The organism is Pseudomonas sp. GW821-FHT01E05 (assembly GCF_059422425.1).
In genome coordinates this window covers 1-57,671 of sequence record NZ_JBWKWW010000007.1, presented here as the reverse complement: position 1 = coordinate 57,671, position 57,671 = coordinate 1, and the positions used below count along the sequence as shown (strand labels likewise).

50 protein-coding genes and 4 pseudogenes (1 of these 54 running past the window's edge) are annotated in these 57,671 nt (G+C 58.0%); 35 read left to right on the top strand and 19 right to left on the bottom strand.

The genetic code is table 11. The features are described from left to right. The 4 genes in view from hpnJ to AC07W5_RS16840 are tightly spaced (at most 44 nt apart) and all read left to right on the top strand, a layout consistent with a single transcriptional unit that may run on beyond the window. A protein-coding gene (gene hpnJ, locus AC07W5_RS16855; protein WP_494992899.1) for a hopanoid biosynthesis associated radical SAM protein HpnJ crosses the window boundary here: on the top strand, window positions 1-1,231 show its 3' portion. 197 nt of this gene lie to the left of the window's left edge; the window shows 1,231 of its 1,428 coding nt (coding positions 198-1,428); the start codon falls outside the window, past its left edge; its stop codon occupies window positions 1,229-1,231. A 5-nt stretch (window positions 1,232-1,236) separates the two neighbouring features. After that, window positions 1,237-2,061, top strand: a complete 825-nt coding sequence (hpnK, locus tag AC07W5_RS16850; protein ID WP_494993091.1) for a hopanoid biosynthesis-associated protein HpnK — start codon at window positions 1,237-1,239, stop codon at window positions 2,059-2,061. Next, complete coding sequence (locus AC07W5_RS16845) at window positions 2,058-3,059, top strand: lysylphosphatidylglycerol synthase domain-containing protein (RefSeq protein ID WP_494992900.1); 1,002 nt, start codon at window positions 2,058-2,060, stop codon at window positions 3,057-3,059. Before hpnK ends, AC07W5_RS16845 begins: the two co-directional genes overlap by 4 nt. 44 nt (window positions 3,060-3,103) lie before the next feature. Further along, window positions 3,104-3,997 carry a ferritin-like domain-containing protein gene (locus tag AC07W5_RS16840; protein ID WP_495023869.1) on the top strand — a complete coding sequence of 298 codons (894 nt, stop codon included), beginning with the start codon at window positions 3,104-3,106 and terminating at the stop codon, window positions 3,995-3,997. 3 nt (window positions 3,998-4,000) lie between these two features. Here AC07W5_RS16840 and hpnA read toward each other — a convergent pair whose 3' ends face one another. After that, the gene (gene hpnA / locus AC07W5_RS16835) at window positions 4,001-4,978 is read right to left on the bottom strand and encodes a hopanoid-associated sugar epimerase (RefSeq protein WP_495023868.1); all 978 of its coding nucleotides are present in this window, start codon (window positions 4,976-4,978) and stop codon (window positions 4,001-4,003) included. Window positions 4,979-5,305: 327 nt separating this feature from the next. On the opposite strand from hpnA, the gene AC07W5_RS16830 reads away from it, so the two are divergent. The 5 genes from AC07W5_RS16830 to AC07W5_RS16810 all read left to right on the top strand — a co-directional run bounded on the left by AC07W5_RS16830 (window position 5,306) and on the right by AC07W5_RS16810 (window position 12,700). After that, window positions 5,306-6,478 (top strand): phytoene/squalene synthase family protein, encoded by a 1,173-nt coding sequence (locus AC07W5_RS16830; RefSeq protein WP_495023867.1) that lies wholly within the window; start codon window positions 5,306-5,308, stop codon window positions 6,476-6,478. Continuing rightward, on the top strand, window positions 6,475-8,454 hold the full coding sequence (gene shc, locus AC07W5_RS16825; protein ID WP_495023866.1) for a squalene--hopene cyclase: 1,980 nt from the start codon (window positions 6,475-6,477) through the stop codon (window positions 8,452-8,454). Before AC07W5_RS16830 ends, shc begins: the two co-directional genes overlap by 4 nt. Next, window positions 8,451-9,209 (top strand): phosphorylase family protein, encoded by a 759-nt coding sequence (locus AC07W5_RS16820; protein ID WP_494992905.1) that lies wholly within the window; start codon window positions 8,451-8,453, stop codon window positions 9,207-9,209. Before shc ends, AC07W5_RS16820 begins: the two co-directional genes overlap by 4 nt. Before the next feature lie 49 nt (window positions 9,210-9,258). After that, window positions 9,259-11,868 (top strand): MMPL family transporter, encoded by a 2,610-nt coding sequence (locus tag AC07W5_RS16815; RefSeq protein ID WP_495023865.1) that lies wholly within the window; start codon window positions 9,259-9,261, stop codon window positions 11,866-11,868. Between the two features lie 130 nt (window positions 11,869-11,998). Next, window positions 11,999-12,700, top strand: coding sequence for an MlaA family lipoprotein (locus tag AC07W5_RS16810; protein ID WP_495023864.1), 702 nt, complete (start codon window positions 11,999-12,001; stop codon window positions 12,698-12,700). 3 nt (window positions 12,701-12,703) lie between these two features. Here AC07W5_RS16810 and AC07W5_RS16805 read toward each other — a convergent pair whose 3' ends face one another. Beyond that, on the bottom strand, window positions 12,704-12,970 hold the full coding sequence (locus AC07W5_RS16805) for a hypothetical protein (protein WP_495023863.1): 267 nt from the start codon (window positions 12,968-12,970) through the stop codon (window positions 12,704-12,706). Between the two features lie 253 nt (window positions 12,971-13,223). Between AC07W5_RS16805 and AC07W5_RS16800 the strand changes: the two genes are divergently transcribed. Both AC07W5_RS16800 and AC07W5_RS16795 read left to right on the top strand, forming a co-directional pair. After that, entirely contained in the window at window positions 13,224-13,637 is a 414-nt protein-coding gene (locus tag AC07W5_RS16800; protein ID WP_495023862.1) for a hypothetical protein, read from the top strand. A 164-nt stretch (window positions 13,638-13,801) separates the two neighbouring features. Next, window positions 13,802-14,098: a Rieske (2Fe-2S) protein gene (locus AC07W5_RS16795; protein ID WP_494993092.1), complete on the top strand. Its 297-nt coding sequence runs from the start codon at window positions 13,802-13,804 to the stop codon at window positions 14,096-14,098. A gap of 125 nt (window positions 14,099-14,223) precedes the next feature. On the opposite strand, the gene AC07W5_RS16790 is transcribed toward AC07W5_RS16795, so the two are convergent. After that, window positions 14,224-14,883 (bottom strand): MliC family protein, encoded by a 660-nt coding sequence (locus tag AC07W5_RS16790; protein WP_495023861.1) that lies wholly within the window; start codon window positions 14,881-14,883, stop codon window positions 14,224-14,226. 274 nt (window positions 14,884-15,157) lie between these two features. Between AC07W5_RS16790 and AC07W5_RS16785 the strand changes: the two are divergent. The 3 genes and pseudogenes from AC07W5_RS16785 to AC07W5_RS16775 all read left to right on the top strand — a co-directional run. Then, window positions 15,158-15,268: pseudogene (locus tag AC07W5_RS16785) on the top strand (hypothetical protein); the annotation flags it as partial. A 63-nt stretch (window positions 15,269-15,331) separates the two neighbouring features. After that, a complete protein-coding gene (gene gfa, locus AC07W5_RS16780; protein ID WP_495023860.1) occupies window positions 15,332-15,910 on the top strand; it encodes an S-(hydroxymethyl)glutathione synthase in 579 nt (192 codons plus the stop codon). 561 nt (window positions 15,911-16,471) lie between these two features. Further along, window positions 16,472-16,615 (top strand): annotated as a pseudogene (locus tag AC07W5_RS16775) (ParA family protein); the annotation flags it as partial. A gap of 35 nt (window positions 16,616-16,650) precedes the next feature. Here the strand turns inward: AC07W5_RS16775 and AC07W5_RS16770 are convergent. Further along, window positions 16,651-16,893, bottom strand: coding sequence for a hypothetical protein (locus AC07W5_RS16770; protein WP_494992912.1), 243 nt, complete (start codon window positions 16,891-16,893; stop codon window positions 16,651-16,653). Window positions 16,894-17,658: 765 nt separating this feature from the next. Then, a complete protein-coding gene (gene fdhA, locus AC07W5_RS16765; protein WP_495023859.1) occupies window positions 17,659-18,858 on the bottom strand; it encodes a formaldehyde dehydrogenase, glutathione-independent in 1,200 nt (399 codons plus the stop codon). A gap of 85 nt (window positions 18,859-18,943) precedes the next feature. Here fdhA and AC07W5_RS16760 point away from each other — a divergent pair, with 85 nt between their 5' ends. Then, window positions 18,944-19,318, top strand: a complete 375-nt coding sequence (locus AC07W5_RS16760; protein WP_495023858.1) for a hypothetical protein — start codon at window positions 18,944-18,946, stop codon at window positions 19,316-19,318. A gap of 710 nt (window positions 19,319-20,028) precedes the next feature. Next, window positions 20,029-20,250 (top strand): annotated as a pseudogene (locus AC07W5_RS16755) (helix-turn-helix transcriptional regulator); the annotation flags it as partial. An 82-nt stretch (window positions 20,251-20,332) separates the two neighbouring features. Here AC07W5_RS16755 and AC07W5_RS16750 read toward each other — a convergent pair. Next, window positions 20,333-20,533, bottom strand: a pseudogene (locus AC07W5_RS16750) (OprD family outer membrane porin); the annotation flags it as partial. Between AC07W5_RS16750 and AC07W5_RS16745 the strand changes: the two are divergent. Further along, window positions 20,492-20,881, top strand: coding sequence for a LysR substrate-binding domain-containing protein (locus tag AC07W5_RS16745; RefSeq protein ID WP_495023857.1), 390 nt, complete (start codon window positions 20,492-20,494; stop codon window positions 20,879-20,881). The pseudogene AC07W5_RS16750 and the gene AC07W5_RS16745 overlap by 42 nt on opposite strands. A gap of 522 nt (window positions 20,882-21,403) precedes the next feature. On the opposite strand, the gene AC07W5_RS16740 is transcribed toward AC07W5_RS16745, so the two are convergent. Further along, the gene (locus AC07W5_RS16740; RefSeq protein WP_495023856.1) at window positions 21,404-22,456 is read right to left on the bottom strand and encodes a LacI family DNA-binding transcriptional regulator; all 1,053 of its coding nucleotides are present in this window, start codon (window positions 22,454-22,456) and stop codon (window positions 21,404-21,406) included. A 200-nt stretch (window positions 22,457-22,656) separates the two neighbouring features. Here AC07W5_RS16740 and AC07W5_RS16735 point away from each other — a divergent pair, with 200 nt between their 5' ends. The 3 genes from AC07W5_RS16735 to AC07W5_RS16725 all read left to right on the top strand — a co-directional run bounded on the left by AC07W5_RS16735 (window position 22,657) and on the right by AC07W5_RS16725 (window position 26,147). Then, entirely contained in the window at window positions 22,657-23,991 is a 1,335-nt protein-coding gene (locus tag AC07W5_RS16735) for an MFS transporter (RefSeq protein ID WP_495023855.1), read from the top strand. Between the two features lie 7 nt (window positions 23,992-23,998). Beyond that, window positions 23,999-25,354 carry an amidase gene (locus tag AC07W5_RS16730; RefSeq protein WP_495023854.1) on the top strand — a complete coding sequence of 452 codons (1,356 nt, stop codon included), beginning with the start codon at window positions 23,999-24,001 and terminating at the stop codon, window positions 25,352-25,354. A gap of 487 nt (window positions 25,355-25,841) precedes the next feature. Then, entirely contained in the window at window positions 25,842-26,147 is a 306-nt protein-coding gene (locus tag AC07W5_RS16725; RefSeq protein ID WP_495023853.1) for a hypothetical protein, read from the top strand. Between the two features lie 273 nt (window positions 26,148-26,420). On the opposite strand, the gene AC07W5_RS16720 is transcribed toward AC07W5_RS16725, so the two are convergent. The 4 genes from AC07W5_RS16720 to AC07W5_RS16705 form a co-directional block, all read right to left on the bottom strand. Then, window positions 26,421-26,609 (bottom strand): heme-binding protein, encoded by a 189-nt coding sequence (locus AC07W5_RS16720; protein WP_495023852.1) that lies wholly within the window; start codon window positions 26,607-26,609, stop codon window positions 26,421-26,423. 55 nt (window positions 26,610-26,664) lie between these two features. Next, window positions 26,665-28,245: an aldehyde dehydrogenase (NADP(+)) gene (locus AC07W5_RS16715; RefSeq protein WP_495023851.1), complete on the bottom strand. Its 1,581-nt coding sequence runs from the start codon at window positions 28,243-28,245 to the stop codon at window positions 26,665-26,667. Between the two features lie 72 nt (window positions 28,246-28,317). Further along, entirely contained in the window at window positions 28,318-29,865 is a 1,548-nt protein-coding gene (locus AC07W5_RS16710; RefSeq protein WP_495023850.1) for a UxaA family hydrolase, read from the bottom strand. 165 nt (window positions 29,866-30,030) lie between these two features. Next, window positions 30,031-30,990, bottom strand: a complete 960-nt coding sequence (locus AC07W5_RS16705; RefSeq protein ID WP_494992916.1) for a LysR family transcriptional regulator — start codon at window positions 30,988-30,990, stop codon at window positions 30,031-30,033. A 120-nt stretch (window positions 30,991-31,110) separates the two neighbouring features. On the opposite strand from AC07W5_RS16705, the gene AC07W5_RS16700 reads away from it, so the two are divergent. From AC07W5_RS16700 to AC07W5_RS16665, 8 genes are all read left to right on the top strand, one after another. Further along, on the top strand, window positions 31,111-32,307 hold the full coding sequence (locus AC07W5_RS16700) for a fumarylacetoacetate hydrolase family protein (RefSeq protein ID WP_495023849.1): 1,197 nt from the start codon (window positions 31,111-31,113) through the stop codon (window positions 32,305-32,307). Between the two features lie 67 nt (window positions 32,308-32,374). After that, window positions 32,375-33,742 (top strand): MFS transporter, encoded by a 1,368-nt coding sequence (locus AC07W5_RS16695; RefSeq protein ID WP_494992918.1) that lies wholly within the window; start codon window positions 32,375-32,377, stop codon window positions 33,740-33,742. A 455-nt stretch (window positions 33,743-34,197) separates the two neighbouring features. Next, window positions 34,198-35,622, top strand: coding sequence for an APC family permease (locus AC07W5_RS16690; protein ID WP_494991712.1), 1,425 nt, complete (start codon window positions 34,198-34,200; stop codon window positions 35,620-35,622). A gap of 61 nt (window positions 35,623-35,683) precedes the next feature. Next, window positions 35,684-36,640 carry an agmatinase gene (gene speB, locus AC07W5_RS16685; protein ID WP_495023848.1) on the top strand — a complete coding sequence of 319 codons (957 nt, stop codon included), beginning with the start codon at window positions 35,684-35,686 and terminating at the stop codon, window positions 36,638-36,640. A gap of 13 nt (window positions 36,641-36,653) precedes the next feature. Next, complete coding sequence (locus AC07W5_RS16680) at window positions 36,654-37,484, top strand: polysaccharide deacetylase family protein (protein WP_495023847.1); 831 nt, start codon at window positions 36,654-36,656, stop codon at window positions 37,482-37,484. Between the two features lie 9 nt (window positions 37,485-37,493). Beyond that, complete coding sequence (locus tag AC07W5_RS16675) at window positions 37,494-38,417, top strand: NAD-dependent epimerase/dehydratase family protein (RefSeq protein WP_495012254.1); 924 nt, start codon at window positions 37,494-37,496, stop codon at window positions 38,415-38,417. A 24-nt stretch (window positions 38,418-38,441) separates the two neighbouring features. Next, entirely contained in the window at window positions 38,442-39,167 is a 726-nt protein-coding gene (locus tag AC07W5_RS16670) for an SDR family NAD(P)-dependent oxidoreductase (protein ID WP_495023846.1), read from the top strand. 36 nt (window positions 39,168-39,203) lie between these two features. After that, entirely contained in the window at window positions 39,204-40,115 is a 912-nt protein-coding gene (locus tag AC07W5_RS16665) for a LysR family transcriptional regulator (protein ID WP_495012256.1), read from the top strand. Between the two features lie 160 nt (window positions 40,116-40,275). Here the strand turns inward: AC07W5_RS16665 and AC07W5_RS16660 are convergent, their stop codons facing one another. Both AC07W5_RS16660 and AC07W5_RS16655 read right to left on the bottom strand, forming a co-directional pair. Next, window positions 40,276-40,485 carry a co-regulatory protein PtrA N-terminal domain-containing protein gene (locus AC07W5_RS16660; RefSeq protein WP_494991706.1) on the bottom strand — a complete coding sequence of 70 codons (210 nt, stop codon included), beginning with the start codon at window positions 40,483-40,485 and terminating at the stop codon, window positions 40,276-40,278. An 83-nt stretch (window positions 40,486-40,568) separates the two neighbouring features. After that, window positions 40,569-41,222 (bottom strand): hypothetical protein, encoded by a 654-nt coding sequence (locus tag AC07W5_RS16655; RefSeq protein WP_494991705.1) that lies wholly within the window; start codon window positions 41,220-41,222, stop codon window positions 40,569-40,571. An 895-nt stretch (window positions 41,223-42,117) separates the two neighbouring features. Between AC07W5_RS16655 and AC07W5_RS16650 the strand changes: the two genes are divergently transcribed. Beyond that, complete coding sequence (locus tag AC07W5_RS16650; protein ID WP_495012258.1) at window positions 42,118-42,396, top strand: DUF2790 domain-containing protein; 279 nt, start codon at window positions 42,118-42,120, stop codon at window positions 42,394-42,396. 357 nt (window positions 42,397-42,753) lie between these two features. Here AC07W5_RS16650 and AC07W5_RS16645 read toward each other — a convergent pair whose 3' ends face one another. Further along, window positions 42,754-42,888, bottom strand: a complete 135-nt coding sequence (locus AC07W5_RS16645) for a hypothetical protein (protein ID WP_495012259.1) — start codon at window positions 42,886-42,888, stop codon at window positions 42,754-42,756. Window positions 42,889-43,243: 355 nt separating this feature from the next. On the opposite strand from AC07W5_RS16645, the gene AC07W5_RS16640 reads away from it, so the two are divergent. Next, window positions 43,244-43,615: a hypothetical protein gene (locus AC07W5_RS16640; RefSeq protein WP_495012260.1), complete on the top strand. Its 372-nt coding sequence runs from the start codon at window positions 43,244-43,246 to the stop codon at window positions 43,613-43,615. A 522-nt stretch (window positions 43,616-44,137) separates the two neighbouring features. Here AC07W5_RS16640 and AC07W5_RS16635 read toward each other — a convergent pair. Next, window positions 44,138-45,271: an ATP-binding response regulator gene (locus tag AC07W5_RS16635; RefSeq protein WP_494991702.1), complete on the bottom strand. Its 1,134-nt coding sequence runs from the start codon at window positions 45,269-45,271 to the stop codon at window positions 44,138-44,140. 117 nt (window positions 45,272-45,388) lie between these two features. Next, on the bottom strand, window positions 45,389-50,218 hold the full coding sequence (locus AC07W5_RS16630; protein WP_495024015.1) for a response regulator: 4,830 nt from the start codon (window positions 50,216-50,218) through the stop codon (window positions 45,389-45,391). Window positions 50,219-50,836: 618 nt separating this feature from the next. On the opposite strand from AC07W5_RS16630, the gene AC07W5_RS16625 reads away from it, so the two are divergent. After that, complete coding sequence (locus tag AC07W5_RS16625) at window positions 50,837-51,478, top strand: response regulator (protein WP_494991700.1); 642 nt, start codon at window positions 50,837-50,839, stop codon at window positions 51,476-51,478. 31 nt (window positions 51,479-51,509) lie between these two features. On the opposite strand, the gene AC07W5_RS16620 is transcribed toward AC07W5_RS16625, so the two are convergent. After that, window positions 51,510-51,677 (bottom strand): hypothetical protein, encoded by a 168-nt coding sequence (locus AC07W5_RS16620; RefSeq protein ID WP_495023845.1) that lies wholly within the window; start codon window positions 51,675-51,677, stop codon window positions 51,510-51,512. A 162-nt stretch (window positions 51,678-51,839) separates the two neighbouring features. Here AC07W5_RS16620 and AC07W5_RS16615 point away from each other — a divergent pair, with 162 nt between their 5' ends. The 3 genes from AC07W5_RS16615 (at window position 51,840) to AC07W5_RS16605 (ending at window position 53,672) form a co-directional block, all read left to right on the top strand. Then, window positions 51,840-52,349: a response regulator gene (locus AC07W5_RS16615; protein ID WP_494991699.1), complete on the top strand. Its 510-nt coding sequence runs from the start codon at window positions 51,840-51,842 to the stop codon at window positions 52,347-52,349. Then, the gene (locus tag AC07W5_RS16610; protein ID WP_495023844.1) at window positions 52,316-53,266 is read left to right on the top strand and encodes a hypothetical protein; all 951 of its coding nucleotides are present in this window, start codon (window positions 52,316-52,318) and stop codon (window positions 53,264-53,266) included. Before AC07W5_RS16615 ends, AC07W5_RS16610 begins: the two co-directional genes overlap by 34 nt. A 106-nt stretch (window positions 53,267-53,372) precedes the next feature. Then, window positions 53,373-53,672, top strand: a complete 300-nt coding sequence (locus AC07W5_RS16605) for a hypothetical protein (RefSeq protein WP_495023843.1) — start codon at window positions 53,373-53,375, stop codon at window positions 53,670-53,672. Between the two features lie 380 nt (window positions 53,673-54,052). On the opposite strand, the gene AC07W5_RS16600 is transcribed toward AC07W5_RS16605, so the two are convergent. Both AC07W5_RS16600 and AC07W5_RS16595 read right to left on the bottom strand, forming a co-directional pair. After that, window positions 54,053-54,961 (bottom strand): carbohydrate kinase family protein, encoded by a 909-nt coding sequence (locus AC07W5_RS16600; protein WP_495023842.1) that lies wholly within the window; start codon window positions 54,959-54,961, stop codon window positions 54,053-54,055. A gap of 62 nt (window positions 54,962-55,023) precedes the next feature. Next, window positions 55,024-55,974: a cupin domain-containing protein gene (locus AC07W5_RS16595; protein WP_495023841.1), complete on the bottom strand. Its 951-nt coding sequence runs from the start codon at window positions 55,972-55,974 to the stop codon at window positions 55,024-55,026. Between the two features lie 292 nt (window positions 55,975-56,266). Between AC07W5_RS16595 and AC07W5_RS16590 the strand changes: the two genes are divergently transcribed. Then, window positions 56,267-57,574, top strand: a complete 1,308-nt coding sequence (locus AC07W5_RS16590) for an ABC transporter substrate-binding protein (RefSeq protein ID WP_495023840.1) — start codon at window positions 56,267-56,269, stop codon at window positions 57,572-57,574. The last annotated feature ends 97 nt before the right edge of the window (window positions 57,575-57,671 follow it).

The window sequence follows — 57,671 nt, the reverse complement described above, 5'->3', positions numbered from 1 at the left end:
CGCCGAATATGAGCTGGTGATCATCCATACCAGCACACCTTCGTTCCCCACCGATGCCAAATTCGCCGAACTGCTGAAGGCGCGCCGTCCCGAGATCCTGATCGGCATGGTCGGCGCCAAAGTGGCGGTCGATCCCTCTGATTCACTGACTGCCTCGCCGGCGATCGATTTCGTGGCGCGCGAGGAGTTTGACTTCACCTGCAAGGAAATTGCCGAGGGCCGGGCGTTCAAGGACGTCACCGGCATCAGCTACAAGCTCGCCGATGGCAGTGTGCAGCACAACCCGCCGCGGGTAATAATCGAGAACATGGACGAATTGCCGTTCGTGGCGCCCGTCTACCAACGCGACCTGAAGATCGACCGCTACTTCATTGGCTATCTGAAACACCCTTACGTGTCCATTTACACCGGCCGCGGCTGCCGCTCCAAGTGCACGTTCTGCCTCTGGCCACAGACCGTCGGCGGCCATCGCTACCGCGTTCGCTCGGCCGCCAACGTGATCGCCGAGGCGAAGTGGATCAAGGAGAACATGCGCGAAGTCAAGGAGCTGATGTTCGACGACGACACCTTCACCGACAGTTCCAACATGGACCGCGTGCACGAGATTGCCCGGGGCCTGCACGCGTTGGGTTGGACCTGGAGTTGCAACGCCAAGGCCAACGTACCTTACTCCTCGCTGAAGATCATGAAGGACAACGGCCTGCGTTTGCTGCTGGTAGGCTACGAGTCCGGCGACGACCAGATACTGCACAACATCAAAAAGGGCCTGCGGACCGATATCGCGCGGACCTTCACTGAAAACTGTCGCAAGCTGGGCATTCAGGTGCACGGTACCTTCATCCTTGGCCTGCCCGGCGAGACCAAGGAAACCATCGCCAAGACCATCGCCTTCGCCAAAGAGATCAATCCGCACACCGTCCAGGTGTCGCTGGCGGCACCGTACCCTGGCACCACGCTGTACAAGCAGGCGGTGGAGAACGGTTGGTTGCAACCCAACCGGGACATGAACCTGGTCAACGAGAAAGGCGTACAGCTGGCGCTGATCAGTTACCCGCACCTGTCCAAAGAAGATATTTTCCACGGCATCGAGACCTTCTACCGAAGCTTCTACTTCCGGCCCTCGAAGATCTGGGAGATCGTTAAAGAAATGCTGGGTAGCTGGGACATGACGAAGCGCCGCCTGCGTGAGGGAGTGGAGTTCTTCCGCTTCCTGCGCGAGCACGAGGCTTGAGCGCGATGCGTGTCGGGCGGCCGCGCCTGATCGTCACCGCGGACGACTTTGGGCTGCACACGGCGGTCAACGAGGCTGTCGAACAGGCGTATCGAGAAGGGGTGTTGCGGGCCGCCAGCTTGATGGTGGCGGCGCCCGCAGCGGCCGATGCCGTCGACCGTGCCCGACGTATGCCCGGTCTTGCCATTGGCCTGCACTTGGTACTGGCTGACGGCAAGGCCATGCTGCCAACGGCGAGTATTCCTGATCTGGTGAATGCCCAAGGCTGGTTCGACAGCGCCATGGTGCGCAACGGCTTCCGGTTTTTTTTCCTGCCCCGTGTACGGCGCCAACTGGCCGCCGAGATCCGCGCCCAGTTCGAGGCCTTCGCGGCGACCGGCTTGACGCTAGACCACGTCAATGCGCACAAGCATTTCCATCTGCATCCGACCGTCTTATCACTGTTGCTCTCTATTGGCCGAGACTTCGGACTGCACGCCGTGCGGCTGCCCGCCGAGCCAGGCATGGGACCGTGGCTGCGCCCTTGGCTGGGCTTGATGCGCCAGCGCCTGGAGCGGGCCGGGGTGATCTATAACGATCATGTCTTTGGCCTTCGGCACACCGGCGGCATGGACGAGGGCGTGCTGCTGGAGATGTTGCAGCAGTTGCCCAGCGGTCTTTCGGAATTGTATTTGCACCCGGCGGTTCACGGCGGGTTGACGGCCGGCATGGCCGACTACCGCCATGCCGACGAACTGGCGGCGCTGTTGTCACCACGGGTGCGCAGCGCCATCGAAGGTTGCTGCCAGTTGTGCCACGGTTTCTGCGATCCGGCGGCGGCTGCAGCATGAAACGGCTCAGCTACCTTGCCGGGCTGCTTGGGCTGGCGGCAATCATTTATATGGTGGTGCATGAGGACGGGGCCGCCATTCTCGGTGCCCTCGACCATGCCGGCTGGGCCTTGCTGTGGCTGCTGCCTTTTCATGCATTGCCGTTGCTGCTGGATGTACTGGGCTGGCGCATGCTGCTGGCACCGCGTGACCCGCAACGACGCGCCGGTGTCTGGGCCCTGTTCTGGATCGCCGCCATTCGCGAAGCCTGTAACCGACTCTTGCCGGTGGTTAACATCGGCGGCGAGATCGTCGGCATCCGGCTGGTCAAATGGCGCGGCATCGACGGTGCAGCCGCCACCGCCAGCATCGTCATCGAAGTCTTGCTGACCCTGGTCAACCAGTACCTATTCACCGCGCTGGGCATCGTGTTGCTGATTGCGTTGACCCATCAGGTGGGCGCGCTGGACTCGCTGTTGATTGCCTTGGCCGCCAGCTTGCCGCTGCCGTTCGGGTTGTTCATGTTGCTGCGCCACGGCCAGGTGTTCTCGCGTCTGGAGGGGGTGGCGGAGAAAGTCCTTGGCGGTCGCAATCGCCTGACCGAACTGATCGACGGTTCTAATCTGGACCAGGATATTCGCGCGCTTTGTGCCAGCCCGATGCGGCTGATCGGCGCCGGTGCCTGGCAGTTTGCCGGGTTCTTGCTGGGCAGCGTCGAGACCTGGCTGGCGCTGCACCTGCTGGGTTATTCGATCAGCGTTTGGGATGCCATCGCCATCGAAGCGGTGACCCAGGCCCTGCGCCACATCATCTTCATCGTGCCCGCCGGTCTGGGGGTGCAGGAGGGCGGTCTGATCCTGTTCGGCAGCATGATAGGAGTTCCGCCTGATGTCAGTCTGGCGCTGTCACTGGTCAAGCGCATGCGCGAGGTGGGGGTTGGCGTGCCGGCGCTGATTTACTGGCACTGGATGGAAGTGCGCCGTCAGGCAGGACGGCAGTGCGATCAAGCTGCGCAATGATGCCCGACTGTTTATAGCGTTGAGTGACGAGAGGAGAATGTCCGATGCTTGGCAATGCCCTCACAGACGCTGCCGATCACGCCATGCGCCACTGGCGGGGCGAGGAGCCCGGCCGGATCAGGATCGGCTCCGAGGCGCATAAGCGATTGTTCTGTCGCATGCTGCTGGACACCCACAATCCCTACAAGCCCGCGGTAATGGTCTGGCCCGAACTGAGCCCCGACGTGTTGCAGCGCATTACGTCACTGCCGATCTGGGACATCGCCGTGCAGACCGAGGGGCGCGCGCAGCTGCAAGTGCAGACCTACTCCAATACGGTGAAGGACCCGCTGCTGCGTGAGGCGCTGAACATGGATGGCGGCGAAGAAGCGCGCCACAAGGTGGTGCTCGGCAAACTGGTCGAGGCCTACGGCATTCCCCTGGAGCCGGAACCGGACTATCTGGTGCCCAAGGACCCCGAATGGGGGTGGCTGGTGACCGGCTACAGCGAGTGCATCGACAGTTTCTTTGCCTTTGGCCTGTTCGAGTCGGCCAAGCTGACCGGTTACTTTCCGGCGGAACTGGTGGACACCTTCGAACCGGTGATCCAGGAGGAGGCCCGGCACATCCTGTTTTTCGCCAACTGGGTCGCCTGGTACCGGCGTCAGTTGCCGTGGTGGCGACGCGTGGCCTTTGAGTTCAAGGTTGCTCGCGTCTGGGCTTTCCTGATCTGGGAGCGCATCGGCATCGCCAAGGGGCTGGACAGCAACGACGAAATGCAGGACGCCAACTTCACCCTCACCGGGCATCAGCAGATCGGCCTGGATCTCAAGTTGCCCGAGTTGCTGGACCTGTGTCTAGCCGAGGATCGGCGGCGGATGGACGGCTACGATAAGCGCTTGCTGCGTCCGACCTTTGTACCGGGACTCGCGCGTCTGGCACGCCGGTTCATGCGTTGATGGCTACCGGTGCTGCTCGAACCACCTGACCGCATCTTCCAGTGCCAGGCGGGCAGGGCCTGGGGCATAACCGAGCTCGCGCTCGGCCTTGGCGCTGGAGAAGAACATGCGTTTTTTGGACATGCGAACTTCCTCCACGGTGGCAATCGGCTGGGTGCCGGTCAGCCGTGCCCAGGCTTCTGCCAGATGAGCCACCGGCATGACCACGGCATGCGGCAATCGCCAGCGCGGCGGAGCCCGCCCGGCAATGTCGGCGATCTCGATCAACAGGTCGCGCAGGCTGAGATTATGGCCACCCAGGATATAGCGTTCGCCCACCACGCCACGCTGGAACGCCAGCCAGTGGCCCTCCGCGACATCGTCCACATGCACGACGTTGAGGCCGGTATCGACGTAGGCGGGCAAGCGCCCCGCGATGGCGTCGCGCACGATCCGGCCGGTGGGGGTGGGTTTGATGTCGCGCGGTCCGATCGGGGACGAGGGGTTGACGATCACCACCGGCAGCCCCTCGGCGGCAAGCTCCCGGACCAGCGCCTCGGCGAGGAACTTGGAACGCTTGTAGTGTCCGATCATGTCGCCCAGTGTCACCGAGGTGTTCTCGTCACCGGGGCGGCCATCCCCGGGATTGCCAAGGGTGGCGACGCTACTGGTATAGACGATACGTGGCACACCAGCCAGCCTGGCCGCTTCGAGTATTGCCCGCGTGCCGTCGACGTTGGTCTGATAGAGCTGCGCGGGAATTGGCGCCCACAGTCGGTAATCGGCCGCCACGTGGAACAGAGCGTCGCAGTCATCACAGGCGCGCTGCAGCGAAGTCGGTTGGGTGAGATCCCCTTCGATGACTTGCACATTCAGATTGTGCAGGTTGCGACGATCCGAGGTCGCCCGCACCAGCACCCGAACATGGTGGTCATCTCGCAGGAGGCGTCGCACTACGGCCGAGCCGACAAAGCCAGTGGCTCCGCTCACCAGTATTTTCACGGCACTACCATCGGTAAATAATCCTTGAGTTCTCTGCCAGAGCTTGCTGTGGGAAGAGGATACTGAAATTTCCAAACAGTTCGTTTTTCAGTATGGACCAAATTTTCCTACTATATTGTTGCCAGAGGATTGTGCGAAAAGAGAGCCCTGAGCAACAGGGTTCAGGCGCGTCTGCCAGGCAGGCAAACGCCTCGCATCGCATCCTTGGGGGTAGAACACTGATTTCGGAAGCGTGACATTGGCCGCGTCTGATAGGCGCGCCCTTGTTTTTCGGTCGGGGGCTATTTCCGACCGTCCCTAACTCTACAAAAAGAGGAAGGCTAAGGCATGCCTATGATCGAATCCCAGCCGGCCACTGAGGCCACCGAAAGCGCTGCCGACGCATACCAAAACGCCATTCTGCCCAAAGTATCCAGAACCTTTGCACTCACCATTCCCCAATTGCCGCCGGCCTTACGCCGTGCAGTCACCAATGCGTACCTGCTATGCCGTGTCGCCGACACCATCGAAGACGAGCCGGCCCTGTCTGCCGAGCAGAAGTTGCGTTACGAGGATGGGTTCATCGATGCCGTCACTGGCCGCATCGACCCGCAGCGCTTCGCGGCCGAACTGGCGCCGCTGTTTTCACAGGAGACCTTGCTGGCCGAGCGCGAGCTGGTCAGCCAGTTGCCGCTGGTGCTGCAAGTCACTCAGGACTTGAAGCCAGCGCAGCGCCTGGCGATTATCAAATGCCTGAAAATCATGTCCCACGGCATGCGCGACTTTCAGTGCTGCGTGGGGCAGCAAGGACTGGAAACGCTGCGCGATCTGGATTGCTACTGCTACTGCGTGGCCGGCGTGGTGGGCGAAATGCTCACCGAGTTGCTCATCGATTTCGATCCTTCCGTGGCCAGCCAACGGGAGCGGCTGATGCGTCTGGCGGTGTCCTTCGGCCAGGGCCTGCAGATGACCAATATCCTCAAGGACCAATGGGAAGACTACAGCCATGGCGTGTGCTGGCTGCCACAGGATGTCTTCGCCCGGTATGGCGTGCATCTGGCAGACATGCAGGCGGGTCAGGAGGGTCAGGAGGGTCAGAAGGGGGCGATGTCCGAATTGATCGGCGTGGCCCATGCCCACCTGCGCAACGCGCTGGAGTACACGCTGGCCATTCCGATCGAGCAGGCGGGGTTCCGCCGTTTTTGCCTGTGGAGCATCGGCCTGGCCGTCATGACGCTGCGCAAGTTGCAGCAAAACCTCAATTTTCGCGCCGGTGAGCAAGTCAAGATCTCACACAAAACGGTGGCCAGTATCATCGCGCTCACCCGATTGAGTGGGAACTCCAACAGCGGTTTGCGCTGGCTGTTCGAAACGGCCGCCCGCAAGCTTCCATTGACACTGCTGTCTGCAGAGTGGAATGCCCCCTCGGGGGGGAAAATCAATTGGCCGAAAAGTGCCATTCCCTATTGCACCGAAACGATCTGGTGCACCTCCACCGACACCGATGATGTGCAGCCATGAGGGAGTGTTCCGCCTCTATTGACGCTGTCGTTGGCAACAGCGCGCGGGTACCCGAAACCACTGTGTTGGATTCGGCCATTGCCCGTGCGCGTGCTGCGCTGTTGGCACGTCAACGTGCTGATGGCCACTGGTGTTTCGAGCTGGAGTCCGACTGCACGATCACCGCCGAATACATCCTGATGATGCATTTCACGGATGAGATCGACGAGGTATTGCAGGAAAAGATGGCCCGCTACCTGCGTTCGACTCAGGTCCTCGAGGGCCATGGCGGGTGGCCACAGTATGTGGGCGGTGCGATCGATCTGTCGTGCACGGTCAAGGCGTATTACGCACTCAAGGTCGCTGGCGACGCGCTCGATACGCCACACCTGTGCCGTGCCCGGGAAGCGATACTGGCGCTGGGTGGCGCCGCCAAAACCAATGTGTTTACGCGCATCCTGCTGGCGATGTTCGAGCAGGTGCCCTGGCGCGCGGTCCCTTATTTGCCGGTCGAGATCATGTTGTTTCCGCGCTGGGCGCCTCTGCACATCGAGAAGACCTCATACTGGGCACGGACGACCCTGGTGCCCTTGACCATCCTCTGTTCGCTCAAGGCCCGTGCGATCAATCCCGGGCGAGTCAGTATTCGTGAGCTGTTCGTTACCCCGCCGGAACAGGAGCGTAACTATTTTCTCCGTGGTGGCCTGTTGAACCGGCTGTTCCTCGGGCTGGACAAGCTGGGGCGCGGACTCGATCGCTGGATGCCGGGGGGGCTGCGCCGGCGTGCAATCCGCAAGGCGGAAGCCTGGTTCCTGCCGCGCTTGAATGGCGAGGATGGCCTCGGGGCCATTTTTCCGCCGATGGTCAATAGCTACGAAGCGATGATCCTGCTCGGCTACCCCAAGGATCACCCGGCCCGGCATACGTGTTTGCGTTCGATCCAAAAACTGGTCGTCCATCGCGCCGACGGATCAGCGTATTGCCAGCCATGCGTTTCGCCGGTGTGGGATACCGGCTGGAGTGCAATGGCCTTGATTCACAGCGATGACAACACGGCGACCGAGGCGGCCATCGTGCGGGCCTGCGACTGGCTGGTGCAGCGACAGGAGCTGGAATGCAAGGGCGACTGGGTGGCGCGTTCACCCCGGGCGGCGCCGGGTGGCTGGGCCTTTCAGTACGCCAACGCCTACTACCCCGACATTGACGACACCGCGTTGGTGGCGGCGTTGTTGCACGTGCTGGATCGCCGCTGCGGTCAGCCCGGACACTATCGCCAGAGCATCGATCGGGCCACGGACTGGATGCTGGCCTTGCAGTCGAAGAACGGTGGCTTTGCGGCCTTCGACGCAGACAACACGTATTACTACCTCAACGCGATTCCCTTCGCCGACCATGGCGCACTGCTTGACCCGCCGACCGAGGATGTCTCTGGCCGTGTGGCCGCGTGCCTCGGCGTGCTGGGGCGCGATCAGGACCGTGGCGGCCTGCGTCGCTGCGTCGATTATCTGCGCGCCACCCAGCGGGCCGACGGCAGTTGGTGGGGGCGGTGGGGCAACAATTACATCTACGGCACCTGGAGCGCGCTGTCTGGACTGGCGCTGGCAGGTGAGGATCTCCAGCAACCTTATTTGCGCAAGTCCGTGGACTGGCTGCGCACGCGGCAGCACGATGACGGCGGGTGGGGCGAGAGCAATGACAGCTACATCGACCCGAGCCTGGCCGGCACCAACGGTGGCGTCAGTACACCTCACTCGACCGCGTGGGCGGTGTTGGCCCAGCTGGCGATGGGCGAGGTCAAGTCCGATTCGGTGCGCAGCGGCATCCAATGGCTGCTCGCCTGCCAGCAGCATGAAGGACTCTGGTCTCATCCCTCGCACAACGCACCCGGTTTTCCACGGGTGTATTACCTCAAATATCACGGCTACGCTGCGTATTTCCCGCTGTACGCGTTGGCCCGTTTTCGACACCTGCTCAGCCAGTCAAGGGCGCAAAGGTGAGACTGCACTCGCTGGGTATCGTGGTGGCATTGAAGGCTGAAGCGGCTGCGTTGACGACCCAGACAGTACACCCCGACTGCATCGTGCCCCTGTCAGAGGGCTGCGGTCTGTGGCTCAGCGGCATGGGGCAGGACGCTGCTCGCAAGGCGGCGCTGGCCTTGGCCGATGCCGGGGCTCAGGCGCTGGCGACATTCGGTGTTGCCGGTGCTCTGAATGGCAGCTTGCGCACCGGCATGTTGCTCTGTCCGCACAGCGTACTCGACGAGCAGGGGCATATTTACCCGGTGGATCCTGTTTGGCGCGACCGATTGCAGCGGCGACTGACCGACGCGGCATTGCCGACGGTGTTTGATGTCACCTTGCTCAGCCTGCCCGGACCGCTCTCCACCGCCGCGGCAAAAATGGCCGCGCAGCAGCGCTACACCGCAGCGGCGGTGGATATGGAAAGCGCGGCGGTGGCGGCGGTGGCGGCGAGTCGCGATCTGCCATTCATCGTGCTCAGGGCCGTCATCGATGAACGCGATGATGAACTCCCCGAGGCGTTGCAGGCTGTGATTGATCCTTGGGGTCGACCCCGCGTGCCGCAACTGATCGTGACCTTGGCCCGCCGCCCCTGGTTGCTGGCTGGTTTGCCCGGACTCTCATCACGCATGAACAGGGCCATCGGTGCATTGCGCGCAGCCGCGACGGCAGCCCGAACCTGGAAGCGCGAACCTCCTTGCGGTGTACAACGACATGATAAAAGCCGTCGCTGAATCCTCCGCGTCCGTCAGTCGCACTCGGCGTCTACGCAATAAGCTGGTCATGACCAGCATCGCGCAGCGCTGCATCGTGTGGCTGGTGGATGCCAGTGGTCGTCACCCGGTTATTGTCCTGCTGTTGGCGATAGTGCTGGCGGCGGCGAGTCTGATGGGCGCCGCCACACGCCTAAGTATCGATACGGATTCTGATCACCTGTTTTCCGCAGACCTGCCGTGGCGTCAGCAGAGCCTGGTGTTCGCCGGCCTGTTCCCGCAGTTCAGCGATACCCTCATCACCGTCGTGCATGCACCAACGGTGGAGGAGGCGCGTGAAAATGCCCTCACATTGGCCAATGGTCTGGCGGCCGACCCGCGCCACATACGCTCGGTGTCCACGCCAGGCATCAGCCCATTCTTCGACCGCGAAGGCTTGATGCTGCAGTCGTCCAGTGATTTATTCGACGTCCTCGACAGCATGGTGCAGGGCAGTCAGCTACTGGATCCGCTGGCCAGCGATCCCTCCGCCCGTGGCCTGCTCAAGGGCCTGAATATGCTGGTCGAAGGCGTGAGCTACGGCATGGGCGACTACCTCTCAACCTACGATTCCGCGCTGGGCAACATTGCCAAGACTCTGGACGACAGCCTGAATGGGCAGGCTTCGCCGTTGTCCTGGCAGGCGTTGTTGACACCCCAGCTGGTTGGTCATAGCGGCGGTCTGGAACTGGTGCTGATCCAACCGGTGCTCGACCACGATGCCCTCGAACCTGGCCAGGACGCCACTCAGGCGATGCTGAACATCGTTGCCAACCTGCCCGATGTGAAAGCAGGGCGGGTCCGAGTGAATTACACCGGTTCGGTGCCATTGTCCGATGAGGAGTTTCGCTCCCTGACCGACCGAGCGGCACCCATCACCATCGGCAGTGCGCTATTGGTGATTTTCTGGCTGGTATTGGCCCTGCGTTCCTGGCGACTGATTGTGCCGGTGTTGCTGACCCTGGCCGTGGGCCTGGTCTACACGTTGGGCTTCGCCGCGTTCGCGGTTGGCCGCCTGAACCTGGTCTCGGTTGCCTTCGCGGTGCTGTTCATTGGCCTTGCTGTCGATTTTGGTATCCAGTTCGGTGTGCGCTTTCAGGCACTGCAGCGCGGCGACCGAGATTTCGCCGACACCCTGCACCTAACGGGCCTTCAGGTCGGCGGGCAAATCGGCCTGGCCGCGTCGGCAACCGCCTGCGGTTTCCTGGCCTTCGCACCGACCCCTTTCAGCGGCATGGCCGAACTGGGCATCATCGCCGGCGTCGGCATGCTGTTGGCGCTGGTGTGTACCTTGACGGTATTGCCCGCGCTGCTGGGCCTGCTGGCAAAGGGACCGCAGCACACTGACGTCGTGCTGCCCGGTGGCACGGCGGCCGATAGCTGGTTGGCACATCGCCGGATGCCGGTGCTGGTGGTTTTCGCGTTGCTGGCGGTGGCCGGCCTGTGGAGCACCGTCAGCATGCCCTTCGACGCCAATCCGCTGCATACCAAGCGCGCGGACAGCGAGGCCATGCAGACCTTGAGCGCGCTGATGAACGACCCGAACACCAACCCGTTCACCCTGAACGTGCTGGCGGCGGATCTACCGACCGCTCGCCGTCTAAGTGAACGTCTCGGTGCGCTGCCCGAAGTCGCGCAGGTGGTTTCAGGCTCGGACTTCGTTCCCGAGGGCCAGGACGACAAGCTCGAACAGATCAAGCAGGCGTCGGACCTGATGTATTCGGTACTGAGTCCCCACGCGCTGAGACCGCCCGCCACGGTCGCCGAGTTGCGCGCCACTGCACGTGACACCAGCGCCGCGATTACCAGCGTCTCCGGCGACGTGCCGCCAAATGCGCCGTTGCTGCACATTGGTCAGTCACTGGGCCGGTTGGCGCAGGCACCGGACAGCGTTCTGCTGGCGGCCAACCAATCACTGGCGCGGTTTTTGCCGCAGACGTTCAAGGCGCTGAATGACTCGCTTTCCGCTCAACGCATCACCCTGCAGCGGCTGCCGGACGAACTCAAACGTGACTGGTTTACTGCCGACGGTCGGGTGCGGATACAACTGACGCCGGGCGATCAGGCGCAAACGACCGCCGGGCTACGCCGGTTCGTCGAGGCGGTTCATGCGGTGGCACCCCTGGCCGTCGGCTCGGCGTTCGATACCGTCAAGTCGGCCGACACGGTCCTGGAGGCGTTTGAGCAGGCCGCTGTCTATGCCACGCTGGCCATCGCTGTGGTGCTGATGGTGGCCCTGCGGCGGGTCCGCGACACCGTTCTGGTGATGGTTACCTTGTTGATGTCGGCCTTGCTGACGGCACTGCTGATACGCTTGCTCGGCCTGTCGATCAACTTCGCCAACATCATTGCATTGCCGTTGTTGCTGGGCGTCGGCGTGTCCTTCAACGTCTATTTCGTGATGAACTGGCGCAGTGGCATGCGCCAGTTCCTGGGATCGCCCACCGCGCACGCGATCTTGTTTTCGGCGCTGACCACCGGCACTGCGTTCGGCTGCCTGGCCATCGCCCGCCATCCTGGTACAGCCAGCATGGGCCTGGTGTTGCTGCTGAGCCTGTTCGCCGTGCTGCTGTCGACCTTCGTGTTTCTGCCGGCCTTGTTGTATAGCCTATCCGTGCCTGACCGGTCACAGCCTCAATGACGTATAGAGCGTTTAAGGGGAGGGGTACGAGTATTTTCAGCCCAATACTTTGCCTGAGATCCTGACAGAAGGCCTTATACTCGCTCGAGTCGCTGAGCATAGCGTCCCCCATTTCGCAGGAGTTCCGGCTATGCCCGTGACCGGCGCACGCCTTACCAGTCGTCTGACCCAGCTGTGCTTCGTTGCCGGGGCCGCTCTGGTTCCCATCGCCGCTCACGCGGCTGATGACGACCCGTGGGAAGACGTCAATCGCGTTATCTACCGCTTCAACGACACCCTCGACACCTACACACTGAAGCCGTTGGCGAAGGGGTATCAGTTCATCACGCCGCAGTTTCTGGAGGACGGCATCCATAACATGTTCAGGAACATCGGCGACATTGGTAACTTTGCCAACGATGTTTTGCAGGGCAAAGCTCATGCCGCAGGTGTCGACACCGCTCGTTTGCTGTTGAACACCACGCTGGGTGTGGCGGGCTTCTTCGACGTCGGTACCAAGATGGGCTTGCAGCGCAATGATGAAGACTTCGGCTTGACCCTCGGGCACTGGGGTGTACCGACCGGTCCGTACGTGATGCTGCCGTTGCTGGGGCCTAGCACGGTGCGCGATGGCATCGCCAAGTACCCGGACACCTACACCGCACCGTACCGCTACATGAACGATATCCCTGCCCGTAATACCGCCTTCGCGGTCGAGACCGTCGACACCCGCGCCAGTTACCTGTCGGGCGAGAAAGTGATCACCGGCGATAAATACACCTTCATCCGCAACGCCTTCTTGCAGAGCCGCGAGTTCAAGGTCAAGAACGGTAAGGTGGAGGACGACTTCTAGGCATCAAACTCCCTGTCCGGTATCCATAACGCTGACATCAAGCGATCGGGATATCGGACAGGTAACCTGCGCTCGATGGCGCGTAGGCGTTGTCTTAAACCAGGTTCTCTCGAATCCTCGAATCCAGCGGTCAACATTTGTTACTTCGATATCCTGCTGGGCATTGAACGACAGTGCCTGATCCCAGGCGACGCCATTGCCTTCGGCAAACACCACGCGATATTTCTTGATGGTGTCGGTGGGGGCTTGAGCCAATTCAGCCTTCAGCATCGGAATACCCAGCCTTTATCGATCAATACGCGCGAGATTGTTCTTGATTCGCAAACACTGAAGTCGCTGAGAATGGAATTGTTGGGGTAGTGACGGGCTTGTAGCCTGCATTACGCCGAACGCTACGATCTGCCAAGGATCGAGTGGAGCCCAAGCCAGGGTCCATCAAGACAGACTCCTTCTTGTCATACCTTGTTTTTGGACTTTTGCCCTTTCGGGGGGTTGGCTCCTAATAAAAATAAGGAAGGCAGGTATGAGTATTCGTGCATGGGCATGTGCAGCAACGCTGTTCGCTCCCGTTCTGGGTGCGGGTGTTTTATTTCCCTCGATGGCTTCGGCGGCGGGCGATCCGATGGGCTCGCTGGTTCGCGGGATTTTCGGCGATAGCCTTGAGCGCGAACATGGCATCAAGGTCTACGGCTGGGGCCAGGTGGGTGCGAGCTACAACAACGGCACGGATGACGTCAGCAAACAAAACTTCTTCAGCTCCGACGAAGGCGCGAACCTCAACCAGTTCGCCCTTGCCGTGGAAAAGAAACCCAAGAGCAACCTGATTGGTCGGGTAGGGCCGTTCCCGGGACCCATGCCGCAAGAGGCTGACTGGGGTTTCAACGTCACGACGCTATACGGCAAGGATGCGCGCTTCTTCAAGACGAGTGTCGACTGATGAATGCCATGAATAATCCCGCGCTCACCTATCGCGTACAAAGGACGACCACCAGCAGCATGATTGGGCTGTCGTTGCTGGGCATCTGTGTTTTGGTATTGATCAGTGCGCCATTCTGGGCGGATCGTTCAAGCCTGCGGTTGGTAGCGGAGTTCGCCTATTACCTGGCCCTGGGTCTGCCCGAACACCAGCAGCTACATCCCGCCGGGCTGGTTGCGGTGCGGCAAGGCGAGCAGGTGTGGGTCTACATCAACCGATGCCCACATTTCTCGGTGCCGCTGGACTATCGTCCGCAAGCATTCTGCACGTATCGCGGCAAGGTCCTGATGTGCGCTCACCATAGCGCAATGTTTCGTTTTGAAGACGGGCATTGCATCGACGGACCCTGCAAAGGCGCGCAGTTGGAACCAGTGCCTGTGCGATGGGCTGAAAATCGATTGGTCATGGACGTCAACTGTTAGCGGCGACATCTGCTCGGTTCCTCAACCGGGACATTAAGTGCATCAGTCTTGCAACTGCGGAGCCGACTTCACTCTTCACGATCGATCTGACGGAAATTGTGTATACCGTACTTGCGCCAGAGAAATCAGCCGACCGGCTCGGCCGTACAACTCATTTCCCCAGAGCCTGGTTTCTGGAAAAATACCACGTTGCCGCTTTGCCAGAAGCTGTAGTTCCCCTGGTAATCCTTGCCGGTGTAATGGGTTCCCGAATCACTCTGCACCTGGCTCAGGGTGATCGAGGTGTTCGCCCATTTCAGGTACACGACGCCAGGCTGCGTGCTAAAGAAGGTGGCGGCAATCAGCGCGTTAAACCCTGTACAACGAAAAGCCAGGGGGCCTTCGGTGAGTCTGTCTGGATCCTTGGTTCTCACAATCGCCGAGCCTTGGCGTAGCTGGTGCGCGCGCTCGGCATAACTTCGGATCGTGCACGCCTTGGGCGCAGGCTCGGAGGCACACTGATTGCGGGCCTCGATCCAGAACTGCTGGTCGATCATGACTTTGTCTGGACGCGGTACTGAATGTTCATCCGTGAGCGCCAGGCGATAAAGACGCGTCAGTTCGATATCCATCTGGGCCAGTTGGGGATCGCGACAGATAAGCTTTTCGACGGATGCCCTTGCCTTGGCGCAGTCGAAGCTGGTCTTGAAAGTTCGCGAAAGGGACGCAGCATTTGCACAGGTGCTCGTCCCCGCGCACACGCTGACAGCGAGCAGACAGGTGAAAAGGGCCATGACCGTTTTCATGTTGGATTCACCCAGATCATTACGTGATGCCCTGATTACCGTGGGACCTATCGATCCGTTAAACAGTCATTCGTTCGCATTGGGTGCATCCGCAGTGTAAGTCAGTGCTCAAAACTTGTCACACCGCCCGGCGGCCGACACGCTGGAGAAGCAACTGACGCAGCTTCGTCGGGCTCCCGTCGCCAAGCGCAAGAGGCGGGTCGGAAAACCCACGGCGTCGAAGAGCGCTCCCTGAGGGTGTTCCTTCTAAAACAGGCGCTGATACAGAACGTGCGAAATCGGTCTGGCTCCCTTCGTCACTCATACCATGCCACTTGAACGTATCAATGAGAGCTTCAATCTGATGCATGAAGGTAAATCGGTCCGCACCGTTGTCAAATACTGATGTGTGCCCTGGAGCTCAGGCTCCAGATACAGTTCGAATACTCCCTGATACTGGAGGTTTATCGTGAGCAACTTGAAGCTTCATCCTTCACTGGATAACGGAATAGAGCCAAGCGCTGCAAACTTCTCTGGAGGTACCCTGCAATGCCTGTGTCCGACCGATAAGGTTGAAATCAGGATTGACGCCCAGACCCTGCACAATCACGCCTGTGGCTGCAGCAAATGCTGGAAGCCCGCAGGTGCGAAATTCGCGGTCATTGCAGTTGTTCCACGCGATAAAGTCAGCGTCACCGCGAACGCTGAGAAGCTGGTCATCGTCGACGAGCGCGCGACTATTCAACGACATGCCTGCAAAGAGTGCCATGCACATATGTACGGCCGCATCGAAAATAAAGACCACGCGTTCTATGGCCTGGACTTCGTGCATACCGAGCTTTCTCCGCAAAAAGGTTGGGCTGCACCGGGCTTTGCAGCCTTCGTTTCGTCGATCATCGAAACCGGCACACCGCCGGAGGACATGAAGGGAATTCGCGAAAAACTGCGCGCGCTTGGTTTGGAACCTTATGATTGCTTGTCGCCAGATCTGATGGACGTATTGGCTACGCAAGTGGCGAAGTTGAATGGTGTTTTGGCATCCAGTTAAACCCCATTTGCCGAATGTACTATTTGGCACGAGCCACCTTGGCTGAACCATTAGTGCAACGCCCTTCACCCATATCCGTTTCAGGTGAAGGGCGTTGCGTTCAAGCACCATTTTTCCGGATAAGGGCGGTGTTTTGATGGGCATGATGGCGAGGAATCATCATTAATAAGATGATGAATATGCAAGGAATTCCCATTGCTCCGGCGAGCAATATTCGCATTCGTAATGCTGGGTATGGAAGGCGAGGGGGACGCAGCATTTGCACAGGTGCTCGTCGCCGCGCACACGCTGGCAGCGAGCAGACAGGTGAAAAGGGCCGTGACCGTTTTCATGTGGGCTTCACCCAAATCATTACCGCCCGGCGGCGGCTGGGTTGTAGGAGGGAGCTGTAACGCACAACAAATGTTGATTGATGGATCGGATGGCAGGGCAGGCCTCCAAGCTGAAGAGTAACGATGTACTCCAGTGGAAAAAGCGATGGACAGTGAGATAAAGCAGCTTTGGCTGCGAGAGAAAGCCCGGCGGAGCCCAGCCAGTAAGAGAAGCCTGGGACGGGTCGTAGAAACGCAATACGACAATTTACACCTGATCACCGCCAGCCCAGAGTTTTCAGACCTGCAACCGACGCTCGAAGCTAAATTCAAAATCAACAAGCTTCGCCGCTTGCTGGTTGAGCCATCGGAAGACTACGAGTGCATCTACGTTACCGGGCGGAACACCTTTCTATTCGTCATTCGCGCTCACGCGGGCTTCACTTTCTCCTCTATCTGCCGCACCGCCTCCGCATCAGCCCGGAGAAGCTTTAACTTCAGTTTTTCGAAGTCTTCGCTGTTCACCCAATCAATACGCCATAGCATGTACAGCATGCCCTGAGCCTTGTACAACGCTTCCAGGCGCTCGGCATGATTGTCAGTTCGGCGTATGTCATCTGTCGCTTCCTCCAGGTCATCCAGGGCCTGCGCTCTGTTCTTGCCATAGCTCATGATGGGACTCCTGATATGTTGTATTGCTCACCGCCTTGGTCACGATAATACGGTCGCCTCCCGGATTATTCTGGCCACCGCATGGCTTATGCAATGTTACGTACAAATCCCTGGTGCAGCGCTGCATGACCTCATCGAACGACACAACCACTTGTTCATAATCATAGCGCCGGTCATGGGCAGCCGGCTGGCCAATGACGGGTGAGGAAGGTGAAGTCAGTCATTCAGACGCCTCGAGAAAGCAGTACCCGGAAGTAATTTTCCGAAACGGGGAACAATTTCCCGGTTTCGCATAATTAGTTCCTCGAATTTCGGAAAATTACTTCCGGGTACTGCAGCGGGAGAGTGAGACTACCGAACTGCTGCCGCACAGGTGAGCGCCGGTTTAACCATGAAAGGTGTGTTGGCCGGACGCTTGGTGCGCCAGTTAAAGCTGGCGGAGGATCGTCGATGAAAGTTCGATACTGGTAAGAAATGGCGAATCAACCAGACCCCGAGTCATGCATGTTGCACCGTGAGGTACAGGGTGAAGCGTTGACAGGGGAAACCGATGGGCCAGCCATTGAGCCGCGTAATCAGGAATCCGGGATGCCGATGCTGTTAAGCGAAGCAGAAGGCAATACGGAGCATGGCGTTATACGCCAGTCTTGCTCTGATCCCGCGCGGTCGGAGACCCTGTGCATGAGCTATTGGCGCAGAGCTTAATGCCAGTCAGCTTAACTGACTGGCATTAAGCTCAAAGCTGCCGTTTTCCCAACCTACTCCTTAGGCCGCGCTAAACAGCTTGTGCGGATCCATGACGAATTTCTTCGGCACCCCGGCATCAAACTCGTGGTAGCCGCGCGGCGCATCGTCCAGGCTGATCACCTGCACGCCGACGACCTCGGCAATGTTGATCCGGTCCCACATGATCGCCTGCATCAGCTGACGGTTGTACTTCATCGTCGGGGTCTGGCCGGTGTGGAAGCTGTGGGACTTGGCCCAGCCGAGGCCGAAACGGATGTTCAGGCTGCCATGCTTGGCGGCTTTGTTGACCGCACCCGGGTCTTCGGTAACATACAGGCCGGGGATACCGATATTGCCAGCGACCCGCACCACGCCCATCAGCGCGTTGAGCACGTCGGCCGGGGCTTCGTGCTGCGCGCCGTCATGGCCGTGGCCACGGGCTTCGAAACCGACCGCATCGACCGCACAATCGACTTCCGGCTCACCGAGCAGGTTGGCAATTTGCTCGTGCAGCGGAGTGTCCTGGGTCAGGTCGGCGATCTCGAAGCCCTGAGCCTTGGCATGCGCCAGACGCAGCGGATTGACGTCGCCGACTATCACCACCGCCGCACCAAGCAGACGGGCGGAGGCGGCGGCAGCCATTCCGACCGGACCGGCACCGGCGATATACACCGTGCTGCCAGGGCCGACACCGGCGGTCACCGCGCCGTGGTAGCCGGTCGGCAGGATATCGGAGAGGCAGGTCAAGTCGCGGATTTTCTCCATGGCCTTGTCGCGGTCGGGCAGCTTCAGCAGGTTGAAGTCGGCATACGGCACCAGCACATATTCGGCCTGGCCGCCAACCCAATCGCCCATGTCCACATAGCCATAGGCACCGCCGGGGCGCGCCGGGTTGACCGTCAGGCAGACGCCGGTGTGCTGTTCCTTGCAACTGCGACAACGGCCGCAGGCGACGTTGAACGGCACCGAGACCAGGTCACCGATCTGCACGTTTTCCACGTCTCGGCCCTTCTCGATCACCTCACCGGTGATCTCATGGCCAAGCACCAGCCCGACCTGGGCCGTGGTCCGGCCACGCACCATATGTTGGTCGGAGCCGCAGATATTGGTTGAAACCACGCGTAGGATCACGCCATGGTCGATGCGCTTGCCGCGCGGGTCTTCCATTTTCGGATAGGGGATGGTCTGCACCTCGACCTTGCCTGCGCCGAGATACACGACACCACGATTACCAGACATGCTTTCACCTCGCTTTTGTTGTTGTGAGAACACGGCCCTTGTACTGCGAAGGGGCGCGCGGCCTTACAGTGCAGCGGTATATGTCTTGCGTTTGCGCGTGAATGCCGATTGGTTGGAAGTGACCTTCCAACGACGCGTGATTAGCAGTCATCGTATCGATCCTACGCCTGGTATCAGCACCCTGCGAGAGCATTTAGCAGCCAATCACCACCAGTTTCAGGGCTCTCAACTGCCAGCCTTGCTGGAGTGGGCTGAAGCCACTGGCCCAGCAACTCACCTCTACGTACAACGCAATTTGGAAGAACGACGAGACTTTGCGACAAGGCTCAGGGCCGTGACCGCGCTGAAGCGTGATGTGCGCAAGGAGCAGATCCCTCTTGAGCATCTGGAGTCAGCATGTGCTTATGCGAACTCTCTCGGCATCGTCAGTTCCGACGCGCCGGCGAGCCATTTTGCGTAATGGCTCAGACCTTCGGCGCCCACCCAACGCTTGAGAAGCTAGAGGAACTGTGTTCAGTACCGGGAGTTCATCCGGTTACCTTGGTGGCGGCGTGCTATATGCGAAAGGAAAGCTCAGCCGATATCGGGACCTTTCTAGATCACGTGCAGAATGAGCTACAAGTCCTTGATCCGTATTAGAAAGAAACTGCGGGGGCAAGGTGGTCGCGACAGCCGCCCATCTTGAGAGCGTGAAACCGATTTTCTTTTACGAAGGTGTGCGATGCGAACATAACGAATTTACGACGCAAACTCCTTTCGGCATCGAGGTCCCCCATGCACAACCTTGATATTTCAATGCTACTCACTCAGGTCACCGACGTAGTAACCCGCGCGGGGCATTTACTTATCTCAGAATGGGTTCGGGTAGGTGAGCCGCGAGGGAAGGGCGACAAGGTAGAAGTAGACGTATAAATCGAACGCATTCTGCGTCAGCAACCCCTTACAGGACATTCCTGGTGCTGGGTAGTCGATTTACATACCGCGCATTCACGCGTTTCACCCAAAATCTGAAAACCAGCGTGAGCTGCACAGCAACCAAGTTCGCCAGCAAAGCCACGCGTCCTAGCCAGTCGATCTTGGTCAGATTGCTGCCTTCTCGCGTCATCGCTTTCCAGCCTCCTGGCTGAGGCATCGAGCCCATTCCACCCTTCGTATAACGCTTGCTTCTACTCAGCGGCGCAACTGGAAAGATACTGCAAGCGAGTGTTCCACCTGACTCCGCGGCAGATGATTCAAAAGGTTCGCCTGGAGCACGCGCATCGTCTGCTGCATACCGATATTCCCATCACCGAAGTCGCATTGCAGTGCGGCTATACCGACCATAGCGCTTTCACCCGACAGTTCAAGGCATTGACCGGTTTCAAGTACCGGCAGGCCACCGGACATAAATAAAGCGCTGACTAAGTGTCAGCGCTGAGGTAAAGAGGGCAGGCCAGTCCCCTCGAAGTGCGCGCAATTCCTTGTGACCACGCTGTTAAAGCAAAGGAACGCTGTAGCTGACGAACGGTCGATTCTGATCCTGGTCACGTGACGCTTCACTGTGGGACTCACCGTTACGCCAGCCGAATCCGACGCCCTTGAGAGCTCCGGACTGAATCACGTAATCCAGGCTGATGTCCCGCTCCCATTCCTTTTGGTTGTCACCGGACGTCGTCTTGTCGCCTATGCCAGGCAACTGGCACTGAAGGACTTGGTGGATTACCGCTGGGTCGTTTATCGCGCCAACATGCCCATGCGTTTGCTGTTAGAGCGGGAATTTCATGAGGCCAACCTGCGTTTTCCAGTGCACCTGCTGGAAACCACATCGGCCTTTGCCACCTTGTCGTTGCTGCAGGAAAACCCGACCCTCGTGGCGCTGGTGTCGACTGACGTGGCGAACTTCTGCTCCGGTTGCGGCTTCACCGCCACCCTGCCACTACCCACAACCTCGCGTAGCGAACCGTATGAACTGGTTTCGCGCAAAGGCGTGCCGGACTCGCCGGCGGCCAGGTTATTACGAGAGGCGTTATTGAACCCTGTTTAAGCTCCGGGCCGATAGAAGCGGGCGTTTGCGATAGTGCCCGGCTTTGGATGCCCGCATTCGTGCTATTCAGGCAAATTTGATTTGCGCTAGGCGCAGTGTTTGAAACTGATCTGCGCCGTAATACTTCGCCGGGATTTTGCCTGTCCAATAATTGGCCCACGGATGGCCATCGCGAGGTTAGAACAATGAATGTGTCTAACCGACTTGCGCTCTTGATAACGACTGCTGCGCTGCTCACTGCTTGTGGTGAATCCTCCAAACTACCGTTTCAGGCCAGTGTCGGTCCGGCCCCCCGGTTGCCTGAACCCACTACATTGCTGATCCCCACCTTAAAGGTATCCAAGGCGGTTGGTTGGTCGGGGAGTGACATGCCCAAGGCGCCCGTCGGTTTCAATGTGACTGCCCTGGCCGAGAATCTCGACACCAAAACTTGTCACACCGCCCGGTGGCTGGGTTGTAGGAGGGGGCTATAACGCACAAAGCAGAGAGGGCATAAAAATCATTGGGTATTTCAGACCTTCCTTAGGGCCTCTGTAACAGAGTAGAGCTTGCACGGATGATGAGCTCAGGTTGGACTAACACAGGTTCTACGGTTTTTCCTGCAATCCTGGCAAGTAACGCTTGAAACGCCATTTCTCCCATTTCGTGAAGAGGAAGGCGCACGCTTGTAAGGGATATAGGTAATTCAGCGGCAAGCGGCGTGTCATTGTAACCAACGACAGCGATATCACTCCCCAAGTTGAGCCCTGCTTCGCGAATTGCCCCCATCAGACCAATAGCCAGGAAGTCGTTTACTGCGAATACTCCATCTAATTTTCCATTCTCCTGTAAAAGACGCTGCCCCTGAACATGCCCCTCTCTGGAGTCGAAACGGCCATGCAAAATACGGCTCGGCGGGATATCGATGCCTTGCTCGCGAAAATAATCTACAAAACCGCTCGCCCGGTCTGCGCCAGTGGAGGCAAAGGTTTCCCCCGCCAATATCGCGACCTCCCGACACCCCACTTGAAACAAATGCTCTGCCGCTAATCTCCCGCCGAGAAAGTCATCGCATGTCACACTTGGATGGCCTGGCTGGCGGCGGCTAATCAGTACATATGGCACTTTGCGGTCGGCCAAGTGGCACAGTAACGGTTGACTGTCACCCAAGTGTGAATCACCAATGATCAACCCCGCCACCTGCCGCCGTAAGGTTCTTTCTGCCAACGCTTGTTGTCTGAGGGGTTCATCTCGAGTATTCGAAACGAACGTCACATAACCCGCCACATCGGCAGCCGTATCGATCCCCTCGTAAAAAGTCGCCATAACCAGATCGGATATGCGCGGCATCAACACACCGACTTCCAGACTACGTCGGGTACGAAGCGCCGTGGCCTGGACGTTTGGCCTGTAGTTCCGCTCCAGCGCCAGCGAGCGAATGCGTGCGACGACCTCTGGCGATGCTGCCTTGCTGGCGGCGTCCGAATCGCTATTGAGAACCCTGGATAAGGTCGAGACATGGATACCTAGCTCAGCAGCCATGGACTTCAAGGTGGGCGGTTTTGAGCGGTCAAGCATAGGGTCGGTATCAGCCAAGGAATATGCTCGCTTTCTACCGCAATCTGACCGAAAAGGCAAGAAATCAGCTTACCCAAACGTTTGACTAGGCAAATTTTCACTGCTAGATTCGCCAGCACCCAAACGTTTGGGTTAGCCATAAAAATAACAAACCAGCTTGTCCGCCAGCTGCATCAGCCGGCTTTGACATCTGCCGTTACCTAATCCTGGGAGCGCCAATGAACCGTCAACCCCCTAACCGTTACCGCTATCGCATTTTTTTCATGATCATGCTGATGGCTCTCTTCAACTACATCGACCGCGGGGCCATCTCTTACGCAGCAGCCAGCATCCTTCCCGAGTACGCCTTCAATAAGTCGGACTGGGGCACTCTGCTGGGATATTTCGGATACGGATACATCGTCGGCGCTTTGTGTGGTGGGATCTTGGCTGACCGTTTCGGGCCAAAGCGGATTTGGCTCGTTGCCGGTGGAGCATGGTCGCTGTTTGAGATCGCCACCGCATTTGCTGGAGATCTTGGTTTGGCCGTAATGGGGGGATCTGCTCTGGCTGGCTTTGCCACCATTCGAGTCCTGTTTGGCTTTTGCGAGGGCCCTGCCTACTCAGTGATCAACAAAAGTATAGGGAACTGGGCAACGCCCAAGGAGCGCGGTTTTGTAGTGGCGGTTGGACTGCTCAGCACACCGCTGGGAGCACTGCTGACTGCACCCATTGCGGTGGGCCTACAGACGCTGACCGGCGACTGGCGCAGCATGTTCGTCATACTCGGGGTAGCGAGCCTGGTCCTTCTGGTCTTTTTCATGCGTCGCTTTACCGACCACCCCGATGAAAATCCACGGGTCAGCCAGGCAGAGCGTGACTACCTTCGCCAGGAACGTGGTACGCGGCAAGAGGCTAATGACAAGTTGACACCGACGTTGCCGTGGTGGAGCTTCTTTCAAAATAAAAACTTGATCCTGAATGCGATTGGTTACTTCTCGTTCGTCTACGTGACATTTCTGCTGCTGAGTTGGACCCCGAAATACCTGCAAGATGAGTTTCATTACAACATGTCCTCACTTTGGTATATGGGGATGATTCCATGGGTAGGCGCCTGCTTCACTGTCCTTCTAGGCGGAAAGCTCTCCGATTGGTTACTTCATCGTACCGGAAGTCTGGTTATCGCCCGCAGCTTCCTTGCTGCTGGCTGCCTTATGCTCACAACAGCATGCTTCGTTATGGTTTCCCAAGTTCATAGCGTATTTGGTGTCATCGCCTTAATGACCCTCGGTAATGCATTTAACGCTTTGCCAAACTCGGTCTACTGGGCTGTCGTCATTGATAGCTCGCCCACTAATCGCGTTGGCACCTATAGTGGCTTGACCCACTTTATCGCCAACACGGCATCTTTCATTGCACCCATGTTAACTGGCTATTTGACTGTTTCTTACGGTTACTCCGCCATGTTCAGCGCAGCGGCCGTGGCAACAACTATTGGTATGACCGCCATGTTGCTCGTACGTCCTGGAGTTCGCCAAGTAAGCCCAATAGTTTCCCGCATAATCACAGAGTAAATTAAAAATGCAATCCATACTCCCTCACTCTGCCGGCTATTTTTTCGGAACCTCGGTCGTTGATCTCGGTAGACGCCTGCGCAACGGCCAGCTTACGTCTTTGCAGTTGACGCAGGCAGCGCTGGAGAGCATCGCTCGACTTAATCCAATGCTTAATGCATTTGTACACGTCAACACGCAAGGGGCGCTCGAACAAGCGGTACGAGCTGATTTAGCCTTGGCGGCGGGTCAAGATGCTGGGCCATTGCACGGTATACCCGTAGCGATTAAGGACAATATCGATACTTTTGACATGCCAACCACTTATGGCTCAGCTCATTTCGCTGATCACCGCCCAGACGAGGATGCTATCTGTGTCAAACGGTTACGAGAGGCAGGTGCCGTAATTCTCGGCAAAACATTGACGCATGAATTTGCTTACGGCCCGACAGGTGACCGATCTTTGCAAGGTGCTTCATGTAACCCTTGGGACATTTCACGCATGACGGGTGGGTCAAGCGCAGGAAGCGCAGCTGCGGTGTCGGCGGGTCTGGTACCCCTGGCAATTGGTACAGATACTGGTGGCTCCATCAGGATTCCAACAGCCATGTGTGGTGCTGTTGGATTCAAACCTAGCTATGACGTTGTACCCGCAGGTGGCGTTTTCCCTCTGTCCAAGACTCTGGACCATGTCGGACCTATTGCCAACAATGTGGAAGACGCGGCACTGCTTTTTGCAGCCCTCAGCGGACATTCTCAATTGGACAATTCCACTGTTGCCTCTCCACGTATTGGCTGGATTGATGCCCTGGCGTTTGCCCCCGTTGATGCGCTAATCAACGCTACGATTAAGTTGAACGCTGAAAAGCACTTTGGCGGTCGCTTGGAAACGGTAAGTGGGTTCGAAGAGCTTATGCCTGGCCTAAAGGTGGCAATGGCCGCGATCCAACGTTCCGAAGTGTATGAAGTACATTCCCAGCGTGTCGCTGACCACCCTCAGCTTTTTGAGAAAGAGGTCTTTGAGCGGTTGGAAATGTCGGCTGACGTGCGAGGCTGGGAGTATGTTAGCGCTATGAAAACCCGTGAGGCGCTTATGCAGAAAATGGCAGAGATGTTCTGTAAGTACGATTTGCTCGTAATGCCAACGCTTCCGATCACTGCCCCCGAACTGAACCAGCGTGATATTAAAATAAACGGAGCAGTAGCGAGCGTGCGAGATGCGGTGTTGAGCCTGGCCATCGCTTGGAACCTCACGGGGCTGCCCGCTATTAATCTTCCCGCAGGTCATGTGAACGGGCTTCCCATTGGCATGCAAGTTGTCGCCGCGATGCACAACGATCTGTGGATGTTGCAGGTATTGAGTAACTCCACGCCCAAAGCCTAGACGTGGAAACCACGTATAAGTGGTAGCTAGCCCTTTCAATATAAATCTCCCATGATAACTGCCCTGAAAAGGGCAGTTATCTAGTGGTGAGTCGACCGTGATTACAAATGTACAAATGCTAACCAAAGCCCCTTCAACAGCTACTGAGGGAAGCGCTGTTGGTGTGTTTAAAGCAACTGTACTTTGTCATTAGATGATCGATCAGCTTGCAGTCCTCGGCCGAAATCCCTCGAAGCCCGGCAAGACGCCCCTCGGTCGTTACACTCCGGTGCTGTTGTACCTCCTTGTCAAGTAGATCATCTTCAACCGAACGCTCCAGTAGCTTGCGAAAATCGCTGCAGATTCCTTGAGCCAATGCCCGGTAAACTGCTCCGCTGTACGATTTCACTAACTTTATTCGCCGCGTCCAAACGGCTCAGAGGAATGTTGTTAGCCATTTGGGTATTCGTGTTCCAGCAATGGAACGCCTTTGCACATATGACCGTCCTTGAAAATGTCCATCCGTAGCTGCCATGCGAATGCATCCGCGGCGGTTGAGGAGGTATCTCGAGCGGCCGGGTTCTTTGACGACATTACCTGCGGCATGGATCAAATCATCGATCACAATATCCAGATTGCCTCAGCCACAGTACAGCACGCCTGTGTTGTACAGGGCATTGAGCAAAATACTTTTGAGATTAAAAATCTGAGTGAGAGCACCGCGAGTCAAGCGGATAGCACGGTGAAAATCAGCAATGAGGTCGTCGGGATGACGCGCAAACTTCATGCGCTCATCGCTAACTTCAAAATGTGAGTTGGCGTTGGTTCGGCAGCACATTAGATACGCAGGCATTGAGCAGTGAAAGCACGACTTTTGTAGTCATTTGTTTGGGGCTGCGTTGCTCCAGGGACTGAAGTCGATTTGCGAGTGCGGCTTGGCCTTGAGAATGCGCCTGACCTGTGGAGATCACAAACTCATCGCGATGTTTCCAGCGCAGTGAGAGCCCTGTCGGCCGAGTTTTTTTGTAGACGGCTGCATGAGTCAATCCTCAAATTGGTAGCTGTGTGAATTTCATTGTGGCCAGGCTTATGGCCGTCCTGCTCGCAGCGTAAAGTCCTGATCCGCCTCGACCGTTGCGCCCGAAATCCCGAGTCCGCCTATGACCTTGCCCTGAGGGTCTCGCAGAACAATGCAGCCACCGAAGCTGATCAGCCCGCCGTTGGTGCCTTCCAGGTTGTAGCAAGCTTGCTTGCGATAGCGGCGTGACAGACACATGGATGCCGCCATCATCGCAAGCAAGCTTGCTCCTGCAGAGGACACTGCTCGACCGTCAGAGGGCGTCGCGGGAGGGCTGGCCGTCCACCAGCCGCTGAATGCGTAGTGGATTGGCGTTCTTCAATGGCTCCGGCAACAGTCTATCGGGGTAGTTCTGGAAGCACACCGGGCGCAGGAAGCGATCGATGGCCAGCGTGCCCACCGATGTACCGCGCGCATCGGACGTCGCCGGATACGGCCCGCCGTGGACCATCGAATCACACACCTCCACACCGGTTGGATAGCCGTTAAGCAGGATCCGTCCGACCTTCTGTTCCAGCAGCGCCGTCAGCTCACCGAACTGTTCGAAGTCTGCCGATTCGCCTATGATCGTCGCCGTCAGCTGCCCATGCAGGCCCTGCAGTGCGGCACTCAATTGCACCTGATCCGCCACTTCGACAAACACCGTGGTCGGTCCGAAGACTTCTTCCTGCAGCACTTCATCGCCCTCGATCAACAGGCTGACATCGGCTTTGAACAACTGCGGCTGGGCCTGGTTGCCCTGTTGCGCCTGGCCGGCCAGATGCTCGATGCCCGGATGTGCGAGGAGTTTTTGCAGGCCCTTGCCATAGCTGCTCAGCGTCCCGGCATTGAGCATGGTTTGCGCCGGCTGATCGCCGATGAAAACCGCGACCTGCTGCACGAACGCACTGAACTGCGGTGAGCGAATGCCGATCACCAAACCGGGGTTGGTGCAGAACTGGCCGCAGCCCTGAACCACCGAAGCGGTCAGGTCACGGGCGACCGATTCTGACCGCGCTTGCAACGCCTGCGGCAGCACGATCACCGGGTTGATGCTTGACATCTCTGCGAACACCGGGATGGGTTGAAGACGGGCTGCAGCCATGTCGCACAATGCCCGTCCGCCTTTGAGCGAACCGGTAAAACCGACCGCCTGAATCGCCGGATGCTTGACCAACGCTTCACCGACGCCACCGCCGTAGATCATGTTGAACACGCCGGCCGGCATCCCGGTTCTTTCCGCGGCGCGGATGATCGCATCGGCAACGAGTTCGGCCGTGGCCATGTGGCCACTGTGGGCCTTGAACACCACCGGGCAGCCAGCCGCCAATGCCGAGGCGGTGTCGCCACCGGCGGTGGAAAACGCCAAGGGAAAGTTGCTCGCACCAAACACCGCAACCGGGCCGAGGCCGATGCGGTACTGGCGCAGGTCCGGACGCGGCAACGGCAGGCGGTCCGGTAACGCCCGATCGATCCGCGCAGCGTAGAAATCCCCGCGACGCAGGACCTTGGCGAACAGGCGCATCTGGCCGCTGGTGCGACCGCGCTCGCCTTGAATGCGGGCGGCGGGCAGCGCGGTTTCGCGGCTGACCAGCGCCACAAAATCATCGCCCAATGCATCCAGCTCATCGGCAATGGCATCGAGAAACTGCGCGCGACGTTCGGCGCTCAGGCTGCGATACGCCGGGTAAGCGGCAGCGGCAAAATTGGCAGCGGCGTCGACTTCTTCAAGGGTGGCCTGGTGGAAACTGTAAGGCAGGTTATCGCCGGTGTTGGCATCAACGCTGTTGACGATGACAGTGCCAGTAGCGCTGCGCTGACCACCGATGTAGTTGTGGCCGATAATCGTGGACATTTCTGGCTCCAGAAAAGGATGTTCGAATCCCCTTGCGGGGATTTCAGGGCTATAGGGGAGGAGGGCAGGGATTCAGGTAACGGCGCCGATCTGCCAGGGCACGAATTCGTTCTGCCCGTAACCGTGCTGCTCGCTCATGCTGCGTTCACCCGAAGCGATGCGCAGCATGAGTTTGAAGATGGCTTCACCGCATTCTTCGATGGTCATGGTGTCTTCAGCGATCTCGCCGCAGTTGATGTCCATGTCTTCGCGTTGGCGGTTCCACAACGCGGTATTGGTTGCCAGCTTGATCGATGGGGAGGGGGCGCAACCGTAGGCCGAGCCACGTCCGGTGGTGAAGGCAATCAGATTGGCGCCACCGGCGACCTGGCCTGTGGCCGATACCGGGTCATAGCCGGGGGTGTCCATGAACACCAGGCCTTTGGCGCTGACTGTCTGGGCATATTCATAAACATCGACCAGGTTGCCGGACCCTGCTTTAGCGACAGCACCCAGTGACTTCTCCAGGATGGTGGTCAAGCCTCCGACCTTGTTGCCGGCCGAAGGGTTGTTGTTCAGTTCTGCACCCATGCGCTCGCAATACGCCTCCCACCAATGAATCCGTGCAATGAGTTTTTCGCCCACTGCGCGGTTGACTGCCCGGCGGGTCAGCAGGTGTTCGGCGCCATAGATTTCCGGCGTTTCAGAAAGGATTGCCGTGCCGCCACAGGCGACCAGTCGGTCCACCGCATTACCCAGCGCAGGGTTGGCGGTGATGCCGGAATAACCATCCGAGCCACCGCATTGCAGGCCAATGATCAGGTGCCTGGCACTGACGAGTTCACGTTTGACCTGGTTAGCCTCCTCAAGCAACGCCTTGACCTGAGCGATGCCGCTGGCGACCGCTTTGGATGTGCCGCCGCTGTCCTGGATGCTGAAAGTGCGCAGTGTATCGCTGCGGCTCAGACCCTGGGTGCTGAGCAGCCCTTCGATCTGGTTGGTTTCGCAGCCCAGCCCGATCACCAGCACAGCGGCGAAGTTGGCATGGGTCGCGTAGCCCGCCAATGTACGGCGCAGCAACGCCAGGCCTTCGCCGGCGGGGTCTACGGCGCAACCGGCGGAGTGGGTCAGGGCGACCACGCCATCGACGTTGGGGTATGCCAGCAATGCGCCGGGGTTAATGTCCCGTCGGAAGTGGTCGGCTATGGCGCGGGCGACGGTGGCCGAGCAATTCACAGAGGTCAGGATGCCGATATAGTTTCGGGTAGCCACGCGACCGTCCGGGCGCACGATCCCCATGAACACAGGCTCGCTGTTCAAGGGCTTGTCGGGTTTCACATCGAGGCTGAACGCATAATCACGGGCGAAATCGCCCATGGTCAGGTTGTGCACATGCACGTGGTCACCGGCCTCGATAACCTCGGTGGAAAAACCGATGATCTGCCCATAGCGACGCAGGGCCTGGCCTGCATCAATGCGACGTGCGGCGATCTTGTGACCGGCGGGTACAGGTTGACGTACGGTCATGCCTTCCTGTTCGAGGACTTCACCCGGTACCAACGGCCGACGGGCGATCAGCACATCGTCCAGAGGATTGAGGCGCAGGACGGCGGCTGCACCGGTTTTCATGATCAATTCCATCGGAAACTCTCTGGCTATGAGACGTGGGAGGTCGCTGGCCAACAGGCCGCGCCATGCCTTTGTTGCTGCACTATAAGAGCCCCCGGATGCTGCTGCCTAATGAGACCTTTGGATTGATCGATAACTTTTTCTCATCTTATTTGCCGTTATTGACAAAAAAAGTCCTCAGTGATCGGCAGTTTCCCGTCGCAGCCTGGCGAATTCCAGCAAGGTGTCGGCGAATTCGCGGGCCGCTTCGGTCAGTGGTTCATCCTTGCGCGTGATGATGCCGTAGTCCTGAGGTTCGACCTTGAACGGAGTGTTGAGCACTTTAAGCAAGCCACTCTGAACCTGCGACTGCACCATGGATTCGGGCAACATCGCGAGCATCGGCCCCGATTGCAGGAGTTGCAGGAAGGTGGGCATCGAGATGGTTTCGACGGTGTTGGTGGGCGTGCGCATGTTGAATTCGGTGAAGGCGCTTTCCATCCGGCGCCGTATGGGCGCATTGAAGGGGTACATCACCCAGGGCCAATCGCTCAGTTGCTCGGTAGCCACTTCGTCGAACTGCGCGAGGGGATGGCGACTGTTGACCACCAGGCAAAAGGGTTCAGGTCCGAGTGCACGGAAGTCGAACGGTTGCTGATAACGCTCATCCGTGAAGCGGGCAATGATCAAATCGAGCTTCTTGTGCTCAAGCATTTCCAGCAGTTGATTGCTGGTTTGCTCAATCACTTCGATGGACAGCATGGGGCGGTCCAGCTTGATCCGGGTGATCGCCTCGGGCAGCACGACCGAGGTCGCGGCGAAAATCGCGCCGACTTTCAAATGACCATGTCCACCTTTGCGCAATTTATTGAGCTGATCGACGAATGACTGCGTGTCGTCGAGCGTCATCCGGGCATAGCGGACCACGAACTCGCCAAGTTCGGTCAGGGCCATGCTGCGGGTTTGCCGTTCGAACAACGCAAAACCGAGTAACAGCTCGACGTCGCGCAACATCTTGCTGATGGCTGGCTGTGTCAGATTCATCAGTTCGGCAGTGGTGTGCATGTTGCGGGTCTTGGCCAAAGTGTCGACCAATATCAAATGCTTGATCTTCAGCCATTTGCTCACGCTGGCGAATGAAATCTCGTCGTTTTCCATAAAGAGGCTCGATCTGGTTGATAACGAAACGATATCAAACACTGAAAATATGTCATTGGGATTTATCAGACAAGTCCACTAGTTTTGCCGGGTCGTCATCGAATTGACCTGGACCTATATATGCCCCATCTGAAATTGACCTGTAAAAACACCCTGCCGATCGATGGGCTGGAAGGCACTCTGATCGGTCGTGCCTGGGTGCCGGGGGAGGCCGCTGGCCCCTCGCCGGTAGTGCTGCGCGCCGACGGTGTGTTTGATTTGTCGAAGGTGTTCCCGACATTGAGTGATCTGCTGGAAAGTGCTTCACCGCTTGAGGCTGTTCGTAGCATTCGCGGTGAATACATCGGGAGTCTTGAGGCATTGTTGGCCAATACGGGCCCCGGGTCCGATCCCGCCAAGGCTTTTCTGTTGCCGCCGGCTGACCTGCAGGTGATCAAGGCTGCCGGTGTGACATTCGCCGCCAGCATGATTGAACGCGTGATTGAAGAGCAGGCGGGCGGTGATGCAGTCAAGGCCGAGAGTGTACGCAGCCTCGTCAAAGCGGCTATTGGCGACAACCTGAGTTCGATCAAACCGGGTTCAACCGAAGCCGCCCGGCTGAAGGCCTTGTTGATCGAGCAGGGGCTTTGGTCACAATACCTGGAAGTCGGCATCGGCCCTGATGCCGAGATATTCACCAAGGCCCCCGTCCTCGCTTCCGTCGGCAGCGGTAATGAGGTGGGTATTCATCCCAAATCGAAATGGAACAACCCTGAGCCGGAAATAGTCCTGGCGGTAAACAGCCGTGGTCGGATACAAGGCGTAACCTTGGGCAACGACGTCAATCTGCGCGACTTCGAAGGCCGTAGCGCATTGCTGTTGAGCAAAGCCAAGGACAACAATGCGTCATGTGCGATCGGCCCGTTTATTCGCCTGTTCGACGAAGGCTTTTCTCTGGATGATGTGCGCCGCTGCGTGGTCGATCTGGTCGTTGAGGGTGATGACGGTTTTATCATGTGCGGCAGCAGTTCGATGGAGCAGATCAGTCGCGACCCGCTTGAGTTGGTCGCGCAGACTGTGGGCAGCGATCACCAGTACCCGGACGGTTTCATGCTGTTTCTCGGCACGCTGTTCGCCCCGACACAAGACCGTGAAGAGCCGGGCAGTGGCTTCACTCACAAGCCGGGCGATAGCGTTAGCATCGGGAGCCCGTTGTTGGGCACGCTTCACAATCGCGTCACCTACAGCAATGAAGCCACACCCTGGACGTTTGGCCTGCGTGCATTGATGGGCAACCTGGCCGCTCGGGGTCTGGTGGCAGGTAAATCACTCCACTGATTTGCCTGCCAGAGGTTCCTGGCAGATAAAAACAGTGATCGCTGGACAATAATAATAAGGCACACAAATGATGACCAAAAACACCACAAGACCGGATCACGCGGCAGCCATCGAGAGCGCCATTGCCAAGTGTCGATGGAAGCTGTTGCCGTTCCTCGCTTTAATGTTTGCCCTGGCAATGATCGATCGCTCCAACGTCGGTTTCGCCAAGGCGGCACTGCAGACCGATATCGGCTTGAGCAATGCGGCCTTCGCCCTGGGTGCGGGTATTTTCTTTATCGGTTATGCCATCTTCGAAGTGCCGAGTAATCTGATGTTGCACCGCGTCGGCGCGAGAGTCTGGCTCAGCCGGATCATGATCACCTGGGGGCTGGTGTCCGCCGCCATGATGTTCACCCGGGATGAAACAACGTTTTACGTGCTGCGCTTTCTGCTCGGCGTGGCCGAAGCGGGTTTTTCCCCGGGTGTGATCCTGTACCTGACCTACTGGTTTCCGGCCCAGCGTCGCGGCCAGGCTATCGGCATCTACTATTTCGGCTTGCCAATGGCCTTGATGCTGGGCAGTCCAATGTCGGGCTGGTTGCTGGAAATGCATGACATGTTCAACCTGACCAACTGGCAATGGATGTTCCTGGTGGAAGGCCTGGCGGCGGTCGTCGTAGGGATCATTGCGCTGTTCTACCTCAAGAGTAAGCCACAGCATGCCCCTTGGCTCACCCGCGAAGAGAAAGCGGCCCTGAGCCAGGAGATCGAGGCTGAAGACAAGCTGAAACTGGCCCATGGCCCGACCAACCTGCTGAGTCTGATGCGCAACAAGCGGGTGCTGAAGTTCATCCTGATCTACTTCAGCGTTCAGGTCAGTGTGTACGGGGTCATCTTCTATCTGCCGACCCGAATTTCGGAGCTGCTGGGGACCAAGGTCGGCTTAGAGGTGGGTATGTTCATTTCATTACCGTGGCTGTGCGCTGCCATCGCCATGTACTTTGTGACGCGTTATGCCGACCGGCATGGGGCTCATCTCAAGATGGCGATGTGCATGCTGGGCATGGCTGCCCTGGGTATTGCGGCCTCGGCCTTGCTCAACAGTTTTGCACCGGTACTACTGGCTTTCTGTTTCGCAGCCGCCGGTTTCGTGACCGTTCAACCGCTGTTCTGGACGCTGCCGACCGGCTACCTCGGTGGGGTTGCCGCGGCCGGTGGTATTGCCCTGATTGGATCCATGGGCAACATCGGCGGCTTTGTCGCGCCAATACTCAAGGCCAATATGGAGGTCTGGTTCACCGATCCACGGGCTGGGATGTTGTCGCTGTCGGCAGCGGGGTTGGTGGGAGTTTACCTGCTATGGACATTGCGCGCGCCAAAGGGGCAACTGCAGGTCAATCAAGGTCCGCTGGACGGGGTGGCGAGTAGTGCCCGGGCACCTTCCAATCCTTGAAATCACAATAGACCGTCTAGTCCTGAAATAGGTTTACACCTGTTTCACCCTAACGCTCGATGGCGCTGAACTCGCCTTAGGCGACGTTCATGGTCTTGATCGTTCCCACGCTCTGCGTGGGAATGCCGCCCCGGACGCTCTGCGTCCGCTGTAGAGGTGACGCAGAGCGTCACAGGATGCATTCCCACGCGGGAGCGTGGGAACGATCAACCGATAAAAATAGCCGATGCCTTTTAAGGGCTTCGGCTTTTTTTTGTCGATAAATCCTGCCGGCGTCCGGCATCCGTGCGGTTTTGTGCAAGTCAGCTTTCGTCTTTGGTAATTGGTGCCTCGCAGCCATCCCCCTATCTTGAGTTGGCGATAACACCCGGCAACGATCGGGTGTTGCTCAAGAGCTCTGTCCTACAAGAAGCGTTTTCGCTACCTGCCAATAAAAAACGAGCCTGGGAACAATCATGAAACTCTACGAACTTTTCGGTTACGACCGTCACGGTGCAATCAGCGAGCTCGACACGGCGCTCAACAAAGGAAAGCTCAACACCAAGGACGTCAGTTTTTCCGCGTTGGGGTTCAACGCACCGGCCTGGGTGGCCGCCTCGTCAATGTCGATCCTCTACTCGATCTCCGGTCACCAGGCACCCCTGGCGATCCTGATTGCGTTTTTCTTTCCCATGTTGGTGCTGGCCGTATGCATGGTTTCGCTGACACGTCAGGCACCGTCGGCAGGGGGCATCTTCACCTTTTGCTCGCGTTTCCTGCATCCGGATATTGGTTGCATCCTGGGCTGGACCTATGCCGTTGCCTGCATCGCCGTCACGCCGATGTGTGCGTTGATTGGCTCCGAGTACCTCCAGGCGCTGATTCCTTCGCTCGCTGGCGAACTCAACGCGAAGATCATCGGTACGTTGTTGATCGTGACCTTCTTTGCTGTGTCGGTGCGCGGGGTCGGAGTGACCGCGAAGCTTGCCAGTACCTTTCTGGTTTTCGAAATAGCCGTGGTCGCCGGGCTCGGTTTCATGGGGCTCATCCATCCTCAAGTCGAGAACCTGTCGTTTGCCTCGATGTATTCGCTGCAAGGCGCCGGTGGTCTGGCGGCGATTGGCCCGGGAGTGCTGTTTGGTGTGTGGATGCTGGCGAACTTCGACTCGGCCATTAACTACATCGAAGAGGCACGCGTACCGGTTCGCACCGTGCAGCGCTCACTGTTGATCGTGCTGACCTCGGCCTTCGTGATCTACAGTCTGGCGGCCATCGGCTGGCAATACGCGGTTCCGGTGGAGCAGTTGGCTGCCATTGTTGAAAACGGCAACGGCGGGCCGATCGCCGCTGTCGCCAATGTCTACCTGCCACCGGCCATGGCCTGGCTGGCGCTGTTCGTAGTGATTACCTCGGCGTGCGCCGGCTTGCAGATTTCCTCCAATTCGTCGGCGCGCACGCTGTATCGGATGAGTGAGGAGGGGCATCTGCCGGGTGCGTTTAGCGCTGTCAACCGCTTCAAGGCGCCGTGGTTCACCCTGGGGCTGGTGTCGCTCGCCGGCATTGCCTTGCTCTGGTGGAAACCGCTGGACAAGATCGTTTGGTATTACGACGTGGTCACCATCACCCTGGTGATGTCCTACATCTCGGCGCTGGCGGCCTTCATGGTCATGACCTGGAAACAACACAAGGCACTCACCGCAACACTACTGTCGATCCCCGCATTGCTGGCGCTCTTTGTACTCGCCTACATCGGTTACACCGCAGGCGCCAACCCGGTCTCCCCGGACGATCTCTATACCGCCTGGTATTTGGGAGCACTGTCGCTGGTGAGTGGCGCGCTGATCGTGCTCTCGGGTAAACGCCGGCGCAGAGGTGCCGGTGCGATGCCGGCGAAGGCGTGATACGTCCTGAACATCCCTTTTTTATCGTCAATTCATCTGCTGATACCCAGGAGTAATCTTGATGGCCAATGACTTTCCGCAACCTCTGGACGCCGCCGTCATCCCCCGTTTTGCAGGCATACCGAGCTTTATGCGCCTGCCGATATTCACCGATCCGGCAGACGTCCAGATCGCCTTGCTGGGTATCCCCTGGGATGGCGGCACCACCAACCGCGCAGGCGCCCGGCATGGTCCACGGGAGGTGCGCAACCAGTCGAGCATGATGCGCAAGGTTCACCACGTCAGCCATATCGCACCCTATGATCTGGTGCGGGTCGGCGACCTGGGCGACGCGCCGGTCAACCCAATTGATCTGCTCGATTCCCTCAAGCGAATTGAAGCGTTCTATCGGCAGGTCCATGAGGTCGGTACGGTGCCGCTGTCCGTCGGTGGCGATCATCTGGTGACGTTGCCGATTTTCCGCGCCATCGCCCGGGACCGGCCTATCGGCATGGTCCATTTCGATGCTCACTCCGACACCAATGACCGTTACTTCGGCGACAACCTCTACACCCATGGCACACCTTTTCGCCGTGCGGTCGAGGAGGGGCTGCTGGACCCCACGCGCACGGTACAGATCGGTATTCGCGGTTCGATCTATTCGGCAGAAGACGAAGACTTCGCCAAGGACTGCGGTATCCGGGTGATCCATATGGAGGAGTTCGCCGACATCGGCGTTGCCGCGACGATTGCCGAGACGCGACGCATCGTGGGCGACGAGCCGACCTACGTCACCTTCGATGTCGATGTCCTGGACCCGGCGTTTGCGCCGGGCACCGGCACACCCGAGATCGGCGGCATCACCACGTTGCAGGCGCAGCAACTGATCCGGGGCCTGCAAGGCCTGAATCTGATCGGTGCCGATGTGGTGGAAGTGTCGCCGCCCTTTGATGTGGGCGGGGCCACGGCGCTGGTGGGCGCGACCATGATGTTTGAGTTGCTGTGCATTCTCGCCGACTCAATCAAGCGTCGCTCGTAGAAGGAATCCATTGATGACTGCCTGGCCTGCGAACAAACGTTTTGCTGTGACCTTGAGTTTTGACCTGGATGCAGAAAGCGCCTGGGAGCCATCCAGCCTCGACGGGCGCCGGCTCTCGCTGCTGTCGATGGGCGCCTATGGACGCCGCGTTGGCGTGCCGCGCCTGCTGGAATTGCTGGCCCGCTACGGCCTTCGGGCGCAGTTCTACATTCCCGCTCGCGTGGCCGAGATCGACCCGGAGGTGGTACGCAGCATCGCAGCTGCCGGCCACGGGATTGGTTGCCACGGTTACTTCCATGAGCGTGTCGATGAACAGACGCCCGAGCAGAATCTGCAGATTCTCAAGGACTCCAAGGCGCTGCTCGAAACCCTCCTGGATCGGCCGGTCACCCATTACCGCGCACCGTTGTGGGAGCTGACCCCGGACGTCGTTGACTCGCTCATTGCCCTGGGCTTTCACAGCGATAGTAGCTTGATGGGCGATGACCGGCCGTACCGCGTCGGCAGCGCTGAGAAGAGTCTGCTGGAGCTGCCCGTCAGTTGGTTGCTGGACGACTGGGAGCAGTTCGCCTATTCGGCAGAGCCTGCGTTGGGCAGTGTGATCGCAGACCCGGAAAAGGTCTTTCGACTCTGGTCGGCGGAGCTGGAAGGAATGCGTCACTACGGCAGCCATTTCATCCTGACCATGCACCCGCAATTGATCGGTCGCGCATCACGCATTGCGATGCTGGAGCGGCTGATCCAACAGATACAACGCTATGACGATGTCTGGATCTGCACGCCTGACGATGTCTACTCACGCTGGCAGGCGGGCGATTTGACACTGCCGCTGCATCCTTACTGAGGACGGATCATGAACATACTGGTAACCGGGGCCAACGGATTTCTTGGCCAGGAAGTGGTGCGTCAGTTACTGGCTCAGGGTAACGAAGTAGTGGGCTACGACCGCAGCCTGGTGTGCGCCATCGAGCACGCTGCGTATCGTTACGTACAAGGTGATCTGGCTGACCTGGCGAGTTTGCTGGAGAGCTGCCGGAGCCGTCCGGTCAACGCGATCGTTCATACCGCGGCGATCTCGCACCCGGTGGACTCTCGGCGTATTCCCCTGCAAACGGTGCTGACCAATGCACTGGGCACCACCCATGTGTTTGAGTGCGCCCGGCTCAGCGGTATTTCTCGGGTGGTCAACCTCAGTTCCGAATGCGCCTACGGGCCCAACCGGGAAATGGATGTGGTCGATGAGCGCGCGCCCCTTGAACCGACCACGCCGTATGGCTGTACCAAGGTGTTCACCGAAAAGCTCGGTCAGGTTTACAGCGACCTGTACCAGGTCAGCGTGGTGTCTTTGCGACCGGGCTGGATCTATGGTCCTGGCCAGTTCATGCAGTGCTACCTCAAGAGCATGCTCAGAAGCGCGATCGATAACGAGCCGTGGCATGAGGAGGAGGGCGGCGATTACCGCTTTCAGTACGTGCACGTCGTGGATGTCGCCCACGCTTGTGTACTGGCGGCCACTGTTCAGGAAGAGCGGTTGCAACAACGGGTGTTCAATGTGACGGCTGGTGAGCAGGACAGTTACCGGGCGGTCGCGGCGCGGATTCGCAAGGTCTACCCCCATGCCCAGCTCAGCATCGGCCCCGGTACTTTGAGCGTACTGGATGAAAATGCGTGCTTCGACATTTCGGCGGCGGGCGAACAACTGGGCTACCGGCCCCGGTTCGACCTGCATGAAGGCATTGCCATGTATGCGCAGTGGCTGGAACAGCATCCTTACTAAATTCTCTGAAGGCTGAGGTCATTCATGAAAACCTATTTGGTAACCGGTGCTGCACAGGGCATCGGCCATGCGGTCGCGCTTGCTCTTGGCGAGCAAGGCAGTCTTGCCGTTCTCAATGATTTGCAGGAAAGTCCGGTGCTGCTGGCCTTGGCCGATGAGCTGCAGGCGCGGGGCGTGGAGGTGCGTCTTGCGCTGGGTGATGTCTCGGACCCCGCAACAGCAGAGCGTGCATTTGCCGGGCTGCAACGCCTGGATGTGCTGGTCAACAACGCGGGGTTCTTGCAGGAGGCGCCGCTGAGCGAACTCAGTGTCGAGGCCTGGGACCGGATGATCCGTGTTCATCTCTATGGGACGTTCCTTTTCTGCAAACCGGCGGCGGCCCTGATGACCCGCCAGGGCAGCGGCACCATCGTCAATATCGCCTCTGACCTTGGGCAGCTCGGGTGCGCCAATCTCTGCCATTACTCGGCTGCAAAAGGTGGAATCATTGCGCTGACCAAGTCGTTGGCGCGAGAGTTGGCGGCCCATGGTATACGGGTAAACGGGGTTGCCCCCGGCGGCACGTTGACGCCGATGGTCGAACGCCTGGGTGAGGCTTATATTCGCGAAGAAGCGCTGCGTTACCCGATGCTGCGACTGGGAACGGCGCAGGAAATTGCCGCCGCGGTGATTTTCCTGGCCTCGGAGCAGGCCAGTTTCATGACCGGGCAGATACTGGGCGTCAATGGCGGCGGTGTAATGAACGGCTGATTGCGGTCGCAAGCAAACACACGAGGAGAGGGCGGCATGCTGGTGAATTTGACGGATGTGGATCTGCGCATGCTGCGGATCTTCTGTGCGATCGTGGATGCCGGTGGTTTTACGGCTGCACAGGTCCCGTTGAACACCAGTCTGTCGCGCCTCAGCGTGCTCGTTCGAGACCTTGAAGTCAGGCTCGGCTACTCGTTGTGCAAACGCGGGAAAAGCGGTTTCCAGTTGACCGAAGAAGGCGAAGAAACCTACGCGGCAGCCCAGGAGCTGTTCGCCAACATCGGACATTTCCGCCAGCGCACGGCGGTGCTCAGCGGGCGCCATCGGGAGTTGTTGCGCATCGGCACGGTCGACAGCCTGATCACCCTCGAGCACAGCCCTGTACCGGCGGCCATTGCCCAGTTACGTGCTGCGCAACCCGGTGTCCACATCGATTTGCAAGTCATGCGTCCCGACGAACTTGAACAAGCGGTCCTTGAAGAGCGCATCCAGGTCGCCGTCGGCGCCTTCCACCACCGATTGTCGGGGCTTCATTATCAGGCGCTGTTCGAAGAGGAGCAGCACCTGTATTGCGGCAACGGGCATCCGTTTTTCGAGCGCCCTGATCAGGACCTGACGTATGAAGAGTTAAGCGCAGCGGACTATGTCGACAGAGGCTATGTCGCCGAAAACAAACGACCGTGCGAGCTCAGGTTCGCCAGCGCGGTCAGCGCGTTTTCGATGGAGGCCATTGCGCTGCTGGTCTTTTCCGACACCTACATCGGTTACCTGCCCACCCACTACGCCGCGAGCTGGGTCGAGCGAGGCAGGCTTCGATCGATCATGCCGCAACGCTTGGCTTATCGTTCTGCCTTTCATTGCATTACCCGTCAAGGGGTAGAGCAAAAGAGTACGGTAAGCCGGTTTCTAGATAAGCTCACCGCTCATGCGAGGCTTCATCTGCCTTAGATTCCAAGGGGCAAAGCCGGCTGGAAGTCGGCGCAACATCCCTCGAAAACGCCAAGATTGAAACGACTGCCGGGCAAGAAGCACAGAGGCTGAACCTTGGGTGCTGCATTTGAAGCTTGAGACCGCATATGTCTGTCAGATCGGGGACGCGCCAGACAGATCAGGAGTTGGAGTGATCGGCCGCCTTGGCTTTGCTTTGAGCTACAGCGGCTTCAGCCTTCTGTTTCTGTGCAACCTGGTAGGCTTCCATCGAGACTTTCCGGGCTTTCTCCATGCGTGCGATGGTCCGGTCACCACCGCCACCTGTGGCCATAGCCAGAGAGGAAACGGTCAGAGCGGCGACGACGAAGAGAGCTTTCATGGATTTCATTTGGGTATCCTCAAGTGAGATTGGGTTAACAGCTAACAGCGGGATTTATTGGCTAAAGCTGAACGTCCTTGTTCAACCTGGCTTCACCATCCAGCCAGGGCGGCGTTTCCTACTGTCCAGGTGCTTTGCTCCGTAGATTCTGCCGTGCTCTTGTTTTTGGCCCAGATGGTGAGCATCACCATCATCCCGAATCCACCGACGATGAGGACCGGATAGGCTGCCAGCAACTCCACCAACGAGTATTTCCAGGCCAACGGACGACCAACACCGAGCATTGCGGCATAGAACCACGACACGCCAGAGAACGCCCCCGAGAACAGCGCCAGCATGCGCAGGCTGAAGGAGAGCTTGAGCAACGAACCGGCTTTTTTCAGAGCAGGCAATACCGCGCTATGCAACACGACGCCATTAATGGTCAGCAGTACAACTATGCCGATCTTGGCTTGCAACTTTGGATTGAGGAAATACTCCATCCCCTTGCCGGCATAATCTATCCCGACAATACCAATGCCCGTAATCCAAAGAGCTACAAGGGCAAGCACTACGGTTTTTTGAAGACTTTCCATGTGCGCGTCATCATGGTGACCTGACGCATCCCCCTTCAGGAGTTGCTTGACCATTGCAATATCGCTGGTCAAAACAAGCCCGATTGCCACACAGCAGGCAATAAGGTGGGCATATACAACGCCCAAACGCAAAAACTCCACGGTCGACGAAGAAAGCATATTAAGCTCCATGGTTACCGGCTACCTCTTTGTTCTAGTAGTGAATCAGTACATGACTCTCAGTTGGACTTAACTGGAACTTACAGTTACTGACTGCAATTAAGATCCAGCAATTTCTATTAATTAGTCTTGCGGTATTACGCTGTCGAGATAAAAGTGAGCTTCGCGAATGAACTTCTAATCATTCGATTATCTCCATTTTCAGGTAATGAAAATCCCCATTCGCACTTAGTGCATATGAGGTTTAACTTCCGCTTCTGGGGCTAGGTGAGGATCAGAGCCTGTGTCACCTGCTGCGTATTCTGAACGAAAAAGTCCGAGTCCGTTCATTTTTTGATCAATTGTCCCGACAAACGGCAGTGAAATGGATAGTGGCGCATTGCCGGTTTTGATGGCGCAGCCAGCACCATTACTGGGTTTCCGGCGAGTCGGGAGGCAGATGAGAGCCCCGCCGATTTTTTCGTCTTTTTTCCAAATTCCATGGGGGAAATCGGGGGGGTATAACCTGGTCAGCCATAAAAAATCCCTTGGCCGGGTTAACAAACCAGGTCAAAGCACTGTCATTTTCCCCTCGAAAAAAGCACATTCGCGGCAATGCCATAGGGGAATCCTCAGCTAAAAAATTGATTCCTCGGGGAATCGAGGGGAAACGATCCTCAAGCCACCACATCAACTCCCACGTCCTGCGCAAATGAATGCCGCTTTGGTACAACAATCGACAGATTGGGAGAACGCCCATGGATAAAGGACGAGTGGTCGAAACCGCTCAACCATGGGGGATCGCTGGGGCCTGCGGCGACTCAAGCAATAATGGAAAAGGGTCGTTCGTCCGGGTGGAGTGAACTTCACTTTCACCGCGTGTCACATCTAGTCCTTGTCAAGCGAATTTCAGCAGAGGTACAGCCTAATGAACATCGCCACAGCAGTAAGTGCGGTGATTTCCAGTCTCGCGCCAAGTGTATTCGACCAGAACGGCCTGCAAGAACCCGGCGCGCATGTCTCAGCCGTCGAATACCACTACGGGATGGACATCGATGTGAAGAGGGTACTGCAGCGCACTGATACATCCGATAAGACCGGTGTGGTACCGGTGACCCTGGTCTACGAAGACAGCGAGGGCGAGGTGCACAAGATCCGTTTCCTCGAGTGGGGCGCAAGCCCGGCCAACCCCGCCAGTATTGCCTGATCCGCTCGCCGATAGGGTTCTGGGCCTCGCCTGCGCGGCGCAGGCCGGAACCCCGACTATCTCCTGTCACAGCAACTCGTCCACAGTCGCGGCGCGGGTGTTCCGCGAGCAAGCCTGAAGGCGTTTCAACGCGCCCCGGCGACTTGCCAGGCCATTGATGCAGAGGAGCTGCGCTCAGCGCATGGACCTCTGAAACGGATTGCAAACCACGGTTTATATCCAGTCTCCCTCGGTCTTCCAGGCATGTTTGGCCAGGCCTCGTTCATGTGCACATTTTCCGCCATCGAGCCGGCCAGATGATTCCCTGATTTATTGACTGCCCCCAGCGCAGCGCCGAAAAGTAATTCCCCATTCCGCTCACATCTCCTGTCCCTCCGGAAAACCGACCGGCAGCTCCTGGTCTATTCCATTGAAAAAACTCGTCTCGTTAAACCAGCCGATCGGGTGAGAGGCGATTCTCCAATGGGTCAGGTTGAAGTTTTTGCTCAACACGTGCCTTAGTCCTGATATTCGGTCGTTGACACTCGGGCTGACAGCACTAATCTTAATGTGTGGGAAGATTTCCCACGCAACAATGCCAACTGGCTCTGAAGGATCGTGCGAAAACCGCAGCTGCTCGTTAATGCTGCAGATGTATGGCCGCGCCGGTTGGCTGGCCGCTCCTATGGGCGGCTGCGAACTCACTGGTCATTGCGTTCGATACGCAGATGACGACGCAACTCCAAGCGGAGGTGCATCATGCTGCTCAAGAAATGTTTGTTGGCACTGGCAATTGGCGGGGTCCTGTCGGCATCGACTGTCCTGGTGCCCGATTACATCAGTAGTTTCTCCAGCGTGTATGCCAAAGATGGCGGTAGCGGAGGCGGTGGTGGTCACGGCGGCGGTGGCTCCGGAGGCGGTGGTCACGGCGGTGACGGCGGTGGCGGTCATGGTGCTGCAGGTCATGGAGCTGACGGTCATGGAGGCCCGGGGCGCGGCGACGCTGACCATGGTGGTATTGCCGGGAACAGAGGCACAGGCAATGCGCATGACAACAACAACGATGCCGCAAATGCAGCCAGGGACGCTGCCAGAAACGATGCGGATGCAGCCAGAGATGCTGCCAGAGCTGATGCTGATGCAGCCCGGGATGCTGCAAAAGCTGCTGCAGATGCGGCCAGAGACGCCGCCAGAGCTGAGGCGGATGCAGCCAGGGACGCTGCAAAAGCTGCTGGCGTAGCGGGCGCAGATGCAGCCAGAGATGCTGCCAGGGCCGCGGCAGATGCAGCCCGGGACGCCGCCAAGGCAAACGCAGATGCAGCCAGAGATGCTGCCAGGGCTGCTGCAGATGCGGCCCGGGACGCTGCCAAAGTCGAGGCGAACGCAGCCAGAGAGGCTGCCAAAGTTGAGGCGAGGGCAGCCAGAGCGGATGTGGCCGACGCCCCAGATGCCCCGGACGCGCCGGATTTCAACGCGGTTGAGGTACAGAACTAGGCCTGCACGTTCCGTAATGAACACGGCAGGCAAACCCGTAGAAAACGTCCCGAGAGCTTGAGGGACGTATCGGCAATGAGTCGCAAGCCCTGAAACGTCGCGGGGTTTGCGACTTTTTTTTTCGAAATCTGTCGCACCGTCCGAAACACCGACGAGGATAGCGGCAGCGGGGATATTCGTTGGCGGCTGCACCGCCATCAAGAGGGTGGTCGCAGTCTGGTTGGCCCGCCCGATGGGCCCGGGCTATAGCATTTCAATGCCATCCGGGTCAGTCGAGTGGCAGCGATATCGTTAATCTCGTTCCTTTGTCCGGTGCGCTGTCGATCGTGAATTCCCCGTCCAGCATGCTGATGCGTTCCTTCATCCCCACCAACCCGAACGAGTTCAATTTTTTGCGATCCGTCATGCCTACGCCATTGTCTTTGATCTGCAGGTAAAGCCGGCGACCGTCCCTGTAGAGCTCGATATGCACCTGTGTCGCTTGCGCGTGCCGGGCAATGTTCGACAGCGATTCCTGCACGATGCGGAACAGAGTCGTGGCGGATTTTTCATTAAGATCGCAACGGAAATTCTGGTCTTTCATCGACATCACGCAATCGATCGCGCTGCGCTGCCGGAACTCTTCAAGTTGCCACTCGATCGCTGCCTGCAATCCCAGATCGAGTACGGGCGGCCGAAGATCATTGATGATACTGCGGACACTGCGGATGGCTGTATCGAGGTGATTCAGAGCATCGCTGGCCTTTTCGTTGAGCTTGGGGTGCATGGTACTGGTGCGCGCCTGCAACATGGAGACATCGATTCGCAACGCCAGCAGACTCTGTCCCAGCTCGTCATGGATATCGCGTGCGATGCGCTTTCGCTCTTCTTCCTTGATGTGCTCCTGATAGGAGGCCAGTTCACGCAGCAGCAGCTTCGATTGCAGCAATTCTTCGGCCTGCATCGTCAGTTTGCGCTGCAGGTAGAACAGGTCGACAAACACCCGGATCTTGGCGCGAAGAACCTCGGCCACAATCGGCGAGAAGATGTAATCTACTGCGCCGGACGTATAACCGCGGAAACGCTCGGAATCCGTATCGGCCTCAGCTGTGACGAAGATAATGGGCGTGTGGGCCGACTTCGGGCGGCCGTGAATGAGTGCCGCGGTTTCAAAACCGTCCATCACGGGCATTTTCACGTCGAGCAGAATGACTGCGAAGTCGCGCTGCAATAGCAGGCGCAGGGCCTCGAACCCGGAAGTCGCCGTGGCAATATCGAGGCCCATGTCGGCAATCACCGCGGCAAGCGCCGTAAGTTTGGCGGGGTTGTCATCCACCAGCAACACTGATGCTGGCACGCCATCAGGCGGGAGCGCTTGCCGCACCTGGGCTCTCTCTTTGAATACCGGGGGTTCCTGCTGCATATTTATGCCACTTCGGTTTGCGCTAGCGCATCTTGCCATAACGGCAGCACCGGTAAAATCGAGCGGGCCTTGCGCACATTGCCACCTTTGCTGTCGCGCAATGAGCGCGGTACAGAGTCATCGATAGAGCCATTTGCGCATCAGTGACAGCAGTTGGTCGGTATCCACCGGCTTGCTGACATAGTCCGATGCTCCTGCTTCGATGCACTTTTCACGGTCACCCATCATCGCCTTGGCCGTCAGCGCAATCATGGGCAGGGTTTCAAATCTTTTGAATGTACGGATCTGGCGCATGGTTTCAAAGCCATCCATCTCGGGCATCATGATGTCCATCAGCACGATGTCGGTATCGGGCTGCTGCTGCAGCAGTTCTATGGCGGTTCGGCCGTTTTCGGCCGTGGCCACCAGCATTTTGTTGGACTCAAGCACGCTGGTCAGGGCAAAAATATTGCGCACATCATCGTCGACTACCAGGGCCTTTTTACCCTCCAGACTGTCCGAACCCTCATAGAGCTTTTCCAGCATCCTGCGCTGGGTCTGCGGCAGCTTGGCTACGACGCGGTGTAGAAACAGCGCGGTTTCGTCGAGTATGCGCTCGGGGGATTGAACTGCCTTGATGACGCCCTTGCCGAGCAGTGTCCTGAAACGCTCGTGTTCCGGCTTGGTCAGTGTTTCTGCACCATAGACGACGATCGGCAATTCACGCAATGCGTGGTCTTCCTGCAGCGCCTCGAGAAACCTGATACCGGATGCGTCGGGCAGTTTGAGATTGATTGCCATGCAGTCGTAGCGTTTCTTTGCCAGTTTCTTCAAGGCATCAGCGCCGCTGTCGGTCGTTGCGATCTTCACGTCGGTGTTGCCAAGTAGATCGAGGATGCGGGCGCGGTTCCCTTCGTCGCCGTCGATGAGCAGCAGACTCCTGGTCTTGCGCCGTGCGAATGCCACGATGCCGACCAGCGCATTTTGAATCTCGTCGGCTGTGACCGGCTTGAGCAGATAGTCGAAAGCGCCATAGCGCAGCCCGCGTGTGCGGTCGTCAGCGATCGAGATGATCTGGACCGGGATGTGACGCGTGGCGAAATTTCGCTTCAACTGCTCGAGTAGCAACCAGCCATCGATGTCCGTCAGGCCCGGGTCTAGCGTGATCGCAGCGGGTTTGAAGCGCTCGACAAGCTCCAGTGCATCCGCGCCACGGGTCGTGACGATAGCCCTGAACCCCTTCTGGCGCGCAGCCTCGAGCAGAATGCCGGCGAATCGGGCGTCGCCCTCGAGCATCAGCAGCACTTGGTCCCCGGGTTGGACAGATTCGCGGTCGTCCAGTATCTGTGCAGACGGACCTGACATGAGGTCGCGCTTGACTTGGCCAGGTACTGTCTCTGTCTCTGTCGCTGATTCGTCTAGCGTCTGACGCTGGGCATCCTGTGTACGCAAGGGCACGTACAGCGCGAAAGTACTGCCCTTGCCCTCACCGGGGATCAGCCGCAGCTCACCGCCCAGCCGGTGTGCGAGCTCGCGGCTGATCGACAGGCCGAGGCCGGTGCCGCCGTATTTTCGTGAGGTTCCGGTATCTGCTTGCTGGAACGCCTCGAAGATGAGCTTCTGCTTGCCGCCAGATACGCCAATGCCGGTGTCGGTGACCACGAAGGCGACCACCGTATCGGCGCGATTCAGTTCGCTGTGATCCACGCTCCACCCGGACACAGCGGGCGCGATGCTGATCTTGACGCTGCCTTGCTCAGTGAACTTGAAGGCGTTGGACAGCAGGTTCTTGACCACCTGCAACAGGCGCTTTTCGTCGGTCCAGATGACGGGGGGCAGGGTAGGCGCCAGTTCAATCGTGAAGGTGAGGCCTCGGCTTTCGGCGACCGGCCGGAAGGTGCGTTCGATCTGGTCGTGCAGATTGGCGAACAGCGCTTCATTCAGATCCAGTGTGACCGTACCCGACTCGATCTTGGACAGATAGAGAATCTCGTCGATCAGCTCCAGCAGGTCTTTGCCCGCGCTACGGATGGTCTTGGCATATTCGACCTGCCTGGGAGTGAGATTGTGTTCCGCATTGTCGCTGAGCTGCTGGGCCAGGATCAGCAAGCTGTTCAATGGCGTTCTGAGCTCATGGGACATACTGGAGAGGAATTCGGACTTGTACTTCGAGGTCAGCATCAGCTGCTCCGCCTTCTCCTCCAGCGACAGCTTGGTGATTTCGACTTCGCGGTTCTTGCTCTCGACTTCGGCTTTCTGCTCCGCCAGCAGTCCAGCCTTGTCCTCCAGTTCCTCGTTGGTCTGTCTCAACTCTTCTTGTTGCCTTTGCAGCTCCTGCGCCAGCGATTGCGACTGCTTGAGCAGTTCTTCGGTACGCATATTGGCTTCGATCGTGTTGAGCACGATACCAATCGATTCAGCAAGCTGATCAAGGAAGGTTTGATGAATGATGCTGTAGCGCGTGAACGAAGCCATTTCGACGACGGCCTTGACCTTGTTCTCGAACAGGATCGGCAACACGATGATATTCAGCGGGGCGGCCGCACCCAGTCCCGATGAAATCGCGACGTAATTTCCGGGTACATCGGTCAGCAGGATGCGCCGCTTCTCGTAAGCGCATTGCCCGACCAGGCCCTCGCCGAGCCGCCACTCATCGTTTACATTGATGTTTCCCTTATACGCATAAGCCGACAGCAGTTTGAGTTTCGCAGGATCGGGCGGGCTCTCGTTCATCATGTAGAACACACCGTGCTGGGCGTTGATCAGCGGAGCCAGTTCTGACAGCACCATCTTGGAGACTGCCGCCAGATCGCGCTGGCCCTGCAGCAGGCGGGTAAATTTCGCGAGATTGGTCTTGAGCCAATCCTGTTCCGCGTTTTGCCGCGTGGTTTCCCGCAGGTTGCGGATCATCTCGTTGACGTTGTCCTTCAATTCCGCCACTTCACCCTTTGCTTCCACCTCCACGTAACGAGTCAGGTCGCCCTTGGTCACGGCAGTCGCCACGTCGGCAATTGCGCGCACCTGATTGGTCAGGTTGGCCGCCAGACCGTTCACGTTGTCGGTCAGATCGCGCCAGGTGCCGGCAGCACCCGGCACGTTGGCCTGGCCGCCCAACTTGCCCTCGACGCCCACTTCACGCGCCACCGAGGTCACCTGATCGGAGAACAGCGCCAGCGTATCGGTCATACCATTGATGGTGTCGGCCAGTTCGGCGATCTCGCCCTTGGCTTCCAGTGTCAGTTTCTTCTTCATGTCGCCGTTGGCTACCGCGGTCACCACTTTCGCGATGCCTCGCACCTGGCTGGTCAGGTTGGCCGCCATGAAGTTCACGTTTTCGGTCAAATCCTTCCAGGTGCCAGATACGCCTTGCACCTGTGCCTGTCCCCCGAGCTTTCCTTCGGTGCCGACCTCGCGCGCCACCCGCGTCACTTCGGCGGCAAAGCTATTGAGCTGGTCCACCATTGTGTTGATGGTGTTCTTCAGCTCCATGATTTCGCCCTTGGCTTCCACGGTAATCTTGCGCCCCAGGTCGCCTTTGGCCACCGCCGTCGTCACGTCGGCGATGTTGCGGACCTGATTGGTCAGGTTGGCCGCCATGCTGTTGACCGAGTCGGTCAAATCTTTCCAGGTTCCACCGACGCCCGCCACCTTGGCCTGGCCACCGAGCTTGCCGTCAGTCCCCACTTCGCGTGCCATGCGCGTCACTTCGTCGGCAAAGGTCGAGAGCTGGTCCACCATTGTGTTAATGGTTTCCTTGAGTTGGAGAATTTCACCTTTCGCTTCGGCGGTGATCTTGCGCGACAGATCGCCGTTGGCCACCGCAGTGGTCACGTCGGCAATGTTGCGCACCTGGGTGGTCAGGTTGGCCGCCATGCCGTTGACCGAATTGGTCAAGTCCTTCCAGGTACCGGATACGCCGCTCACTTCGGCCTGTCCGCCCAGTTTGCCTTCGGTACCGACTTCCAGCGCGACGCGTGTCACCTCCGCGGCGAAGCTGGAGAGTTGGTCGACCATCGTGTTGATAGTGTTTTTCAGTTCGAGAATCTCGCCCTTGGCTTCAACCGTAATTTTCTTGCCGAGGTCGCCGCGCGCCACCGCCGTCGTCACCTGTGCGAGGTTGCGCACCTGGGTGGTCAGGTTGGCCGCCATGCCGTTGACCGATTCGGTCAGGTCGCGCCAGGTGCCTGATACGTCGCGCACTTCCGCCTGACCGCCCAACTTGCCTTCGGTACCGACTTCCAGCGCCACGCGGGTCACCTCCGCAGCGAAGCTCGAGAGCTGGCCGACCATCGTGTTGATGGTGTTTTTCAGCTCGAGAATCTCACCCCTGACTTCGACGGTAATCGTCTTGCCCAGATCGCCATTGGCCACCGCGGTCGTCACGTAAGCGATGTTGCGCATCTGGGTGGTCAGATTGGCGGCCATGTCGTTGACGGAGTCGGTCAGGTCTTTCCAGGTGCCGGACACCCCTTTGACATTGGCCTGCCCACCGAGAATCCCTTCAGTGCCGACTTCGCGGGCCACGCGGGTCACCTCGGAAGCGAAGGAGCCCAGTCGCGTCACCATGGTGTTCACGATCTGGGCGGATTTGAGGAACTGGCCCCGGAGCTTCAGGCCGTCGAGTACCGGCGGTACTTGCTGGCTCAGATTACCCTCGGCAACCGAACCGACAACGCGAATTATCTCGTTCATCGGGCTGATGAGGTCGCTGGTGAGCGCATTGCTCGAGTTGACGATCTTTTGCCATGAGCCTTTCATCATCGGCAATTCGATACGCTCATCGACCTTGCCCTGCTTGCCGATCAGTCGCGCCACGCGTTCGAATTCGGTGGTGGTGTCGGCCGCCATGTCGATGATCTCATTGAGCGTGTCGGCGATCTTGCCCGGCATGCCGGTCCAGTCTTCCGGCATACGCGTGGTGAAGTCACCTTTGCGCAACGACTTCAGCGCTGCCAGCAATGTCTTCATGTCGAAAACTTCGATCGGTGTCGTCACTGTGGCCATGTCTCTGTCCAGTTAAAATTGATGCCACGCGCAAGGCATTAGCCATGGGCGCATGCAGACACACCTGAGAGCTTAGGCGCCAGAGGCCGGAAATGCCCCCGGACTGAATGCCCACACGGGTGTCGACTCCAGGATTGCCATTGCCGCAGGAGCCGGCTTTGCAGTATTTTCCATGCTGAAAACTGAGCGCTGGCTTACGAAATATTAGCAAGGTTGGCGCAATGCCCCAGATCCTGGGGAAATTGTCATCCTGCAGTGCAATCCCAGCCTGGCTGCCTGGCGGATGCCGATTGAATATGCCGGGTGGTAGTGGCCGACTGATGGCTTCCGGAGACAGGCTGTTCCAATCGACTGCACCGGCAGTCCGGAGAAGTGAGCGCTAACGCCTGAGGCAACAGTGCAAGTGCGCTACCTGCCTGCTAACGTCAAACTCTGCAGCAGATTCCATGGCTTGCCGGCCACCGGCCGCAGGGTTAGTGTGGGACTGCATGAGCGCGCGCCACTGTGCCGGCGGGTTCAACATCATCTGTACATCGAGACACGATACGGCCAGGGCCTTGCGGGTGCGAATGGAAAATACAGATGACTGACCACAGAATCAGAGTCTTGCTGGTGGATGATCACAGCATCGTGCGTAACGGCGTGCGACGCATGCTGGAGACTGCCAACGAGATCGACGTAACGGGTGAAGCAGAGACGGCACAAGAAGCAATGCTCCTGGTCCGGGAGCAAGATTTCGACGTGGCGCTGGTAGATATTCAGCTGCCCGATAAGACCGGCCTCCAACTCCTCAAGCTCATGCGTGCGGAGAAGCCCAAGCTCGCCGTTCTGATGTTGAGCATGCATTCGGTCGAGGCCTATGCGTTACGCGCAATCAAGCACGGCGCTGCGGGATACCTCACCAAGGATATTTCCGCAGCCACCCTGGTTGCGGCAGTTCGCAAGGTGGCCTCAGGCGGCAAGCACGTCAGTCCTGAACTGGCAGAAAAACTGGTCAACGCTATCGGCAGAGGCGACGCGGCACCCCACGAAGCGCTATCGGACCGGGAACTTGAAGTACTAAAGCTCCTCGCTTCAGGCGAGAGAATTGTCCGCATCGCTGAGATATTGCACTTAAGCCCGAGTACCGTCACGACGTACCGGGCACGCATCCTGGAAAAAACAGGGATCGACAGCAACGCAAAACTGGCCCGCTATGCACTCGAAAACGGCCTGTTAACTTAGAACGCCCTGCCATCCGACGCAGCCGAGCCACTCAATCGTTTTCGGCATCCTCCACTCTCTGCGGTAAACGCCTCGGCATCATTGAATCGTTCTGATTGAACTTCATGTGCGGTTTAACGAACTGTGCAGCAATGATGCGCAGCACATGCCCGGCTTCGCCGAAGCGTCGCCCGATCCAGCCTGCTTGTAGTGGAATCACTACAAGTTCTTGGCCGATATCTCCACAAAGAACTCCTGCTAACGTCGATAGTGGGATTCGTTGCACTTAAGCATAGTTACCTCTCTGCAAGATTTCGTCCGCTGAATGGAGTTGTCTTCGTCAGCGTCTTGTACAGCCATGTCAAAAAAGAGAGGTCAAATCATGCAGGTCACCAACACAAAACCATTGACTGCACTGATGCCAGCCAGAGATTCAGGCCCCTTGCGCCTGTTTGTCGTTGAGGATTCGAACGTCGTGCGAGCGTTGTGGCACACGGTGTCGCCGCGGATCGCGGGCCTGTCACTTGCCGGGGCGTTCCACTGCGCATCGACCGCTATCGCCGCCATCCGGCATGAACCACCCGATGTCGTCTTGCTGGACGTCAACCTCAGCGACGGTAATGGCATGGAAGTATTGCGTGTGGTCGCAGCCGAGTATCCGCTGACAAAAGTCATAGTGGCCAGCAATTGTGCTGATCCGACACATTGGAAGTACTTCACAAAAGCGGGAGCCTACGCCTCCTACGACAAGATCCATGAACTTGCCGCTATGCGCCGCATGTTGGAGCGTTTAGCCAAGTCCCTGTTACCAGAAGCTTTGTCCTGCTGGCAACCATCACCAAATGGGAGCAGTACCCCATGGAACCAATCAGCAAAGAACACGACTTTCTAGCCATACTGCAGCACGTCATGTCACATGGCGTCATCACCTTGCTCGCAATGGCTATGGCGTTTGCCATGCCGGATGCCGCCCGGTACATCCTCTATGTATGGTGGCCACGCGTGGAGTTGAACTCGAATCTGCTGCTTGCGACAGAAATCGTGCTGGCCTCAACCTTGATGGTTCTGTTCTATCTGTGCAAACGCGCATGGGGCAACCACCATCGTCTGACAAGCGCGAAGATGGCCTCCCTGCTCTTTGCGAGACATCCTCGCAAGGGATGGCTTTCGACCCTTCACGAACGGAATCTGGTCCGCTCTTTACCGGCGGCGCGTCACGCCTCCATCCTTTCGCTCACGGGGTACGAAACCCTGATTGCCCCAGATAGCGTGTTGAAAGACGTCTTCACGACGGCGTATGAAATCCGCGTCATGCTGCTCAATCCGCTTGGCGTAGCAGCGCGCAAGCGAGTCGACTCACTTCCAGAAGAAATTACGACCTCGACCTTTCAAGAGGAACTTGCCGCCAGCATTGCGTTCCTTAATGAGTGCCGCAGACGCGGCAAGAAAGTTTCGCTGAAGTTCTACGACCACGACCCGTTCTGGAAGGTTGTCGTCCTCGACGACCGTGTCTGGGTCCAGCATTGCCATAGTGGTCGTGAAATGAAGGACCAGCCTGAGTACGTGTTCGGGCTGCAATACGCTGAACCGGGCCAGGGACTGTTTGTGCCGTTTTATACCTACTTTCTCCACGAGTGGAATAAGGCAGGCCACTGGGAATATGACTTCGACGCCGCCGAACTGGTCCAGCGGGATGCGACCACTGGCAACGAGACCGGGCGTGCTCCGCTCGGACTCCCCGTCTATGGTCCTGCATCGCCGTCCCTGGCAGCCGCTCGAACCTTCTCACCTGTTTCAGAATATGCATGAGAGCAAATTGCACGAGTCAGAAAAGACTCTGGAATCGATATTCGTAAGTTAAGCGCGGAGTGCGCGCTGTATTCATGTTGAATCAATGTTCTAACTGGAGGACATCATGATGATAGGCTATTGGTTGTGCGCGTTGCTGTGGGGTGTGGTGCTGCTGGAGGAGATCCAATGCATGCCCCTTCAAGAATGGAAAGACGAGGGTCTGAAAAAGGTTCTGTTGCTGCGCCGGACTAGAACCCAGACCGGCTACTTCATTGCGTTGATCGCGGGTGCCTTGTGCCTTTATAGCGAAATCCTGGTGGCGCCGGTCGATCAGAACATTTTCAATCCGGAGCTAATACTTGCCCTATGTGGTGTTCTTTGGGGTGCTTATCTTTCCGTAGTCTGCATGAAGGGGAAGCGATAGATGCCCATCTCCATGACTACTGCGGGTAATTGATATTTCACAATCGTCGGCTGGCAAGGAAATTCCCCCGGTCAGGCGCTCAACTCAGCATCTGAACAGCCGCAGCCTCGCTGGCAGCGGCTCGCCTTTGTTCATGGAGCCGGACACTGCAAAACCGTGTTGACGGAAAGGCTCAGGGCATGATGGACGTTAACGATGACGCGTGTTTGCTGGATAAACGCGTCGCCCTCAGGTCCATCGTCGGAGCGCCGCCCGGAGCAATCGAGCGTCGACCGGCTGCTCCTACACATACCCTTAACTGACTGGCATTGGGCCCTGAGGGCCTTTTTCATTGTCGCGAAAAACATTTTTAGATGCCTCTCAGCAGTCGACCCATTTCGTCAAATACTGGGAACGGCGCTGAGCAACTTTTTCACTTCGGCCATTGCTGGCGCATGGGCACCTGCATAACAACAAGATACAGATGCACAAGCGGCTGAAAAACGAAGGCGTTCTTGCAGATCGGAGATCCCAAGCAAGTCTGCGGCGAGCCAACCGGCCATAGAAGCATCTCCGGCCCCGACTGTATCTGCGACGTCTACAACGTAAGCGGACTGTTCGTAGTAGCCATCGCAGGTGTAAAGCGCCATGCCGCATTCACCGCGCGTTAACAGGATTTGAGCGTGCGGGTTGATGGCACGAATCTCATTGATTGCCTGGGTTTCGGTCAACCCTGGATAGATATGCCGAATGTCTTCGTCCGAGAGCTTGATCATGTCGGCAAGGGCGGTCACTGACGGGAAAGTTTGCTCTCGGTATTGTCTGTCCATCAGGTTACGCCAGTTCGGGTCAAAACTTATCCGTTTGCCTTCCCGTTTCGCCAGTTGTGCCACGCTTACCAACGTGTCCGCCAATGGTTGGCGGGTCAGGCTAATGCAACTGAAATGACAGACTTCAGCATGCAAAATCCAATCGTTCGGTAGCTGTTCGGGATCGAAAGACAAATCGGCGTTTCCAGCAAAAAAATACCTTGGCGGACGACTAGAGGGAACGATGGCAACCAGCGGATCGCGCTCTGTTCGTTGGATAAACCGCATATCCAGTCCTGCCGCAGCCGATTTCTGGACAATCTCATCGCCCAGAGAATCGGTGCTCACCGATCCGGCGAATGCCGTGCTGACTCCCAAGCGACTCAGCGCTCGTGCGACATTCCATGGCGCACCGCCCGGATACCCTTGCCATTGTCCAGGATGACCCTGTACCAGGTCGGTCAGGGCTTCGCCAAATACGACTGCGCGAGGCAACACCATTGTGATTTCCTTCTTGTTGTGGGATGCGGATGACTAACCCGCATCGGTCAGGCGTTCATTACTTAATGGGCTTTTGTGTGCGCCAGGACAGCCTGGAGACCGTTGCGATTGAACAGGTTCATCGCCGTTCCGCGACGATATTCACTCGGTGTCTGTTCCATTTCGATACGGAAGTGTCTGTTGAAGTTGGAAAGGTTTTCATAGCCAACCTCAAAACAGATGTCTGCCACGGACATCTCTGTTTGCAACAATAGTCGGCATGCGCGCTGAACCCTGAGTTTACGCATCAGATCAATGAAGCCATGGCCGGTTACCCGCTTGAAGAAGCGCGAAAAGCCGGGCTCGCTCATTTCCAATTGCCGAGCAATCACCGACAGGCGAATGTCGCCAGTGAGCTCAGTCAACAAATAGTCAAAGGCCTTATGGATGCGTTCAGAACTTCGGTCGTCCAGGGTCGGCGCGTAGCAAGCGCTGGCCAGCGTATGAGCGTCTTGGGTTGGCGCTTTCATTAGTACGTTGATCAACTGCAGAAAAAGAATAAGGCGTTCAAGTCCTTGCGCAGGGCCGATATCTTCCATCAATCGAGCCGCCTGTACTGCGGTTGCTCCGGTGAACTCCAAGCCACAGCGTGCACGTTCAAAAAGGTGCTGAAGCTCGCCTAACTCGGGCATTGTGCTGCGCAACGCCAGAATGGCTGCACCATCAAATTGCAGCACAACGTCGCGCCCCTTCAAGAACTCACCCGGTCTCAGATCGCCTATCCAATCATGGGGAAGGTCAGGGCCGATAAGTGCTACGTGGCCGGTGCCGAATGCGCCAATGTAATCACCAGCAACGAGCTTGCCGCTGCCTTGGCGGATCAGATGAATTTCGAATTCTGGATGGTGATTCCAGCGAGCAAGGGAGTAGGGGTAGTCGTGCTCATACCAGCGAAAGCAATGATCGGGCTCGGGAAGGATGACTTCCAGTTCGGCGGGGCGCTGTTCGAAAAGCGCTGTTCGGCTATCAGTCATGGCAGACCCCGGATTGGTTATTTCTTGTTTGTATGCGAGCAACATACGCCCTGTGCGCAGGCGCTTGCTAGTTCAAGATTGCGTATCACTGATACTTTTTTGATTCGCAGAAGGCTTCGCTGGCCAGGTTAAAAAAGTATCAGTTGGCCGTCCGTTGCGCGTTTGTCGTGGCTATTTCAAGGTGCTGTAATCAAATCGTCCCCCATTGCTGAAAAGCTGTAATTGCCCAGCGGTGGTTAACAACAAAAATAATAGCTCCCGTCGTCCAAGGCGCGGAGCGGAGAGCACTACGATGAAAATCCCGAAAGCGCTTTTCCTTTCCGCTGGCCTGTCCTTCGCCCTCGTCAGTCAAGCCGCCGAAACAGTGACCATTGCCACTGTGAACAATGGCGACATGATCCGCATGCAGCGACTCTCCAAAATTTTTGAACAGCAGCATCCCGATGTGAAGCTCAATTGGGTGGTACTGGAAGAAAACGTTCTGCGTCAGCGCCTGACCACCGATATCGCCACACAAGGCGGCCAATTCGATGTGCTGACCATTGGCACTTATGAAACGCCCTTGTGGGGCGCCAAAAGCTGGCTTGAACCGATCACGGCGTTGCCACCGGAGTACGACCTGGAAGACATCTTTCCTTCAGTCCGTCAGGGGTTGTCGGTCAACAATACGCTCTACGCATTGCCATTCTATGGCGAAAGCACGATCACCTATTACCGTACTGATCTGTTCAAGCAAGCAGGTCTTAGCATGCCGGATCACCCGACCTGGACGCAGCTCGGCGAATTTGCGTCCAAACTCCATGAGTCTGACAAGGGGCAGTATGGAATGTGTCTGCGCGGCAAGGCAGGGTGGGGTGAAAACATTGCTCTAATGAGCACCATGGCAAACGCGTTTGGTGCCCGGTGGTTTGATGAAAAATGGCAGCCGGAGCTAAGCAGCCCTGAGTGGACAGCGGCGGCACATTTCTACGTTGATACCCTCAAGAAGTATGGGCCGCCAGGCGTGTCTAGCAATGGTTTCAACGAAACCCTCGCACTGTTTAACAGCGGTAAGTGCGCCATCTGGGTGGATGCCAGCGTCGCGGGCTCGTTCACCACGGACAAGGAGCAGAGCAAGGTCGTCGACAGTGTGGGCTTTGCTCCTGCACCTACGGAAGTGACCGATAAAGGTTCGTCGTGGCTGTATGCGTGGTCTCTGGCCATACCGGCAACCTCCAAACACAAAGACACCGCAAAAGCCTTTATTACCTGGGCGACGTCGAAAGAATACATTCAATTGGTCGCTGAAAAAGATGGAATCACCAATGTGCCGCCCGGCACTCGGCAGTCCACCTATAACAAGGCCTATTTGAAGGCCGCGCCTTTCGCGCAAGTGACCTTGCAGATGATGCAGCACGCCGACCCTGCACACCCTTCGATCAAGCCTGTTCCTTACGTTGGAATCCAGTACGTCACCATTCCCGAGTTCCAGGCGATTGGGACTTCCGTAGGGAAGTTGTTTTCGGCGGCTCTCACTGGACAGATGTCGGTTGATCAAGCACTCGCTGCCGCGCAAACCTCAACTGAACGCGAGATGAAACGCGCCGGTTATCCCAAATAACCCGGAACCCCCTGTGGGATCGCCGCACCGTCGCTCCCACATTTGATCTTCATCTGCCTGTCACCAATCGGTTGTGATCACCATGAATACTTCGACG

Coding starts and splice junctions, on each gene's coding strand:
- AC07W5_RS16615 (WP_494991699.1), top strand. CDS start 51,840: ATGCAGGTCACCAACACAAAACCATTGACTGCACTGATGCCAGCCAGA.
- AC07W5_RS16665 (WP_495012256.1), top strand. CDS start 39,204: ATGCTGGTGAATTTGACGGATGTGGATCTGCGCATGCTGCGGATCTTC.
- AC07W5_RS16690 (WP_494991712.1), top strand. CDS start 34,198: ATGAAACTCTACGAACTTTTCGGTTACGACCGTCACGGTGCAATCAGC.
- AC07W5_RS16720 (WP_495023852.1), bottom strand. CDS start 26,609: ATGTGTCTGTCACGCCGCTATCGCAAGCAAGCTTGCTACAACCTGGAA.
- AC07W5_RS16595 (WP_495023841.1), bottom strand. CDS start 55,974: ATGACTGATAGCCGAACAGCGCTTTTCGAACAGCGCCCCGCCGAACTG.
- speB (WP_495023848.1), top strand. CDS start 35,684: ATGGCCAATGACTTTCCGCAACCTCTGGACGCCGCCGTCATCCCCCGT.
- AC07W5_RS16810 (WP_495023864.1), top strand. CDS start 11,999: ATGCCCGTGACCGGCGCACGCCTTACCAGTCGTCTGACCCAGCTGTGC.
- AC07W5_RS16670 (WP_495023846.1), top strand. CDS start 38,442: ATGAAAACCTATTTGGTAACCGGTGCTGCACAGGGCATCGGCCATGCG.
- AC07W5_RS16815 (WP_495023865.1), top strand. CDS start 9,259: ATGACCAGCATCGCGCAGCGCTGCATCGTGTGGCTGGTGGATGCCAGT.
- AC07W5_RS16730 (WP_495023854.1), top strand. CDS start 23,999: ATGCAATCCATACTCCCTCACTCTGCCGGCTATTTTTTCGGAACCTCG.
- AC07W5_RS16605 (WP_495023843.1), top strand. CDS start 53,373: ATGATGATAGGCTATTGGTTGTGCGCGTTGCTGTGGGGTGTGGTGCTG.
- AC07W5_RS16705 (WP_494992916.1), bottom strand. CDS start 30,990: ATGGAAAACGACGAGATTTCATTCGCCAGCGTGAGCAAATGGCTGAAG.
- AC07W5_RS16830 (WP_495023867.1), top strand. CDS start 5,306: ATGCCTATGATCGAATCCCAGCCGGCCACTGAGGCCACCGAAAGCGCT.
- fdhA (WP_495023859.1), bottom strand. CDS start 18,858: ATGTCTGGTAATCGTGGTGTCGTGTATCTCGGCGCAGGCAAGGTCGAG.
- AC07W5_RS16630 (WP_495024015.1), bottom strand. CDS start 50,218: ATGAAGACATTGCTGGCAGCGCTGAAGTCGTTGCGCAAAGGTGACTTC.
- AC07W5_RS16635 (WP_494991702.1), bottom strand. CDS start 45,271: ATGCAGCAGGAACCCCCGGTATTCAAAGAGAGAGCCCAGGTGCGGCAA.
- AC07W5_RS16660 (WP_494991706.1), bottom strand. CDS start 40,485: ATGAAATCCATGAAAGCTCTCTTCGTCGTCGCCGCTCTGACCGTTTCC.
- AC07W5_RS16610 (WP_495023844.1), top strand. CDS start 52,316: ATGGAACCAATCAGCAAAGAACACGACTTTCTAGCCATACTGCAGCAC.
- AC07W5_RS16655 (WP_494991705.1), bottom strand. CDS start 41,222: ATGGAGCTTAATATGCTTTCTTCGTCGACCGTGGAGTTTTTGCGTTTG.
- AC07W5_RS16735 (WP_495023855.1), top strand. CDS start 22,657: ATGAACCGTCAACCCCCTAACCGTTACCGCTATCGCATTTTTTTCATG.
- AC07W5_RS16680 (WP_495023847.1), top strand. CDS start 36,654: ATGACTGCCTGGCCTGCGAACAAACGTTTTGCTGTGACCTTGAGTTTT.
- AC07W5_RS16590 (WP_495023840.1), top strand. CDS start 56,267: ATGAAAATCCCGAAAGCGCTTTTCCTTTCCGCTGGCCTGTCCTTCGCC.
- AC07W5_RS16845 (WP_494992900.1), top strand. CDS start 2,058: ATGAAACGGCTCAGCTACCTTGCCGGGCTGCTTGGGCTGGCGGCAATC.
- AC07W5_RS16800 (WP_495023862.1), top strand. CDS start 13,224: ATGAGTATTCGTGCATGGGCATGTGCAGCAACGCTGTTCGCTCCCGTT.
- AC07W5_RS16700 (WP_495023849.1), top strand. CDS start 31,111: ATGCCCCATCTGAAATTGACCTGTAAAAACACCCTGCCGATCGATGGG.
- AC07W5_RS16625 (WP_494991700.1), top strand. CDS start 50,837: ATGACTGACCACAGAATCAGAGTCTTGCTGGTGGATGATCACAGCATC.
- AC07W5_RS16805 (WP_495023863.1), bottom strand. CDS start 12,970: ATGCTGAAGGCTGAATTGGCTCAAGCCCCCACCGACACCATCAAGAAA.
- AC07W5_RS16715 (WP_495023851.1), bottom strand. CDS start 28,245: ATGTCCACGATTATCGGCCACAACTACATCGGTGGTCAGCGCAGCGCT.
- AC07W5_RS16790 (WP_495023861.1), bottom strand. CDS start 14,883: ATGAAAACGGTCATGGCCCTTTTCACCTGTCTGCTCGCTGTCAGCGTG.
- AC07W5_RS16640 (WP_495012260.1), top strand. CDS start 43,244: ATGGCGGTAGCGGAGGCGGTGGTGGTCACGGCGGCGGTGGCTCCGGAG.
- AC07W5_RS16840 (WP_495023869.1), top strand. CDS start 3,104: ATGCTTGGCAATGCCCTCACAGACGCTGCCGATCACGCCATGCGCCAC.
- AC07W5_RS16770 (WP_494992912.1), bottom strand. CDS start 16,893: ATGAGCTATGGCAAGAACAGAGCGCAGGCCCTGGATGACCTGGAGGAA.
- hpnK (WP_494993091.1), top strand. CDS start 1,237: ATGCGTGTCGGGCGGCCGCGCCTGATCGTCACCGCGGACGACTTTGGG.
- AC07W5_RS16710 (WP_495023850.1), bottom strand. CDS start 29,865: ATGGAATTGATCATGAAAACCGGTGCAGCCGCCGTCCTGCGCCTCAAT.
- AC07W5_RS16650 (WP_495012258.1), top strand. CDS start 42,118: ATGAACATCGCCACAGCAGTAAGTGCGGTGATTTCCAGTCTCGCGCCA.
- AC07W5_RS16675 (WP_495012254.1), top strand. CDS start 37,494: ATGAACATACTGGTAACCGGGGCCAACGGATTTCTTGGCCAGGAAGTG.
- AC07W5_RS16695 (WP_494992918.1), top strand. CDS start 32,375: ATGATGACCAAAAACACCACAAGACCGGATCACGCGGCAGCCATCGAG.
- shc (WP_495023866.1), top strand. CDS start 6,475: ATGAGGGAGTGTTCCGCCTCTATTGACGCTGTCGTTGGCAACAGCGCG.
- AC07W5_RS16600 (WP_495023842.1), bottom strand. CDS start 54,961: ATGGTGTTGCCTCGCGCAGTCGTATTTGGCGAAGCCCTGACCGACCTG.